The sequence below is a fragment of the Vibrio sp. YQ_11 genome (genome assembly GCF_043103065.1).
GTDB lineage: Bacteria > Pseudomonadota > Gammaproteobacteria > Enterobacterales > Vibrionaceae > Vibrio > Vibrio parahaemolyticus.
Map to the genome: position 1 here is coordinate 1 of NZ_JBICJM010000021.1, position 57,671 is coordinate 57,671.

At 41.9% G+C, this 57,671-nt stretch carries 47 protein-coding genes and 2 pseudogenes; 42 read left to right on the forward strand and 7 right to left on the reverse strand.

Going from position 1 to position 57,671, the window contains the following annotated elements; translation table 11 throughout:
* Positions 1-1,105 precede the first annotated feature (1,105 nt).
* The 26 genes from ACF8EG_RS11045 (at position 1,106) to ACF8EG_RS11170 (ending at position 36,627) form a co-directional block, all read left to right on the forward strand.
* Positions 1,106-1,564: a nucleotidyltransferase domain-containing protein gene (locus ACF8EG_RS11045; protein ID WP_069505259.1), complete on the forward strand. Its 459-nt coding sequence runs from the start codon at positions 1,106-1,108 to the stop codon at positions 1,562-1,564.
* Between the two features lie 642 nt (positions 1,565-2,206).
* Entirely contained in the window at positions 2,207-2,974 is a 768-nt protein-coding gene (locus ACF8EG_RS11050) for a ribonuclease H family protein (RefSeq protein WP_069505257.1), read from the forward strand.
* Between the two features lie 130 nt (positions 2,975-3,104).
* Positions 3,105-3,320 (forward strand): hypothetical protein, encoded by a 216-nt coding sequence (locus tag ACF8EG_RS11055; protein ID WP_052033873.1) that lies wholly within the window; start codon positions 3,105-3,107, stop codon positions 3,318-3,320.
* 82 nt (positions 3,321-3,402) lie between these two features.
* Positions 3,403-3,591, forward strand: a complete 189-nt coding sequence (locus tag ACF8EG_RS11060) for an HAD hydrolase-like protein (RefSeq protein ID WP_139124713.1) — start codon at positions 3,403-3,405, stop codon at positions 3,589-3,591.
* 136 nt (positions 3,592-3,727) lie between these two features.
* Positions 3,728-4,261, forward strand: a complete 534-nt coding sequence (locus tag ACF8EG_RS11065; RefSeq protein ID WP_069505255.1) for a cysteine hydrolase family protein — start codon at positions 3,728-3,730, stop codon at positions 4,259-4,261.
* 140 nt (positions 4,262-4,401) lie between these two features.
* Positions 4,402-4,878, forward strand: a complete 477-nt coding sequence (locus tag ACF8EG_RS11070) for a DUF2059 domain-containing protein (protein ID WP_069505253.1) — start codon at positions 4,402-4,404, stop codon at positions 4,876-4,878.
* A gap of 739 nt (positions 4,879-5,617) precedes the next feature.
* Positions 5,618-5,977 carry a DUF6404 family protein gene (locus tag ACF8EG_RS11075; protein WP_367835090.1) on the forward strand — a complete coding sequence of 120 codons (360 nt, stop codon included), beginning with the start codon at positions 5,618-5,620 and terminating at the stop codon, positions 5,975-5,977.
* A gap of 1,262 nt (positions 5,978-7,239) precedes the next feature.
* The gene (locus ACF8EG_RS11080) at positions 7,240-7,995 is read left to right on the forward strand and encodes a hypothetical protein (RefSeq protein WP_139138449.1); all 756 of its coding nucleotides are present in this window, start codon (positions 7,240-7,242) and stop codon (positions 7,993-7,995) included.
* Positions 7,996-8,144: 149 nt separating this feature from the next.
* Positions 8,145-8,639, forward strand: a complete 495-nt coding sequence (locus tag ACF8EG_RS11085) for a GNAT family N-acetyltransferase (RefSeq protein WP_069506695.1) — start codon at positions 8,145-8,147, stop codon at positions 8,637-8,639.
* Between the two features lie 208 nt (positions 8,640-8,847).
* The gene (locus ACF8EG_RS11090) at positions 8,848-9,138 is read left to right on the forward strand and encodes a YkgJ family cysteine cluster protein (RefSeq protein ID WP_079400291.1); all 291 of its coding nucleotides are present in this window, start codon (positions 8,848-8,850) and stop codon (positions 9,136-9,138) included.
* A 297-nt stretch (positions 9,139-9,435) separates the two neighbouring features.
* The gene (locus tag ACF8EG_RS11095; RefSeq protein WP_140079436.1) at positions 9,436-10,920 is read left to right on the forward strand and encodes a sigma-54-dependent Fis family transcriptional regulator; all 1,485 of its coding nucleotides are present in this window, start codon (positions 9,436-9,438) and stop codon (positions 10,918-10,920) included.
* Positions 10,921-10,993: 73 nt separating this feature from the next.
* Positions 10,994-14,431 (forward strand): DEAD/DEAH box helicase family protein, encoded by a 3,438-nt coding sequence (locus ACF8EG_RS11100; RefSeq protein WP_392419454.1) that lies wholly within the window; start codon positions 10,994-10,996, stop codon positions 14,429-14,431.
* A 119-nt stretch (positions 14,432-14,550) separates the two neighbouring features.
* Positions 14,551-16,128 (forward strand): class I SAM-dependent DNA methyltransferase, encoded by a 1,578-nt coding sequence (locus ACF8EG_RS11105; protein ID WP_206926134.1) that lies wholly within the window; start codon positions 14,551-14,553, stop codon positions 16,126-16,128.
* A complete protein-coding gene (locus tag ACF8EG_RS11110; RefSeq protein WP_206926133.1) occupies positions 16,125-17,249 on the forward strand; it encodes a restriction endonuclease subunit S in 1,125 nt (374 codons plus the stop codon). The genes ACF8EG_RS11105 and ACF8EG_RS11110 overlap by 4 nt, the downstream gene beginning before the upstream one ends.
* A gap of 51 nt (positions 17,250-17,300) precedes the next feature.
* Positions 17,301-18,767, forward strand: a complete 1,467-nt coding sequence (locus tag ACF8EG_RS11115) for an AAA family ATPase (protein WP_206926132.1) — start codon at positions 17,301-17,303, stop codon at positions 18,765-18,767.
* A complete protein-coding gene (locus ACF8EG_RS11120) occupies positions 18,767-19,657 on the forward strand; it encodes a hypothetical protein (RefSeq protein WP_140079439.1) in 891 nt (296 codons plus the stop codon). The genes ACF8EG_RS11115 and ACF8EG_RS11120 overlap by 1 nt, the downstream gene beginning before the upstream one ends.
* Before the next feature lie 82 nt (positions 19,658-19,739).
* Complete coding sequence (locus tag ACF8EG_RS11125; RefSeq protein WP_206926131.1) at positions 19,740-19,910, forward strand: hypothetical protein; 171 nt, start codon at positions 19,740-19,742, stop codon at positions 19,908-19,910.
* Between the two features lie 6 nt (positions 19,911-19,916).
* On the forward strand, positions 19,917-20,411 hold the full coding sequence (locus ACF8EG_RS11130) for an amino acid adenylation (protein WP_206926130.1): 495 nt from the start codon (positions 19,917-19,919) through the stop codon (positions 20,409-20,411).
* A 319-nt stretch (positions 20,412-20,730) separates the two neighbouring features.
* Positions 20,731-24,042, forward strand: coding sequence for an STY4851/ECs_5259 family protein (locus ACF8EG_RS11135; RefSeq protein ID WP_206926129.1), 3,312 nt, complete (start codon positions 20,731-20,733; stop codon positions 24,040-24,042).
* Complete coding sequence (locus ACF8EG_RS11140) at positions 24,039-30,353, forward strand: DEAD/DEAH box helicase (RefSeq protein WP_140147251.1); 6,315 nt, start codon at positions 24,039-24,041, stop codon at positions 30,351-30,353. The genes ACF8EG_RS11135 and ACF8EG_RS11140 overlap by 4 nt, the downstream gene beginning before the upstream one ends.
* Before the next feature lie 256 nt (positions 30,354-30,609).
* Positions 30,610-31,701 carry a ComEC/Rec2 family competence protein gene (locus tag ACF8EG_RS11145; RefSeq protein ID WP_206926128.1) on the forward strand — a complete coding sequence of 364 codons (1,092 nt, stop codon included), beginning with the start codon at positions 30,610-30,612 and terminating at the stop codon, positions 31,699-31,701.
* A 14-nt stretch (positions 31,702-31,715) separates the two neighbouring features.
* Positions 31,716-32,330 carry a hypothetical protein gene (locus tag ACF8EG_RS11150; RefSeq protein WP_239073761.1) on the forward strand — a complete coding sequence of 205 codons (615 nt, stop codon included), beginning with the start codon at positions 31,716-31,718 and terminating at the stop codon, positions 32,328-32,330.
* A gap of 48 nt (positions 32,331-32,378) precedes the next feature.
* Positions 32,379-33,992, forward strand: coding sequence for an AAA family ATPase (locus ACF8EG_RS11155; RefSeq protein ID WP_180701475.1), 1,614 nt, complete (start codon positions 32,379-32,381; stop codon positions 33,990-33,992).
* Positions 33,983-35,407, forward strand: a complete 1,425-nt coding sequence (locus tag ACF8EG_RS11160) for a VWA domain-containing protein (RefSeq protein ID WP_069501038.1) — start codon at positions 33,983-33,985, stop codon at positions 35,405-35,407. Before ACF8EG_RS11155 ends, ACF8EG_RS11160 begins: the two co-directional genes overlap by 10 nt.
* A 388-nt stretch (positions 35,408-35,795) precedes the next feature.
* On the forward strand, positions 35,796-36,332 hold the full coding sequence (locus ACF8EG_RS11165) for a HEPN domain-containing protein (RefSeq protein ID WP_069501037.1): 537 nt from the start codon (positions 35,796-35,798) through the stop codon (positions 36,330-36,332).
* A gap of 142 nt (positions 36,333-36,474) precedes the next feature.
* The gene (locus ACF8EG_RS11170; RefSeq protein WP_164666874.1) at positions 36,475-36,627 is read left to right on the forward strand and encodes a hypothetical protein; all 153 of its coding nucleotides are present in this window, start codon (positions 36,475-36,477) and stop codon (positions 36,625-36,627) included.
* A 155-nt stretch (positions 36,628-36,782) separates the two neighbouring features.
* On the opposite strand, the gene ACF8EG_RS11175 is transcribed toward ACF8EG_RS11170, so the two are convergent.
* Together ACF8EG_RS11175 and ACF8EG_RS11180 are read right to left on the reverse strand one after the other, a co-directional pair.
* Complete coding sequence (locus ACF8EG_RS11175) at positions 36,783-38,084, reverse strand: relaxase/mobilization nuclease domain-containing protein (RefSeq protein ID WP_140147874.1); 1,302 nt, start codon at positions 38,082-38,084, stop codon at positions 36,783-36,785.
* Positions 38,074-38,823 (reverse strand): chromosome segregation ATPase, encoded by a 750-nt coding sequence (locus tag ACF8EG_RS11180; RefSeq protein ID WP_140079448.1) that lies wholly within the window; start codon positions 38,821-38,823, stop codon positions 38,074-38,076. The genes ACF8EG_RS11175 and ACF8EG_RS11180 overlap by 11 nt, the downstream gene beginning before the upstream one ends.
* A gap of 747 nt (positions 38,824-39,570) precedes the next feature.
* Between ACF8EG_RS11180 and ACF8EG_RS11185 the strand changes: the two genes are divergently transcribed.
* The 9 genes from ACF8EG_RS11185 (at position 39,571) to ACF8EG_RS11225 (ending at position 47,007) form a co-directional block, all read left to right on the forward strand.
* Positions 39,571-39,861, forward strand: coding sequence for an AlpA family transcriptional regulator (locus ACF8EG_RS11185; RefSeq protein ID WP_045545244.1), 291 nt, complete (start codon positions 39,571-39,573; stop codon positions 39,859-39,861).
* 154 nt (positions 39,862-40,015) lie between these two features.
* Positions 40,016-40,603 (forward strand): hypothetical protein, encoded by a 588-nt coding sequence (locus tag ACF8EG_RS11190; RefSeq protein ID WP_069501034.1) that lies wholly within the window; start codon positions 40,016-40,018, stop codon positions 40,601-40,603.
* A 274-nt stretch (positions 40,604-40,877) separates the two neighbouring features.
* Positions 40,878-41,132, forward strand: a complete 255-nt coding sequence (locus ACF8EG_RS11195; RefSeq protein WP_045545245.1) for a helix-turn-helix domain-containing protein — start codon at positions 40,878-40,880, stop codon at positions 41,130-41,132.
* A gap of 681 nt (positions 41,133-41,813) precedes the next feature.
* On the forward strand, positions 41,814-42,212 hold the full coding sequence (locus tag ACF8EG_RS11200; protein WP_029851779.1) for a hypothetical protein: 399 nt from the start codon (positions 41,814-41,816) through the stop codon (positions 42,210-42,212).
* Positions 42,209-42,508 (forward strand): YkgJ family cysteine cluster protein, encoded by a 300-nt coding sequence (locus ACF8EG_RS11205; RefSeq protein WP_029851778.1) that lies wholly within the window; start codon positions 42,209-42,211, stop codon positions 42,506-42,508. Before ACF8EG_RS11200 ends, ACF8EG_RS11205 begins: the two co-directional genes overlap by 4 nt.
* Positions 42,495-43,307 (forward strand): GTPase, encoded by an 813-nt coding sequence (locus ACF8EG_RS11210; protein WP_029851777.1) that lies wholly within the window; start codon positions 42,495-42,497, stop codon positions 43,305-43,307. The genes ACF8EG_RS11205 and ACF8EG_RS11210 overlap by 14 nt, the downstream gene beginning before the upstream one ends.
* A gap of 34 nt (positions 43,308-43,341) precedes the next feature.
* Complete coding sequence (locus ACF8EG_RS11215; RefSeq protein ID WP_046028465.1) at positions 43,342-43,761, forward strand: hypothetical protein; 420 nt, start codon at positions 43,342-43,344, stop codon at positions 43,759-43,761.
* Between the two features lie 12 nt (positions 43,762-43,773).
* Positions 43,774-45,465, forward strand: coding sequence for a dynamin family protein (locus tag ACF8EG_RS11220; RefSeq protein ID WP_069501032.1), 1,692 nt, complete (start codon positions 43,774-43,776; stop codon positions 45,463-45,465).
* A gap of 3 nt (positions 45,466-45,468) precedes the next feature.
* Entirely contained in the window at positions 45,469-47,007 is a 1,539-nt protein-coding gene (locus ACF8EG_RS11225; RefSeq protein WP_046028461.1) for a GTPase, read from the forward strand.
* A gap of 73 nt (positions 47,008-47,080) precedes the next feature.
* Here the strand turns inward: ACF8EG_RS11225 and ACF8EG_RS11230 are convergent.
* The 5 genes and pseudogenes from ACF8EG_RS11230 to ACF8EG_RS11250 form a co-directional block, all read right to left on the reverse strand.
* Positions 47,081-47,548 (reverse strand): annotated as a pseudogene (locus ACF8EG_RS11230) (transposase zinc-binding domain-containing protein); the annotation flags it as partial.
* Positions 47,545-48,431, reverse strand: a pseudogene (locus ACF8EG_RS11235) (tyrosine-type recombinase/integrase). The pseudogenes ACF8EG_RS11235 and ACF8EG_RS11230, both read right to left, overlap by 4 nt.
* Before the next feature lie 190 nt (positions 48,432-48,621).
* Entirely contained in the window at positions 48,622-49,395 is a 774-nt protein-coding gene (locus ACF8EG_RS11240; protein ID WP_046028459.1) for a hypothetical protein, read from the reverse strand.
* Positions 49,396-49,409: 14 nt separating this feature from the next.
* On the reverse strand, positions 49,410-50,252 hold the full coding sequence (locus tag ACF8EG_RS11245) for a hypothetical protein (protein WP_069501030.1): 843 nt from the start codon (positions 50,250-50,252) through the stop codon (positions 49,410-49,412).
* 135 nt (positions 50,253-50,387) lie between these two features.
* Positions 50,388-51,734, reverse strand: a complete 1,347-nt coding sequence (locus ACF8EG_RS11250; protein ID WP_069501029.1) for an integrase arm-type DNA-binding domain-containing protein — start codon at positions 51,732-51,734, stop codon at positions 50,388-50,390.
* 325 nt (positions 51,735-52,059) lie between these two features.
* On the opposite strand from ACF8EG_RS11250, the gene ACF8EG_RS11255 reads away from it, so the two are divergent.
* The 7 genes from ACF8EG_RS11255 (at position 52,060) to ACF8EG_RS11285 (ending at position 57,411) form a co-directional block, all read left to right on the forward strand.
* The gene (locus ACF8EG_RS11255; protein WP_069506698.1) at positions 52,060-52,413 is read left to right on the forward strand and encodes a glyoxalase/bleomycin resistance/dioxygenase family protein; all 354 of its coding nucleotides are present in this window, start codon (positions 52,060-52,062) and stop codon (positions 52,411-52,413) included.
* A 152-nt stretch (positions 52,414-52,565) separates the two neighbouring features.
* The gene (locus tag ACF8EG_RS11260) at positions 52,566-53,033 is read left to right on the forward strand and encodes an RDD family protein (RefSeq protein WP_069506699.1); all 468 of its coding nucleotides are present in this window, start codon (positions 52,566-52,568) and stop codon (positions 53,031-53,033) included.
* A 134-nt stretch (positions 53,034-53,167) separates the two neighbouring features.
* Positions 53,168-53,800 (forward strand): bifunctional 2-polyprenyl-6-hydroxyphenol methylase/3-demethylubiquinol 3-O-methyltransferase UbiG, encoded by a 633-nt coding sequence (locus tag ACF8EG_RS11265; protein WP_242540916.1) that lies wholly within the window; start codon positions 53,168-53,170, stop codon positions 53,798-53,800.
* 725 nt (positions 53,801-54,525) lie between these two features.
* Positions 54,526-54,765 carry a hypothetical protein gene (locus ACF8EG_RS11270; protein WP_069506705.1) on the forward strand — a complete coding sequence of 80 codons (240 nt, stop codon included), beginning with the start codon at positions 54,526-54,528 and terminating at the stop codon, positions 54,763-54,765.
* Between the two features lie 660 nt (positions 54,766-55,425).
* Entirely contained in the window at positions 55,426-55,959 is a 534-nt protein-coding gene (locus ACF8EG_RS11275; RefSeq protein ID WP_079858810.1) for a hypothetical protein, read from the forward strand.
* A 135-nt stretch (positions 55,960-56,094) separates the two neighbouring features.
* A complete protein-coding gene (locus ACF8EG_RS11280; protein ID WP_069504754.1) occupies positions 56,095-56,478 on the forward strand; it encodes a hypothetical protein in 384 nt (127 codons plus the stop codon).
* Positions 56,479-57,096: 618 nt separating this feature from the next.
* Complete coding sequence (locus tag ACF8EG_RS11285) at positions 57,097-57,411, forward strand: hypothetical protein (RefSeq protein ID WP_069504755.1); 315 nt, start codon at positions 57,097-57,099, stop codon at positions 57,409-57,411.
* The last annotated feature ends 260 nt before the right edge of the window (positions 57,412-57,671 follow it).

Sequence of the window (57,671 nt, forward strand, 5' to 3'; positions counted from 1 at the left end):
CTCTTTGGTGCGGCGACTTTTAGGTTAACTGGTCGAACTTTTTTGCAGAAACTCTGCTCGTTGAGTTTGTTGGTACAAAAGCCGATTTACTTGCTGAAATAACGTTTTCTCTGGTGTAGTAAGTTCCACGTGGTTTCATTGAGTAGCCGCTTTGAGACTAAGTCTGACTTAAGTGCATCAAAGCACATAAAGCTTATTGTTTTCAAAATTTGAAATAACGTAAAATCAACTCCTTGGGTTTGCAAACTAACAAACTGCTCAAGAGGGATTCGCAACGCGTGGCATTTTCACTATGCGTTGAATTTAGTGATTAAGGTGGTATGCGGTGGCTTCGGTATTGCGTTGCTCACCCCTTAACAGGGCGTTAAATGTATTGGAGGCATTTACGAGTGAATGAACTGTCAGAGAAAATTATCGATCGAACGGAAGAAATGTTCCTAGATACGATCAATATGGACATAGAAATAGTTAAAGACCGACTTTCCTATATTACTTGGCTTACGGCTATTTCAACTGCTGCTGTGACATTTTCTATTTCCGAACTTTCATCCTCGAACGATCTGGATATTCCCAAAATAGGGAGCTTTGAACTACATGTTGTTTGTTTGCTATTTATGTTTCTTTCAATCGTGTAGGGAGTTATAGCTAAGTATCAGGGACACCAAACGCTTTATTGCAATCGTATGCTTATAGCAATGGCTAAAATGCAACGTTACCCATTTTATCGAAAAGTCATGGAGGAAGATCCCGTGACATTTAGTCGGAAATTTCATAATTGTGAATACTTGGGTGATGAACGACAGAAACAGTTCAAAAGTTTCCAACGAATGACACAACGGTGGTATTCAGAGGCTAAATTATTGTATGTACAAGCCGCCTCATTAGTAATAGGTTATGCAGGCGTGACATTTGTTTTGCTAGAACTGTGGAAATACATTTAACAAAGCGTTTAAGGCGGACTCCCAACGCTTGGCATTTTGGGTTTGCTTCAGTTTTAGTGTTTACGGCACAATACTTTAAGTGTGGTGGTCTGCGTTGCTCACCACTTAACGCGGCGTTATGGCGCAGGGCAAAAATCAGCTAAGGTAAGAGAGTAAAAGTAGCTTTGAACTGGCTGAAAAGTCTTTTGGAATCGGAGAATATCGAGTACCAGATTGTCGGTGGATTAGCGGCAACGATTCATGGTGGTAGCCGTGAAATTGCAGATATTGACCTCTATATCCAAAATTCAGATGCAAACAAAATACTAGCTCGCGTTGCCCCGTATGTTTCCAAACCACTTACTCACTACTCGGAATATGGTTGGGATTTAGAGTATTTTCAGCTAATTTATCGAAATCAAAAAATTGAAATAGGCTTAGCTCAAAATACCAAAATTCAATCATCGCTGGACGGCTCGTGGCATCAGTTGGAAATCGACTTTTCAAAGTCAGTTGTTAAAAGCTATCAAGGCATCGAACTACAAGTTATCCCAGCTCATCAACTGGTAGAGTACAAGCGTATATTGGGTAGGGAAGTAGACCTAATTGACATTCAGCAGCTAGCTTCAAGTACAGCGCCATAACAAAGCGTTTAAGACAGATTCGCAACGCTCGGCACTTTCGGTTTGAATCTGCTTTAGTGTTTACGGCACAATGGTTAGGCTTAGTGGTGGCGTTGCTCACTACTTAACGCGGCGTTAACTTACTGCATATAAAACAAAGTCTTAAAGTTAGCTTGAAATCTGGTCTTTAGATTATTCAACATACTTGTTTAAGTCGCTTGTGAACGTCTCAAAAATTGCCAAAGCTATTCTGGGTTCTGGGTTCTGGGTTCTGGGTTCTGGGTTCTGGGTTCTGGGTTTTTAGTTGGCGCTATTGGCAATGGTGAACGGCGAAAATAGCAATTCCAATCCAAGCATCGGTGGGTGAATTTCCGTGAGACTCTCAGGATGACATTAATGGTTCAAATTCAAGCCAGTTCAAAGTTCGGCGTGGTTCCAAGGAAAGTTTCACTTTTCAGTTATAGAATCACTTAGTAAACAGGCTAAAGTATTGAAAGTAATAAGTTAACAAGGCGTTCAAGAGGGACAGTCAACGCGTGGCGAATTTGGTTCAAATCTTGGCATTTGTGTTTACGGTGGTAAATTGAAGTTTGGTGGTAGCGCGTTGCTGCCCCTTAACGCGGCGTTATGTGTGTCGGGTCAATTTGGATTTAGGAGTACAGTTTGGCTAAAAAGTATTATGTGGTTTGGAAAGGTCGAGAGACTGGCATTTTCACAACGTGGGCGAAGTGTAAATCATTAGTTGACGGCTTTGCGGGAGCAAGATTTAAATCGTTTGCAACTTTAGAGGAAGCGGAATCTGCGTTTGGTAAAAAAGCAAAATCAACAGCACCAAAGGCTCAAACTAAGATCGTTAAAAAATCTAGCAAGTTGAAATCAGTTCCTCTATCTCAAGAACAAATAGACGCAATGCCGTTTGAAGTGAAAATCTACACCGATGGTGCTTGTGAACCTAACCCTGGAGAGGCGGGGACGGGGCTTGCGGTATATGAGAATAACAAGCTAACTGAACTCTGGTATGGTTTGTACCAATCATTCGGTACTAACAATACTGCCGAGCTTCATGGACTCAATCAGGCACTATTACTTGCTAAGGAAAAGCTAGCAACAGGAAGTTCAGTTGGTATCTTTTGCGATTCAAAATACTCTATCGACTGTATTACAAAGTGGGCTAGTGGTTGGGAGAAAAAAGGTTGGACTAAGTCAGGCGGTGAAATTAAAAATTTGGACATAATTAAACCAGCTTATTCTCTCTACCAAGATATATCATCTCAAGTTACGATTCACCATGTGAACGGGCATGTTGGTATTGAGGGTAATGAGTTAGCTGATAGGATGTCCATCATAGCTATTGAGTCTCAAGACGAGGGTCTTTCTTTGTATAGAGAAACTCATAATATTCCTGAAATTTTAGCGTTGCGTACTGGTTGATAGACACACATAACAAAGCATTTAAGAGTGATTCGCAACGCTTGGCAGTTTCGCTTCGCTCAAGTATAGCCAACGTCGCTCACACCTTAATGCGGCGTTAGCTTTCTACAGAACTCAAAAGAGGTATTCAATGGATTTGAATAGATATGAATTGGTCATCTTTGATGCTGACGATACACTACGGGAGTGCACTGTTGAAGGTCAGTTTTATCCGCTTGCACAAGGGGAGTGGGTGTTAAAAGGTGATGTTTGTGATGTCCTCAGCAAATACGATTGGACATCCAAAAAATTTGGTATCGCGACAAATCAACCGGGTATATCTAGGGGGAGTTTACAGAGGAAGTAAGTCTTCAACTCCTTAATGATACGGTCATAGGCGTTTTTGGTTTTCTTCCGGATAGAGAAGCTATTCAGTTTGCCCGCATGCCATTGATGGTGAATGTGACTGTAGAAAGCCAGCAGGCGGAATGTTAAAGCGCATAATAGCGCATTTTGGTGTCGAGCCAGCATCGACGGTTTTCGTAGGTGATCGCCTTAAAGATAAAATTGCAGCGGAAAGCGCAAGTTGTGGTTTTATCTGGGTCCACGATCTTGTAAACGGAAGCTCCAAAAGCTAACAAACTGTTCAAGAGGGATTCGCAACGCGTGGCATTTTTACTATGCGTTGGTTTTAGTGATTAAGGTGGAATGCAGCGACATCGGTATTGCGTTGCTCACCCCTTAACAGGGCGTTAGCCCTATCAGAGGAAAACAATGAAATCTGCAGTATTAGTTATTGATGTTCAGTCGATTCTGTTCGACCCGGAACCTCAACCATTTGAATCACAAATCGTACTCACCAAAATTAATGAGGTTACGAAATTAGCGCGTGCTAAGTCTGTCCCAGTTATCTTTGTCCAGCACGAGCAACCTAAATCTGTTATTGAATACGAAAGCGTTGGTTGGGCATTACAGTCGAGCTTAATTACACGAACTGGTGACCATTTCGTTCGCAAAACAACACCAGACTCTTTCTTGAACACTAATCTTCAAAGTGTTTTGAATGAACTCGATGTAGATAGCTTAATTGTGTGTGGCTACGCCTCAGAGTTTTGCGTTGATACCACCATTCGCAGAGCAGCAGGTTTAGGCTATCCCGTAACGTTGGTATCTGATGCTTACACAACTCATGATAAGGAGCACGCCAGTGGGGCTCAAATTCGAGAGCACCACAATGCCACGTTACCTAATATTTCTAGTTTCGGTGTTAAAATCGAAGCGGTAGAGGCGTGCAAGCTTTGGGCATAGGGCTAACAAGCAATTTAAGAGTGATTCAGCACGCTTGGCATTTTTAGTTTGGGTTAAGTTTGGTGATTACGGTGGTTAAATTGAGTGTCGTGGTTGCGTGCTTCACACCTTAATTGGGCGTTAAGTGTAATGAGGGAGTTATGAGAAAAATCTTATTTCTATTATTGGTAGTTTCGACATCCGTATTTGCGGAATCAAGCCCAAGAGAGCTGTCGTTGAAACTGTATGATCTGATGGCAGTAGATGCTTCGGTAAAGCAGATGTCTGATTCAATGCGAAATATGCTAGAGAAGCAGGTCGAAGCAAACAAGAACATCCCTGATAGTAAAAAAGGTGATGCTCAAAAAATATTTAATGACATCATTAATCTTCAAATGAGCATTTATTCTGACCCATCAATAAAAGATCATATTGCTAGTGCTTACCAAGAAATGTATTCAGATGAAGAACTAAAAGGGTTAGTCGAATTTTTTGAATCACCTGCTGGGCAAGCTTTTGCAACCAAAGGAAGCCAGATATCACATTATTTGCAGAGCTTTATCCTTTCTAAGTTACAAGAAATTCAACCTAGTTTGAAAGCTAAGGAGCAGGAACTGCATAAGTTACTTGCGGATTAAAAATTACACTTAACAAAGCATTTAAGAGTGATTCCCAACGCTTGGCATTTTTCATTCCATCGTTGGGTTTTGTATTTACGGTGGTATGGTTAGGTTTCGTGGTGGCGTTGCTCACACCTTAATGCGGCGTTAGGCGACGGGCAGAAACTCATCTTCTTAGTTCTCTTTGAGTATTCGTTTTTCTAAGTTGGCAACTCAGTATTGTCGGCTCAAATTCTTGAATCTCTCCAGCCGTAAAACATGCCAATATTCGTTGGTTGCCTCATTGGTTTTCACAGTCGCTTGGTTGTGAGTTTAACTGGCTCAAAGTGTGGAAAGGGCAAGTTAATCGTAGCTTTCGTTTTTGCTATTAGCTCGTAGCTGTTAGTTTATCAGGTTCAAAAACTACTTAGTCGCTGCAAATTCGCATTTCGTGGTCGTTGGAATTTTGGCTGAAACATAGTGAGTTTGTGGTTCTTGAATCACAAAAAGTCAGTGGGTGTTTGGTTGCTTATTTGGTTTCGGGTAATCTGCTTTCAAAACAACTTAAACACAGGTGGAAAACTTCGCCTAACAAGGCGTTTAAGGCGGATTCACAACGCTTGGTATTTTCGGTTTGATTCAGCTTTAGTGTTTACGGCACAATGATTTAGGTTAGGTGGTAGCGTTGCTCACCACTTAACGCGGCGTTATGGTGCAGGGCATCTGCCTCACCTCATGACTGGTTGATTTTTTATTAGGTGACTACTGGAGTCGAATTTTGATAAATATAAATGAAATTGAGTTTATTCGAATGCATTTGATTGAGAAGGGAGTGCCTAATAATTTGGTGGGGCCTTCTCCATTTATTTGGTCGAAGTATATAAACCCCTTAGGCAAACCGTTCATTTTCCAGTCCGTAGATAAAGTCGTACTTTATAGTTTAAAGTGTGCAATTCTTTATGGTTGCGTTTCGTGGCTAGTTAAACGCGAACTGTCGCAAGGGCTATTAGTATCCTCGCTTATTTTTGCTGTAATCATGGGATTGATAATCTGGAATCAAATTGTGTGTTCACGGAAAAAATTGCAAGTAGAAAGTTGGAAACAATGGTGTATGGACAATTACAACTTAACACCATAACAAAGCGTTTAAGACGGATTCACAACGCTTGGCATTTTCGGTTTAAAATAAGTTTTGTGTTTACAGCACAATGGTTTAGGTTAGGTGGCTGCGTTGTTCACCACTTAACGCGGCGTTATGTGTCGGGTGAGTTTTTGAGGTTAATTCTACGATTTCATTGAGAATTCGTTCTGTATTTTCGGCAGGTTGGCTTGGTCGAACTGGATTCTTGAACAACCTAAGATTGATCGTTTTTAAGGTTCTTGGGTTGCCTCAATTGAGTTTTGGATCTGGTTTGTGTTGAGTTTCGTTGGTTTCAAATCGCTTTAATTGAAATGTCTTTTTGACTGATTTGCTTGCTGATATTCAGCTCTGAAAGTCTGGTGAAACAAAAGGTTTGGTTGTGGGTGAAAGGGCGCTTTCTTTGTCGTTGATTCTGTAAGTGGCTCTCTTTGGCTAAGATCGCTGTGAAATTTAGGTTTTGGTAAGCATCATTTTTGTACGTAACTTGTTAAAATCTCTTCATTTCTACGGTGGTTTACTTTGAATTCACGGTAAAATTCACATAACAAACAATTCAAGTGGATTCTCAACGCGTGGCAGTTTTACTATGCGTCAGGTAAAGTGTTTTACGGTGCAATGCAGCGGCTTGGTCAGTGCGTTGTTCACCACTTAATTGGGCGTTATGTGTTGGATGAGTTTTTGAGGTTAATTCTACGATTTTATTGAGAATGCGTTCCGTTTTTTCGGCAAGTTGGCTTGCTCGAAATGGATTCTTGAACAACCTGAGATTTATCGTTTTCAAGGTTCTTGGGTTGCCTCAATTAAGTTTTGGATCTGGTTTGTGTTGAGTTCTGTAGGTTTCAAATCGCTTTAATTGAAATGCTTTTTTGACTGATTTACTTGCTGATATTTAGCTCTGAAAGTTTGGTGAAGCAAAAGGTTTTGTTGTGGCTGAAAGGGCGCTTTCTTTGTTTTTGATTCTGTAAGTGGCTTTCTTCGGCTAAGATCGCTGTGAAATTTAGGTTTTGGTAAGCGTCATTTTTGTACGTAACTTATTCAAATCTCTTCATTTCTACGGTGGTTTACTTTGAATTCACGGTAAAATTCACATAACAAGCAATTCAAGTGGATTCTCAACGCGTGGCAGTTTTACTATGCGTTAGGTAAAGTGTTTTACGGTGCAATGCAGCGGCTTGGTCAGTGCGTTGTTCACCACTTAATTGGGCGTTATGCGCCAAAAATGTAGTTAAAGCAATACTATTTAAATGAGGATTTATGAATTGAAAAGAATGGTAGAAATAACACAAGATAGTGCTGGAGTTATCGAATACGGTAGTAGTGAGTTCGATGGCTTTTTCACTGGCGGCATACAAACATGTCTAATTGCTGTATATGAATGTGATAATGCTTGTATTTTAGTCCATGACTCAGGGCAGTTGAAAATTGGCGATATTACTAAGCTAATAAAGAAATATGGTGAGCTTAAAAGAGTTACAGTAGCTTTTGGGCCAGAACTCAATAGGCAACACCATCAAGTTAGGTTAGATAAAATATTTTCCAATTTAAACTACTCTGATAAAAATGTCGAAGTATTGGAACGTGATAAAAGTAATTTTGCATTCCTATTCTCAATTGATGGCTCAGCATCTACTATCGAAAATGTGAGACCAGAATCAGTTCAACCTATCCCCAATAAAGACAAAAGAATGTCAATGATTGAGCTAAATAATTTTTTCTTGGAACCTAATTCACAAAAGTTAGGTCTTGAGATTCAATTTTCAAAGGGCAAATATAATCCACCTCGTGGCTTAGACCTATCGTTGAAAGAAATGTTAAAAATAGTCAAAAGTCAGCCTGATTTTTTCTTTGCCAATTTGGGTTTCTTAGAAAAAGCACATAAATCCGAGATTATTTCGCTCCCTAAAGAACTCTTAGAAGTAGCGAAAAAGTTTAATGTTGAAAAATTTATGTATCGCCATTTGCTACCAGAAGAAATTTGTCAGCAAAATGTTGAGTTTAGAAAGTTTGTAAATTAGCCACGCATAACAATCTGTTTAAGAGTGATTCGCAACGCTTGGCATTTTTGCTATGCGTTGCGTTTTGTGTTTAAGGTGGTTTGCGGGAGCTTCGGTATTGTGTTGCTCACACCTTAACAGGGCGTTATGTGCTTTTGAGGAAAGTTGACATGGAAGTAGTAGAAGCGAGTCCAGATTTAGCTCCGATATTAGTGACTTACGCGAAAGAATGTTTGGAGTCGGGTATCCTTAAATATTCCAGCGTTGAGCAAGATCCTGAAGCTTATTTATTAGGTTTGGTTGAACGCTCTAAGGCAACTTCTGAGTTACCAAACGGGTATTTACCCAGCACAACTTATTATTGCGTATCTGACTTTGAAATCTTAGGTGCTATTCGAATTCGTAAAGGTACTAATGCCAACGTAGAAAATGTCATTGGGCATGTTGGCTACGAAACTAGGCCGTCAGCTCGTGGTAAAGGTGTAGCCTCATTTCTCCTCGCTTGGGTGCGAGACCATGTTGTCACTGACTCAGTTATTGTTACTTGTTCAATTGACAATCCAGCGTCCCAAAAGGTTATCGAAAACTGTGGCGGTGAGTATCTTGGCAACTACACAAGTGAAAACGAGGGCACTGTAAGGCGCTACCGTTTAGCGCGCACATAACAAAGCGTTCAAGAGGGATTCTCAACGCTTGGCAGTGTTGGTTCAAAGTTTGGCTTTTGTGATTATGGCACAATGGTTTAGGTCAGGCGGTGGCGTTGTTCACCCCTTAACGCGGCGTTATGGCTCACAAGGTCCGCAATCTTAGAAATAAAGGTTGTTCACATCAAATTTACGGTATCATGCACAATTGACTAAACTGTAGTTACTTATGCTTATACCAACTAATACACCTTCTTCCTCAAATGTATCTTGCTCAAACTGCCAAGCTTGCTGCTGCCGCCTTGAAGTTATGATTATCTCGGATACTGGAGTGCCAGAAGAGTTCATCGCTCGTGATCAGTATGGTGGTGAAACAATGATGCGATTAAATGATGGTTGGTGTGCCGCTTTAGACAGAGACACTCTAATGTGTACAATTTATGAAAATCGTCCTTGGATATGCCGCGAATTTGAAATGGGTTCTAATGAGTGCTTAGACGAACGTGTTAAGTTCATATAGAACAACAGATTAACCTTTCTGTTCGTTCGTGAGTTGTAAGCCATAACAAAGCGTTTAAGAGGGACTTTAAATGTAGGTGTAAATATATGATTGTTAAGATATTTTCACTAACTAGATTCCGAGAGGGTAACAATTGGGGTGACAGCAGAATAAAGTGCGTAAATGTGATTCATGTCACGCAGTTCGTCTATTTTATTCATTGTGACATACTGCTCGATTGTGTTTAGTTGAATATCAACTAACAACCTATTGATGTAAACTCTATTGCCATAAGTAAAAATAGTTACGGGCGTAAAAATGGTAACCCTTCTCAGTTGGCTTGGCAGGACAGATCTTGATCAAATGAAGCAGGATAAGCCTGCTTCAATTGCAACGATCGCTCTTAGCGGAAAAACTCTAGATAGCATTATTATCCTTGCCAGTACATGGGAAGATGAATGGCACGACTATCAAGAGTGGTTGGAGAGAAAGCTAGCTTATGCAGGGCGCTCCAAGACCTCAGTGACTATCCAACGCGTTCGATTGGCATCACCAATAGACTATTCATCTATAACCCGGGTGATGCAAAAACAACTGAGTGAAGCTTCCTCTAACTCTGAACAAGTTTATCTTAACCTCACTTCTGGAACGCCAGCAATGGCTGTTGTTTCTGTCTTGCTCGGTAAGAGCATTGGGAAATGCCAGTTACTTCAAACATCACCCAAAGGTGAGTTAATTGAAGTTGATATACCTGTCGATTTCGCGACGGAATACACCAAATCCTCCACTAGCGCTATACAGTCACTAACATCAGACAGCCCTAAATTAAATCCCGCTTTTGAAGCTATAACAGCAAAGTCAGGCATCATGCAGCTTTTAGTGAAAAAAGCTCACAGACTTGCATTATCTGATTTACCTGCACTCGTACTGGGTGAAAGTGGATCAGGCAAAGAAGTCATGGCAACAGCAATTCACAATGCAAGCTCTCGCGCTGAAATGCCATTTAGAGCCGTTAACTGCGGTGCATTACCAGAGAATTTGGTCGACTCAATTCTCTTTGGTCACGTCAAAGGGGCGTTTACTGGAGCGGATAAAGATCACTCAGGGCTATTTGAACAGGCAAATGGCGGCACCTTGTTCCTTGATGAAGTGGGCGAGCTGCCACTCAATGTCCAAGTTAAATTACTTAGAGCGTTGCAACAAAAAGAAATTACGAGAGTCGGTGACGTTAAATCTAAGGTTGTTGATGTGCGCATTATTGCGGCCACGCACCAAGATTTGTTTCAGATGACATCGCAAGGAGCCTTTCGGGAAGATTTGTTTTACCGACTTGCCGTCGGGGTTATTGAAATGCCACCACTTAGAGCAAGAGCGGAAGACATTCCAGAACTCATATCAACACTAATGAGTGATATCAATCAACAGGCTAAAAAACATCCTCTGTTCAAAAGTAAGAAAATTTCCGCTGATGCAATAAATTTTGCAAAATCTTATCCATGGCCAGGAAATATTCGGGAGCTTTGGAATACTTTAAATAGAGCAGTTTTGTGGTCTGAATCGAATACGATTTCTGCCGAAGACCTCCGTTCGTCAGTGTTAAGTGCGGGAATGAGCCAATATTCACAGGGTGAATTTTCTGTACCAGGAGACATTCAGCAATATATTGATAATATTAAGAAAGATGCGGTTGAATTAGCATTAGAGTATAGTCGTAATAATAAATCCAAAGCAGCTGAAGCTCTAGGTCTAAAGAGTCATCAAACGTTAAGCGGTTGGATGACAAAATTAGGTATTGAAGAATAAGCAAGTAGGCTAAACAGGGTTGGCATACCCATTGCTCATTGAGGTCAGGAGTACAATAAGAGTGAAAACGTCAGTGAACTTTGAACATCTAAGAAAAGACTGGCCAGAACTGGCTGAACTGGGCGCATTTGCCGAAGCTTATGCAGTGACTGATCCTCAAAGCTCAATGGTTAAGCTTCGTTGCTATGTCGAAAAAATCGTTGGTTATCTTTACCGAGAGCTACGTTTACCTGTTTTGCCGAATGCGTCGGTTCACGACAAGCTGACCAGTGCCTCGTTTACTGCCATCATTCATAAAGATATTCTTGATAAGTTTCACGCTGTACGCAAAGGCGGAAACAAAGCTGCCCATGACGGATATGTCAATCAGCACGATGCGCTCTGGTTACTCAAAGAGTCTTACCTAATTGGTTGCTGGCTTTTCATCGCCTATGGCGATGGCTCCCAAGAAGAATGCCCTCGCTATACTCAACCTAATAATGCTCCGTTAGAGGGTGAGTCTAAAGCGGACTTTAAACGCAAAAACAAACAGCTGCAGCAAAAGCTCGCCCAGAATAATGAGCAGCTTACACAGGCATTAAAAGAGCTTGAAGAGGCGAAAGAAGCCCAGTTGTTGGCCCAGCAGACTGCTAGCAAGCTCAAGTTGGAAGTTGATCAAACCAAAGCTGATAAGCTAAAGCGCAACACCCTCAAGTTGAAAAACAGCTTTGACTTTAACGAAGCGGAAACTCGTAAACGTCTAATCGATTCTGAGCTAAGAAGTGAAGGCTGGGACGTTGCACTGGCAGAAGTAAGCACCGAACAAGTATCAAAAGAGTACGAAGTGGATGGTCAGCCGACTCAATCAGGCAAAGGTCGTTGTGACTACGTACTTTGGGATGACAACGGCAAACCACTGGCAGTTATCGAAGCGAAGAAAACCCGAGTGGATGCGAGAGCAGGGCAGGAGCAGGCCAAAATTTACGCTGATGCGTTAGAAAAACAAACGGGCCAACGTCCAGTTATTTTCTATACCAATGGCTATGACATCTGGCTATGGGATGATGTCCAGGGTTACGTACCACGCAAACTGTTTGGCTACTATTCTAAAGACAGCCTGCAATACCTGATCCAGCAGCGTGCGCTGAAGAAAGATCTCAACAGCACACCGATCGATACAGAAGTCGCAGGGCGACTCTATCAAATGGAGTCGATCACTCGTGTATGTGAACGATTTAGCGATAAGCACCGTAAAGCGCTGATCGTGCAAGCAACAGGTACGGGTAAAACGCGCGTTTCTATTGCATTGACCAAGCGTTTACTTGATGCAGGTTGGGCAAAGCGAGTGCTGTTCTTATGCGACCGTAAAGAGCTGCGCAAACAAGCTGCGAACGCATTTAATGAATTCACCAAAGAGCCGCTATTCGTTAAAGGAAAAAGTAAAAAAGATCTCGCGAGTAAAGCGCGTATCGTGATCGCGACTTACCCAGGTATGATGCAAACCTTCGAAGAGTTCGATGTCGGTCACTTCGATCTTATTATTGCCGACGAATCGCACCGTTCCATCTACAACAAGTATGGCGAGCTGTTTAAGTATTTTGATGCGCTGCAAGTGGGTTTGACGGCAACTCCAGTTGAGATGATCTCTCGCTCGACTAGCCAGTTGTTTGGTTGTGACTACAAAATGCCAACAGCGAACTACCCGCTAGAGCAAGCGATAGAAGAGGGTAACCTTGTTCCTTTCAAAGTCGTTTCCCATACCACCAAGTTCTTACGTGATGGCATTAAAGGCAATGAGCTAACTGATGAGCAGATAGCAGAGCTTGAGGATCAAGGTATCGACCCGAATGAGCTCGATTTTGATTCAAAGCTGGTCGATAAAGCGATCTTTAATAAAGATACCAACCGCCAGATCATCCGTAACCTGATGGAGCGCGGTCTTAAAGATGCCGATAACCAATTACCGGGTAAATCGATCATCTTTGCCCGCAGCATAAAACACGCAGAACTCATCGCGGACTTGTTTGGAGAAATGTACCCCGACCTTGGCGGTAACTTTTGCCGAGTCATCCACTCCAAATATGAACGTGCGGATGAATTGATCGACAATTTCAAAAGTGCTGAAGGCAACAAAGAAGAGATCACCATTGCGGTTTCTGTCGACATGCTCGATACCGGTATTGACGTACCAGAATGTATCAACCTCGTGTTTGCTAAACCAATCAAATCGAAAGTGAAATTTTGGCAAATGGTAGGTCGTGGCACCCGTTTGTGTGAAAACCTATACGGTCACGGTTTAGATAAAAAGCATTTCTTAATTTTCGACCACTGGAACAACTTTGAATACTTCAAAATGAACCCAGAAGAAGATGAAGGTGCAAAAGGTAAGTCTCTCGCGCAAAAGGTATTTGAAGCGCGGCTAAATTTGGCTGATGAGGCACTTAAACGCGCAGAAATGGATATCTTCGATTCGGTGATCCCGCAGATTAAAGCCGATATTGATTCGCTTAACGACAAAACCATCGAGGTGCGTGAAAGCTGGCAAATCAAAGCGCAGTTAAGTGATGAGAAAACTCTGCATCAAATGGCACCAGACACCAAAGAGTTACTGCGATCCACTATGGCACCTCTAATGCAATGGAAGCCGATTACTGGCGAGAGTGAAGCTTTGCGTCTTGATCTCCAATTCTTAGAGTTAGAGCTCATCAAACTCAAGCAGCCTTCCAAGGTCGATATTGTTGCGATGCCTATTATGGAAAAGGTAACCACACTTTCTATGCACCTTAACGAGGTGCGCAGCAAGGCCAATTCTATCAAGCAGGTGCAGCAGCCAAACTTTTGGAACGATGCTGACCATAATGTTTTAGAAACATGCCGAAGCGAGCTGCGAACGGTTATTCATTTGCGTGATAAAGGCGCGACACCGCCAACTAAGCCAACACCAGTATTGGACGTAAAAGAAGAAGCCGCTGAATATCGCACTGAAGAAGTGAAAACCGATATTGTGACGGTGGACTACCAGATCTATAAGCAGGAAGTCGAAAAAACGCTTTCACCACTGTTTGAATCTAACGAAGTGTTGCGGAAAATACGTGCGGGGCAATCGGTAACAGAAGCGGATTTAGATACGCTCAATGCGCTTGTACATACCCATAACCCAAGTGTCGATCTGGAAATCTTGAAAGAGTTCTTCCCTGAATCGACAGCAGGGCTCGATCAAATCTTACGTACCATCGTTGGAATGGACGCTAAAGCTATTGAGAAAGAGTTCACGGCCTTTGTGCAGCAAGTACATACGCACCTTAACTCAAGACAACAACGATTTATCGGCATGCTAAAAAATCACCTTTGCCGATATGGCAGTGTCGATATTGAGCAGTTGTACGACGCACCATTCAACCAAATCGATGATGCTGGTTTAGATGGAGTGTTCCCAATCCAAGCGCAAGCGGACGTGGTGGAACAGTTTGTTCGCCGCTTTAGTGTCCATTTGGGTGAGAAACAAGCAAGTGTCGAGAAAGTAGTGAATTAACCCTTTGGCAAAAGGAACCGGCTAAGTACACTACAACCAATTACATTGGTCGCTGCTTTTTCAGGTAAATAGTGAAACTGCCAGCGTCAATTGCCATAAAAGAATATAGAGAATAGATAATGATTACATCAGGCGCATTGAAGAGCCAAATTGACAAACTATGGGAAGAATTTTGGACAGGCGGGATCACCAACCCGCTAACCGTAGTTGAGCAAATCACATATTTGATGTACGCCCGCATGCTTGATATGAATGAGCGTAACGACGAAAAACGTAGTGCTCGTACAGGTAAGGCATTCTCACATAGATTCCCTGATGATAAGCAGCACATCCGCTGGGAAAACTTCCGCCACCTTGGGGCAGAGCAGCTTTACCCATTGGTAAAAGACGAACTCTTTCCGTATTTCAAAGAACTCACATCTGATGACACGCTGTTTGCAGACTTTATGAAAGATGCTCAGTTAATGATCCAAAAGCCATCGCTGTTAGTGAAAGCGGTTGAGCTAGTGAGTGAATTACCACTGGAAAACAAGGATGTAAAAGGTGACTTGTACGAGTATTTGCTGTCTAAATTGACTACCGCAGGTATCAACGGTCAGTTCCGTACGCCGCGCCATATTATTCGCGCCATGATTGAAATGCTCGATGTAGAAGAAACGCACCGAGTGTGTGATCCAGCTTGTGGCACGGGTGGCTTCTTGTCTTCGACCTACGAATACCTTTTAGAAAAGTACTCATCGCCTGAAGGTGTAGAGAAAGAGCAAGCGTTTGATACTGAAGGTAAGCCAGTACTCGACGTTCAAGGTAACCCGGTGTTTAACTACTTATACGCAGGTGACTTACTGTCTAACCGTTGGCATATTGATGAAGATATGTTCCATGGCTTTGATTTTGACTCAACAATGCTTCGCGTTGCGGCAATGAACTTGGTGATGCACGGTGTTAAACAGCCAGACATTCACTACCAAGATACCCTAAGCCAAAGTTTTATTGAGCGTTTCCCTGATGAAGCGAAAAACGGTTTTGATATCATCCTCGCCAATCCGCCATTTAAGGGTAGCTTAGATGAAGAAGATGTCGATCCTGCGATTCTAAAAGTGGTCAAAACCAAAAAGACCGAACTGCTGTTTGTCGCACTGATCCAACGTATGCTAAAAGTGGGCGGCCGCACTGCCACCATCGTCCCTGATGGGGTGTTATTTGGTAGCTCTAAAGCGCACCAAACGCTACGTAAACACCTAGTTGAAGATAACCAGTTAGAAGCGGTGATCTCGCTGCCAAGTGGCGTATTTAAGCCTTATGCGGGCGTTTCAACCGCTATATTAATTTTCACCAAAGGTGGCAGTACCAATAACGTTTGGTTTTATGATGTACAGGCTGATGGTAAGTCGCTCGATGATAAGCGCATCCCAGTCAAAGACAATGACCTGCCAGACTTGGTTAAGCAGTACAAAGCCTACCAAGCGGCGGTAGCCGATGGGCAGTCAACTGAACAATGGGCAGACAAAACACAAAAAGCCTTCTTGGTAGAGAAAAACGACATCAAAGCGAACAAATATGACCTGTCGATCAACCGCTACAAAGAAGTGGTCTATGAGCAAGAAAGCTATGAAGAACCCAAAGTGATTCTAGGTAAACTCAAAGCACTAGAGAATGAGATTCTGGCTGATCTTACTGAGTTGGAGTCGATGCTATGAGTTGGCCTTTAGTATCACTGCATGACTTATGCAGACCGAAGCAATGGAAAACTATAGCCTCAAGTAAATTACTTGAAAGTGGATATCCAGTTTATGGAGCAAACGGCACTATAGGCTATTACAGTGAGTTTACTCATGAACATCCTACTTTGATGATTACTTGTCGTGGAGCTACTTGTGGGAACGTCCATATTTCACGCCCGAAATCGTACATTAATGGAAATGCGATGGCTTTGGACAATCTAGATGAAAGTCAAGTATTTCTAAAGTATTTGTTTTATTACTTTAAAGCTCGTGGTTTTTCAGATGTTATTTCGGGTTCAGCACAGCCGCAGATAACGGGACAGGGTTTAAAGAAAGTTCAAATCCCACTCCCACCACTAGACGAACAAAAACGCATCGCTGCCATTTTGGATAAAGCCGATGCTATTCGCCAGAAACGCACACAAGCCATTGACCTTGCCGATGAGTCCTTACGCAGCGTGTTTTTGGATATGTTTGGTGATCCGGTGTCAAATCCGAAAGGGTGGGATACTAGTACATTAGACGAGTTGGCAATAGGGAAGTTTCAAAATGGGGCATATTTCCCTAAAGACCAATATTCAACGGAAGGTGTTGAGATGGTTCATATGAGCGATGCTTTTTATGATTACGTCCCAAGAGGCTCAATGAAGCGCGTAATAGTTGGTGATGCAGATCTTAAGAAGTATGAAGTAAACGCCAAAGATCTATTGATTTCTCGACGTTCTTTGAACTACGAAGGAGCAGCTAAGCCATCTCTGATAGAAGCTTCCGATGCCCCATTACTATTTGAAAGTTCATTGATTCGTATTACACCAAACCCTCAGTTAGTTAACAAGTTGTACCTCTTTTCCTATCTGTCAAACGAAATAGTGAAAGAGCATAAGATTCGAAAATATGTTACTGGCGCAACAATCAAAGGTATTAGTCAAAAGAACTTAGAAAAAGTAGAAGTGTTAGTTCCCCCTGTTGAGTTACAGGAAAAATTTGCTCAGATTTTTATTAAGATTGAAAAGATTAAAACTCAACTTCATCAACCTCTATTAAATAGGGATGTATTTGAGTCACTTTCCCAAAAAGCCTTTTCAGGCCAACTATAAATTTAAGAGGTATCTTCGGATGCCTCTTTTTTGATCAAAGGTTAGGTAATAATGAAAATAACATCACTTACCGTTGGTGGGTTCAAAGGTATTAAGAATAAAGCCACGATTCCACTCGCACCCATTACGTTGTTCTTTGGCGCGAACAGTACTGGCAAAAGTACCGTTTTACATGCATTACTGTATCTGTATGAAGTGGTCGCCAAACGTAATTTCGATGCGCAGTACAGCTCAATCGCCGGGGATTCACTATACTTTGGCGGTTTTCAAAATATTGTTCATGGTAAGGATTTAAATGGAGTTATAACCCTTGGCGCAACTTTGGATTTTAGAGATAGCACAACGGATATTTGGGATGATTATTTATCAGAGTCTGAACGTTGGTTGCTAGAGAGTACACTATTCTTCACACCAGATTCAGACGCTGACATTTTATCCTTCGAGTTAGATATTAAATGGGACCATACCAAAAACCGTGCGTACATCAGCCGATATGTATGCAAAAGCCACGGCATTGAGTATTTCAAAACAACAGCTCAAGCAGGTCGACCAGATTGCCAAATTACTCACTATCAACCATTACCGCGTTGGGAAGTAGATGAATCATTTAAAGTTGAAAATCTTTTTGATTCTGGCCAGTGGGAAGATGTCTCCATAAATGGTCAAGATGCGTTGCCGAATATCTACAAGAGGCTTGACCTATCTAATGCTCCTTTCGATTGGTCTAATGTTTTCGAAGACCACCCATTAGCTGCCCAGTTGTTTGCCGAAGCTGTTTTATCACAGGCTGCGTTTGCACCATTAAAACTATTAGTGAAAAAACTTGAAGACTTACTTCACATTGGGCCGTTACGTATTGTGCCAACACGAGCAACCGTTTTGAACAAAAAGACTAACTCTCAGCGTTGGTATGACGGAACAGCGGGCTGGGAGACCTTCGCCTTTTCGAGTGAAAGGGTAAAAGCTAAAACTAATGAAAAGTTCGTCAGTAGCCAGTTCTTCGGCACTAATTATTGCTTTGAGTCTCCAGCTTACGGCGAAGCAAGTTTGAGTGAAAAATCAGTTATTCTTAAAGACTCTCATACTGACATCCCTTTATTGCCTTCAAGCGTTGGTGTCGGCGTATCGCAAGTGTTTCCTTTTGTAGTTGCTACATCGCTTGAGCAAGACCATATCGTATCGTGCGAGCAACCCGAACTGCATATTCACCCAAAGTGGCAGTTAGCCTTAGGGGATATGATGCTAGAGGCAACTAAGAAAAACCCTGACCGTATGTTCTTGGTTGAGACCCACAGCGAACATTTGTTACTGAGGCTGTTAAAACGTCGCCGCCAAACCGCAGATGAAGAGATCGAATACGAACCATTTGGTTGTAAGAAAAGTGATGTACAGATAGTTTTCTGTGAGCAATCCGAGGGTAAAACTCGTTTAATTCCAATCAAAACAACTGACGAGGGTGAGTTTGATGCACCTTGGCCAAATGGCTTCTTTGAAGAAAGAAGGGAGGAGTTGTTCTGATGTTGCATTTGGAGTTTGCGGTTGCGCCTAGTCAAATTAATTCTTTGATGGATCTTGTGATACTGGAAGCAAGAATGGGCTACGAGAAAGGAGCGGTGTTATCGCGTTTTCCCAAAGCCTGGTTTAGAGAAGTCTCTCAGCAGCTCAATGCTGAACTTGATGGAACCAAACTAGATAGAGCAACTGAAAAGCTCAGAGCTTTACAATCAAGCAAGTTAGTTTCATTTGGAAGAACGTTTGACGGAGAAGGTTGGGTTGAGGCTGCTAGAAATAGCCACGATGCTAAGTTATTCCATCGGTTGGTTGAAGACTCCTTCAATGATCTGCCTGTATTTGTTCCATCACTTTTAGATTTGGAGGATGCGGACTTTGCGTATGTATCTCTTTACACGCGTGAAGCCGAGTCTTTAGCAAGTGCAGCTTCCGGTCTTCTCTTTGGCGCAGAAAAGGTAACAATCTACGATCCATATATTTGCGCAACTAAAGCTGGTAGCCGCAAGACACTATTGGAATTGATGAAGCTATGTGAGAAAGGTGAAGTAGAGTTTCACGTCTTTTCGGAAGAAGATAGAAAACCTGCTTGGGAGCTAACAGAGCAAGCTCTCGTTGAGTTTAAGGAAGCTATGCCTGAAAACATTAAGCTGTATTGGTATTGCGCCGATGATAAAGACTCGGGATTTTTACACTCTCGAGGTTTATTTACAGCGAAGGGTGGGCTTATTTACGACAGAGGATTCTCAGAGCCAGGCGCTGTTGACCAGATTCAAGAGTTGACGGAGATTACGCCGATGCCAATTGATTTGCTACAAGCAAAAGCTAGTTCTTATAACGCCTCTCTTCAATATGAAGATTTTGAACTTGTTAGAGGTGTGTGGTCTTCTCATCCTTGATTAGCAATTGGAGTTTGCAACTTGATACGATACATGTGGCTGGCACTATTAAACATTGTTTCGAGTAGCTTAGGATTTCTTTATGCAACTTCAACTCAGCGCTACCAATGCACTCAACAAATGGCTGAAAGCTGATTTCCCTCGTTTGCCAGTGGAAGAGGGCAAACAAGCCGGGGTTAATAAACTGAGCTCGGATGCCGCTACTATGAGCTGGCAGGTGCACCTGATTGAAAACCGTTACCAATCCTCATAGAAGACTTTGATCGTCTGCGAAGCCAACAGCCGCTTCACCTATTTTATTCCGCTCAATCGGATGATTTTCTCGCCCGACGAACTCGCTGAACGGTTAAAAATAGAGTGGCAATTTGCCTTTGTTGAAGCTTTGGAAACTTATGCTTTGGAAAGTAACGGCTTAATTAGCCATTATGACATCGCCACACTGCTATCAAAGCTCAATGACATTCAGTTCTCAACGAAGTGGATAAAAAACACCGACCCGAGTGTTAACGGCCATATAGCCGACGCCGCCCAATGGGTTACGCAAACCTTAGAGGAGAGAAATCTCGCTCGCTTAAGCCAGCCACTGGCATTTGAGATTTCTAGCTATATCAATTGCCAAACCAAAAGCATCAAAGTGAACAACAAGAAGCAGCGCTTCATCCCAATCGAGCGATTGCTTGAATACGTCCAGCAAATCACGGAAACAACCCCACCTTCTGTTGACATGAGTAATGTTGTTCCCTTTAGGCGCTAGCGATGTCTTCACACACTCCATTTTACTCTCTCAATGTAATATCAGTTACCATTAGTAATCTTTCTTGCGGCTTTTCTCGGTAACCTTGTACTAATTTCAATAAATACAACGGGATAAGTTTTGGCATGTAACTTGTCTTAGTTTTCTACTCAAAAGCTATCTATCGATACCGCACACATTTGAAGTTGTTGATTGTTATGTGACAAGTGACATACAAATGTGTGATGTGGAACGTTAGAGAGCGTTGTTTTTATTGATATCATGTGAATACACAATAAAAACATAGAACTTCCATTTCAATACAAAGGCTGGGTAAAAAATGGATTTGAATATTCCTCCAGTGGAGGGGCGTATCGATGCAACAAGTAATTCGATATTGCCTATCACTATCGATGATTGGTTGACGAGGCTTTTGCATAGAAACGAGTTGTCATTACCAAGTGGGCAACCACTTTACCAATATCACGTTACAGAATCGGAATATATCGAGTTGCGCGGTATTCTAAGACGGATAGGTAAACCTCAATCAAGCAAAAATTGGTGCGCTGCTTTCTCAATTTTTTGTTCAGAATGGTATCGTCGCTTTTACATGGGGGGCTGGACTTGGTTTGGGATTTGGGAGTCATTAGGCTATGAACTCGATGCTAACAGTAGACAGAATGTCGTTGAGCGCGGGTTAAAAGCGTACTGGGGACGTCCTATTAGCCAATATCAAGACGAGAGAAACAGCTATCTTGGTTCTTTGTTTAAAGAGGGCGGTCTTCCTTATGGGCTCCTTGCCAGTGAGGGTAGCCGCTTTCAGGCAATATTCAAACGCATATTAAAGTCTTATGAAGATGCAAAAGACTTTGGATATTCGCCAGTAGAATTAGTGACCGAGTGTATGGACTCTTTACCCGAGGCATTTAAACAAGAGACCACAGTTAACTTAATTACTCGAATGACTGAGTTGTTATTGCGTCTAACTGAAGACTACGATTTGGATGAACAGAACAATCCAGCTGCATATCTGGATGATAACGCTGGCGGTTGGCGTGAACTGTTTCCTATCCCATTGGACGGCAATGCTGGTAACGAATTTTTGTCTGGTTTGCTTTCATCTGCATCACAACAACATCGAAATAAAAAACAAGCAGATAAGAGGATTACATGCCAGCAATGGCTCGCTAATACATCAGAATTCCAGTTTGTCACCCAGATCAAGCTCGCCAAAATAGTAGATATGCCTTTTAGGCGTGAAGATACGGTTACTAGTCGTGTAGAGCTATTTATTTATGAAGGTTGTACGCCAATTGCGGAAATCGGCGTTGGTCATATTCATAGTGATACTGGCAAGTGTAGCGTCGTTTTAAGGTCCACGTCTTGTCGTTTCAATCGAGTTGACCCAAAACAAACGCTGTACCTAATTGTACTTCAGGCAGGTAAGTTACTTCATAGAGAAGAAATATCTAATTCGGAAATAATGATTGGTGAGGTACCGGTAGTACTATGTTGCATCGATGAAAAAATGATGTTTGTTGGTACAGGTAGCATTAGTACTCGAGCGGAGTCGTTGACCGTGTTATGTCCACCAAATGCGGTACTAGATGAATCAGAAGCTAAAGATGCAAATATTAAGACAGACTATGGTTATACCGTAGGCACATTTAGCGGTACGTTGACAGTCTCTGTGGATAATGGGCTTGAAATAGATCGTTACCTGATAAAGACCTCAGCGAACAACACTCAGTATGATGATGTCAGAATAGATGGAAAAATACTTCCGTTTAGTACCGAAAAAGGCCAGCCAGTTTATCTGGGGTTACCCAAAATTACTACGCAGGACATTTGCTCTCAGGTTGTAGTGGCAGGTGAGCCCGTGGGTGGGGGACATAAGGCAAGCATTTTTGGTTTACAAAGTATAAAAGTAAAGTCCACTAAAGGTCACACGCTTTTTCAAAAGAGATTAGCGATTTTGCCCAAGTCATTTGAGATCAGGTTAAGCTCTTCCGAAAACGCAGACAGAGGGAATATTGAACTCCATTGCATGAACCGATTTACCGTTAAGGTATTGAATGCTGCAGTTGATGTAGTCGCTCGTTCAACAGAGTATGGTAAATGCCTAGAGATCATATCAGCTTTAGGTATGCCTCCTCGTGAGCTTTTGTTAGAAATCACGACCAATTTAATGGCTGCTCCGGTTGTGGTAAGCGTGCCTTTTCCTTCAACGGGTGTTTTAGCTTACGACAAGGATAGCAATAAACTGCCCCAGTTACTGACAGTGGCGGACTTGCTGGGTAGTCGGCTTATGTTGTTTCCTAGGCTGGGTAAAAAACAGTGCAGCTATAAGATTGAACTTAGCTCTCCGAACAGTTCTCGACAGGCTTACTACTTATGGGAATATAAGGTTCAGGATCAGCCACTAGAAATCAGTTTGTATGAATTTAGACATAATGTACGAGAACTATTGGCTACAAATGGGAACCTGGATGATCTAGTCAGACTTGAGATAAGCGGGGCATGTAAGACTGTGCAATTTCAGATTGGACGCTATTCTTCTATGACTCAATTTGAAAACTCATGCATCAAGTTTGAAGGTGCGATTAAGGATTTTGGTAAGATTAAGCCAGTGCTAATTGATCTTACGAATCCAGCGGTTCACCCCAAACCATTGACCCAAAGAGAGTCTCAAGGTGTAGCTACTGGTATTTTTGAGCTTTCTTCGTCTCCTGAAAATCCATCTCTAATCGTACCATCACCTGATTCTGAAGTAGCATTTCGAGCTAGATTTGTTCCCGGAAGTAAAAATACTGAGAACCGAAACGATGTCCGAAGCTTACAGAAAGCCACAACAGTTTGTCATGTCAATCCTAATGCTATAGATGAAGTGTTGGGGCAAATGGTTGTGGATTTTGAGCATAGTGGCTGGACATTTCTTACTGACCTTGAAACAAGATTTGGCTATTTGCCGCTAGCAACGTTTGAAATCTGGAAGTCAGTAGTAAAAAGGCAGGACGTATTGGCAGCACTGGCATTTCGGTTTGACAACCCTATTCCTATGATGAGTAGGTTGCAGTCTGAGTTCAACGTAATGTGGGAGCTAATACCGATCATTGCTTGGAAGCGCGTTTCTCAAAATTTCATTCAAGGAATTCGTGATGACGGTTACCCAGAAAGGATTGTCACGAAGCTAATTAACCAGAAGCTAGACGATATATCGCAAATATGCCCTGTTTTCGAATCTGATTGCAGACATTTGGTTCTTGATAAAGCAATTATCCCTCAAGAGAATCTCAGAGGCGTACTACAGTACTTCTCGGCTCATTCAGTATCGGAAGTTAGAAGCTTACACACTAGTGACCGACGCTGGCCGACGATGTTTTCAAACGATATAGAAGAGTGGTGTCTCGACCATTACCAAGACCTTGTGACATTTTCTATCCCCGATGGTAAAGGTTTTCAAAAGGCGGTGTTGTACTTTCCATTGTATGCATCAGCTTTGGTTTTACAAAAAACAACGCTTTCCGAAATTGGTATTAGCGATGAGCCTGCGAATGAGTTTTTTCTTCGCCAGCTCATTGAGTTTGACCGTCAGTGGTTTGTTCCTATGTATAAATTATTACTTTGTATTATGGCTGGTGAGAGAAAATGAAAGGCTATTTTTCAACATTAAAACAACAAGCAAACAATCGTGCGAAAGAGTCAACATTGAGTGTTCTCGGTATCAGCAACCCCTCATTGCGTAACCACCTAAGCGAACGATTTGAAACAGTTGAGCCCTTTGTTCATGGCCCTGTTTTTGAGCAAACCTTTGCCTGGGAAGAAAGTAAAGTTCAAATGAGCGATCTGGTCTCAGAAGGACTGCTTTCAAAGGAGCTAGTAACAGCATTAGACGATGATATTAACGGAAGGTATGCATTTAAAGCTAAGTGGTCTCCATTCAAGCACCAGCTTGCGGCATGGCGAGACTTACTCAACCCAGAGCCTAAATCTAGAATTATTACCAGTGGTACAGGTTCGGGGAAAACCGAGTGTTTTATGGTTCCTGTCCTTGAAGACTTGGTGCGGGAAGTAAAAACCGAGGGGAAAGCACTAAAAGGCGTAAGAGCGCTATTCCTTTACCCTTTAAATGCATTAATCAATTCACAGAAAGAGCGTCTAAACGCTTGGACGCAACATTTTGAAGGTGATATCCGCTTTTGCTTGTTTAATGGCAATACTCCCAATGACCCAAGCGCTAGCCAGAGTCAAATACAGATCAAGCAGCCGCAAGAAGTGTTGTCACGTAATCTAATGCGCGATAACCCAGCTCCAATTTTGGTCACGAATGGAACAATGCTTGAGTATATGTTGGTGAGACAAGCTGATGCTCCTATTATCGAACAATCGAAAGGAAAATTAAGGTGGATTGTTTTAGATGAAGCGCATACTTACGTGGGTTCTCAAGCTGCTGAACTTGCGTTGCAACTTCGCAGGGTAATGCAGGCGTTTGAAGTAGAACCGGAAAATGTACGTTTTGTGGCTACATCGGCAACAATCGCTGGATCAGAGGCTGAATCACAACTTAGAACGTATTTAGCTGAGCTTGCTGGTGTAAGTGAGGCTCAAGTTGATGTTATTGGTGGTAAGCGAGCAGTACCGAAACTTCCTGATTACCCATTTAATAACAAAGATATCTCAGTCCTAGAGAGCATTGACCCTGACGGAGAGTTGCCTGAAAACAAAAAAGATGTCCAAGACCCTTATGTTTCGGCAAGTCGCTATCGAGCGTTATGTGAATCTGAAATTGCGAAAAGGATAAGATCTGCGTTTACGACCAACGACTCTAGTCCGCTACTCTTTTCTGAGTTAGCCAGTAGTTTAAGTCCAATCAATTTGACCGAGAATGAATTGTATCGTTGGTTAGATATATGCACTGGAACGAAAGAGTCATACGATAGAAATGCACAACCCTTCCTTAAATTGAGAGCTCATTACTTTCAACGAACTTTAAACGGACTTTGGGCTTGTATTGACCCCAATTGCTCTGAAAAGTCAGGCACCCATCTCAATCGAGATTGGCAGTTTGGTCAGGTGCTTAGTGAGCAAAGACAGAAATGTGACTGTGGTGCGCCGGTACTAGAGCTGTCATTTTGTAGCGAGTGTAATGAACCGCACTTGTTAGGTGTAGATAAGAGCGGGGTACTTACTCAATGGACAGGTAAGGTAAGTGATGAGTTTTCTCTCTTAGAAGAGGGAGAAAAACACATAGATGAGGAAAGAACAGACCAATATAGCGCTCTTAAAGCTAGCGATAGTATGCTGGTTCTCTCAGCTACTGAAAACCAAGAAAATATGTTTTTTGAAACTATTTATGACCACGATGGCAAAGAAGCGAGTGTTAAGTCGGGCAGTATACGGTTAGCTAAATATCTCGATGACGGAGAGCAGTGTAGCAAATGTGGATTCTCAGGTAGAGGACAACATGCTAAAGCATTACGACGAGGCTTATTAGGAGCTCCATTTTATACAACAACCGCTGTACCAACCGTTTTGGAGTATTGCCCCGATATCGAAAAAGATAAAGACACTGGCTACGGACCATTAGATGCTCCAGGGCGAGGTCGTCGCCTTATTACTTTTACTGACAGCCGCCAGGGCACTGCGAAAATGTCAGTTCAAATGCAGCAGGAAGCGGAACGTTCTCGACTACGCGGTTTAGTTTTCAAGGAGTTAAGGAAGCACGTTGAAGAGGAACTTGCGATCGATGATGAGTTGTTAGATATCGTTCGTCCATATATCGAGGATTCAACGGTTGAGGATATCGAAGAATTTATCCTTATTGCAGGGAAGAGGAAACCACAAGTTGCTGAAGCGCTAATTCAATACCTTTCAGCACTCGAGAAAGGAGCGTCAAGGTATTCTCCAAAAGCGATTTCTTGGAAGGAATTAGCCGATAGAATTAGCATGGATAAGGATTTACAGAACTCAATTTTGACAGAGAATAAGAGACTGTCTCCTGAGGTGTTTGACGTAACCACTGGCTCTTTAAAGCTCGCTAACATGTTATTGACAAGAGAACTTGCTAGGAGACCGAAGTTTAAAAACAACCTTGAAACACAAGGATTGATAAGGTTTGTTTATCCAGAAGTTGAAAAACTAAGTAAAGCTCCGGAGCAATGGAAAGAGAAAGGTGGTTTGACTCTGTCTGACTGGAAAGACTACCTAAAAGTCTGCCTTGACTTCTTTGTTCGTGAAAATACATACGTGAACATAGATAGGGAGTGGGGACGTTGGATCGGGATGCACTTTGCACCGAAAACCCTCATAGCTCCAGATTCAAAAGAAGAAGAAGAGAGCCGCATTAAGAAGTGGCCTCAGATAAATAAAGGTAGAAAAATTCAACAAAGATTGATCACGCTGTTGCGTGTAGCAACGGGTATCGATATAGAAAAAACGGAAGGAGAGCAGTTAATTAACGGGTGGTTGCAGGATGCTTGGAAGACGTTAACCAAATTGCAAATTCTTAGAGATTCAACTTCAGACAAACAATATAGCCTTGATTTGAGAGAAGTTAGTTTTGCTTTGTTAACTGAAGGGTTTATTTGCCCAGTTACAAATAAGGTGTTGGATACAACCTTTAGAGGCTTAACACCATACATTCCAGCGAATGGTAACTATTCAGACTATCAGTGTACTCGCGTTAACCTTCCACCAATTTGGAAGTTTGAAGGTAGCGATCGAGGGTATGACGAGTCGCTCCAATCAATACGTGCTGATATTGAGGAATCGCAGGAAATTCGTTCACTTAGAGAGCAGAATGTATGGACGGATATCAACGATAGAACCGTGGAAGGTGGTTTTTATTACGCAACTGCTGAACATTCGGCGCAGCAATCGGCAGAGCGCTTGGCAGACTACGAAGAGAAGTTCAAGAGTGGTAGGAAGAACGTTCTCAACTGCTCAACAACTATGGAAATGGGGGTTGATATTGGTGGTATTACTGCTGTTGTAATGAATAATGTGCCACCGCATCCGGCTAACTTTCTTCAACGAGCGGGGCGTGCTGGCCGTTCAAAAGAGTCTAGAGCTCTCAGCTATACGATATGCAAGAATAATCCTCATGACACATTAGTCTTTAATAACCCTAAATGGGCATTCACCACATCCATCCCTGCACCGCATGTTGAATTTAGTTCTAAGAAACTTGTGCAGCGTCATGTGAACTCCTACTTATTAGGACGCTATCTGGTCGATGTTATAGGCCCAACAGATAAAGAGAAGATTAACCTGAATCTTGAATGGTTTTATCTACCTGACATTGGGGTTAAGTCAGTTGCGGAACGTTTTGCTCTTTGGGTTATGAGTCTTGAAAATTCATATCTTGATGGTGTCAAAAAGTTAGTTAAGGGGACTGCTCTGTCGGGAGTGTCGCCTGACATTTTAGTAAAGCAGACTGCTAAAAAAATTCTAGAACTCAGTGAAAAGTGGGTTGGGGAATATAAATATATTCAGACAGAGCTTAATGATACGGCTCCAAATGGCCCATATGCTCATAAGCTCGACAACGAGAAGTCTCGCTTATGTAGAGAGTATCTGCTAAGGGACTTGGCAACAAAAGCATTTCTACCCGGTTATGGCTTCCCTACCGATGTTGTAAGTATAGATACGGACAACGTAGCTGATTATATTCGTGAGAAAAAATTCAAAAAGAACAAGAATAAGCTTGAGCGTGAAGACAACGTGTCAATTAACCGTGGCCTCCCTTCTCGAAACTTGTCTGTAGCTATTCGGGAATATGCACCAGGTTCGGAAATCGTCATTGACGGTAGAGTTCATCGTTCTGCTGGAATTTCTTTGAATTGGCAAAATGTTCATGTTGAAGGCTCAAGAGATGTCCAGAAATTTGATCTTGCATGGCGTTGTCCTCACTGTGGTCAGACAGGGTATGAGTCTAATCTGAATAAACAAGTTAACCTCGAGTCATTAACGTGCAGTAATGTAATGTGTGGAAAAGTTATCCCTATAGATAATGAGTACAGGAAAAAAGTTATCCAACCCACTGGTTTTGTGACTGATTATTATATTGAGCCGACTAACAACATTGCGCATCAAACCTATGTTCCAGTGCAACCTGCTTGGGTAAGTGCTAAGGGGGTTCCTGTACCTTTACCTGTCTCTGAATTAGGTTATATGATTACTGATCATCAAGGTAAAGTGTTTCATTATAGCTCGGGAATGAGTGGGACTGGATTTGCACTGTGCATGGCTTGTGGGCGGGCTGAATCTATGACATCAACGGGAGAGCTACCAAAAGCGCTAAACCTTGAACGTACACATAAGCCACCGCGGCCAAGTAAGTTTGCCAAAGATGAAAATGATCGGCACGGGGATTGTGATGGCTCAGGAAGAGTACTAGAAAGCATTCATCTTGGAGTTCATTCACAAACTGATGTGTTCGAGTTAGTTTTAAAGCACCCTGACACTGGAGAATATATCCCTGATAGTGATGAAGGTAGGGTCATTGCAACATCACTTGTTGTAGCGTTACGAAAAGCACTGGTAAAGACTTTAGGCATCTCAGTCAATGAAGTTGAATACAGTGTACGCCCAGCGGTTGTTGGTGAAAGTCAGCATGCGATGGTTTTACAGTTGTTTGATAGTGTAAGTGGTGGAGCTGGTTTTGCTACATCCACATCACATCACATTACTCAAGTATTGCGTCAAATGTTACGAGAGCTTGAATGCCCCAAGGCTTGTGATGCATTTTGTCCGGATTGTTTACTAGAGTCGGATTCAAGACACGACACCGACAAATTAAACAGACAGATTGCGCTCAAATGGTTGGGCGATAATTTTACACACCATTTAAATTTACCATCGAAGTATCAACGATTGCTAACTGAAGCTGAATATTGCCCTTTGAGCATTAAGGAGCAGCTTACATCCGTGGTTGCTGGCCAGGTTAGCGAAGTGAAGTTTGTTTTATCAAGCAATATAGAACGTTGGGATACGTCAGTAAACTTGCTCAAATCTCGAGTTTACGAAATGTTGAGTAATAATATTGATGTGTCATTTGTTGTTCCAGACGTCGATTATCCAGACGACATAAAATTATTCTTGGAGAACATCAACAATATAGGCGCGTCACTATACCTTACCAAGGACGATACTGGTCTGATGGTATTTCAAGCGCAAACTGATGTCGGCTGTTTTTCTTTAGCTAACCTAGAGGATAGTGCGCGAATACCTGGTATTGAATGGCTAATGTCTGACGATATCTCTGTCATCTCAACTGTTGAACCGGAACTTTCGGTAATTCCATACACTATCGAAGTAGAACCAGAGAACTTGTCTCAAGTTGGGGCTATCCAGATAGAAGCTCTCAAAGAGCTGAATGGAACGCTGACTCAATTAGGTGGGCGATTTAAGCAACTGGTGTGTGATAGTGATAGCCGTGTGAAGGAACTGCTATCGAGTGATGTTATAAAAAATGTGCATTATTCAGACCGTTACTTGCAAAGCCCGTCAGCCGTAATGCTGGTATCTGAAGCAATAAAGGGCTTGGTTTGTGGACATCATGATTGTGAGGTGTTGGTAGATACCTGTTTTGATGAAAAGAACGGAAGACCGCCAGCATTTATCAGTCACGATTGGGACTACAAAGCAGACTTTAGACAGATTTTTCAGGCTTGGTTAGAGAATGCTACTGGTAGAACAACTAAGATAAATATCGTTGAGGGCAAAAAGACAATTCAACATAGAAGGGTATTAACCATTAGCTTTGAGTCAGGTAACACAGTTCAGATAACTTTAGACCAAGGCTTTGGGTACTGGTGGCTGGAGTTAATGCATGGCTTGCACCGATTCGACTTTGAAAGAGATTGTCTCGATCAAGTTAAAAGAATGCTCGAAGTGCAAAAAAAGGCAAGCGTTAATAACAGTGCAGATTGGCCAACGTTAATAACGACAAGCTTGCTTTAGTTTGAAACTTCATGGCAATGGCAACTCGCAAATAAGTGCTTCGATTTGGCAATATAGCTAGCGACTTGAAACCGCCATCCATAGGGTGGCGGTTTTTTATGCACCAATAAGCAATAGTAAAATAAATAACTAATGGTAATATTATTTACTTTATATTTTTATGGGTTAAAGGTTATATACAATAAAAACAATGACTTAAATCTTGGCATGCTAGTTGATCAGTAACTCTTAACTTTCATAGAAAAAGGAAAAAGTTATGGGTTACGAAATTGATTTTTTAGGTGTTGGTGAAGAGTCTAAGAGTGGTGATGCGATCGCACTTCGCTACGGGAATCTACACGGTCCACGTGACGAGCAAACGGTGGTTGTGATTGATGGTGGCTTTCAAAGCACAAGTTCAAAGATTATTGATCACATCACCACTTGTTTTGGCACTTCTAAAGTGGACTTGGTCATTAATACTCATGCTGATCAAGACCACATTAACGGTTTGGAAATGGTCCTTAATGAACTCGAAGTACAAGAGCTTTGGATTCATCAGTCTTGGCTACACAACCAAGGGCTTGCTGATAAATTCAAAGATGGACGCGTAACGGACAGCAGCTTAGGGGAACGTTTTAAGCAAAACCTCGAAAAAGCATGGTCACTGGTTAGTTTGGCTGAATCGAAAGGGGTAAGTGTACGTGAACCTTTTACTGGTTTAACGGACACAGGCGGTGGTATTAAGGTTCTCGGCCCTTCTGTCGAATACTACGAATCCCTCATTCCTGACTTTGATGGCATGCCTGAAAAAGCCACTGCAACAAATGCTTTAGAAAGCTTTTTTGAAAAAACGGCTGCATCTATTCGTCGTTTCTTTGCCACTTGGGGTGAAGACCAGATTGATGATGAAGGGGTAACATCGGCAAAAAACAACTCGAGTGTGATCACCCAATTAGTCGTCGAAGGAAGACGCTCTGTTTTTACTGGGGACGCAGGCATTCAGGCTCTGGAACACGCGGCAGATCAAATAGATCAGTGTACAAGTGGAGCAGACCTTCGATTTATGCAGATCCCCCATCATGGAAGTAAGCGCAATATTGGGACGACCGTTCTAAATCGTTTAGTCGGGGAGCCTATTAGCCAAGGTGTTTCACGAAACATCACGGCAATTGCTTCTACGGCTAAAAATGGTGAACCTAAGCACCCACGGAAAGCTGTGATGAATGCTTTCACTCACCGAGGTGTTAACGCACTAGCGACGAGAGGTTCTGGAATTCGTCATCATTATAATGCGCCTGGGCGTGATGGGTGGAATAGTATGAACCCTGAGCCATATCACTTCGATTATGAAGAAGAGGTGGCATAATGATGGGGATCTCGATGAAAGCCAATAACATTGTCCCGCTCTCAGTATTGATGGTACTTCAGTTTGCAGTGGTATCACTCGTAAATCAAAGTGCTTTTGATATCAGTTATGTCGAGATGCTAAAAGACACGAGTGGTGCGATGTTAGCAATAGGTGCGGTTTCGGGGTGGCTTAGCCACCTCATGCCTCCTGACCTCAAGAACGTCTTGGTATTTTGGCGATGGAACAATGTGTTACCAGGGCATCGCTTTATTCAGTTATCAGAGAGAGATCGACGTATTGACACTGCACTCCTAAAGGCTCGCGTGTCCGAGTTTGAACTTTTGAAGCAAAATAATAGCGAGCAGAACAGTTATTGGTACAAAGAGTTTTATCGTCCATCCAATAAGCAGGACGAAGTGGCTTCAACTCACAGAGCTTACTTATTATACAGGGATGCAGCTGCTGTATCTTTTGTCAGTGCCTTTGCGCTGCTGGTCGCGAAGCAATTCTTGGGCGAGTATTTTTCAGAGGTAAGTTATCAGTCTTTGTGGGTATTTGCCTTGGCAATCATAGGTTTTTCAATCGCAGCAAAAAATGCGGGGAACAGGCTCGTAACAACGGCTGTAGCAATAAACTTAAGTGCTTAATAGATCGTTCAGATTTTAAATTTAACAAGGAAAGAGTTGGTTAGTAGTATGAATGTGAAAAGTAAAGAATATCAAACAAGCAAAGACAGCAAAAATATAAGAGTAGCCGCTCAGCCAGAAGTAAAAAAACGTATAACTCAACTATTGGAGCAGATCGGTGAAGGGTTACATGAGAGAGAGCATATTCTTTCTGTATCATTATTGAGCACGCTTAGTGGACAGAATACTTTCCTATTCGGTCCTCCGGGAACTGCCAAAAGCCTAATTTCCAGAAGGTTAGCATGTGCATTTGAGTCACCAAAGTATTATGAACATTTGATGAATCGGTTTACAACACCTGAAGAAGTATTTGGGCCTGTGTCAATTCAAGAACTCAAACAGGATAAGTATGTCCGTAAGACGGAAGGTTATCTTCCTGACGCAGAGTTTGCATTTCTTGATGAAATTTGGAAATCCAGCCCAGCGATTTTAAACACTCTGCTCACCTTAATTAATGAACATGTTTTCAAGAATGGCAGTGAAGTTATCAAGGCACCTATTCGTTCGGTTATTGGTGCCTCGAATGAAGTGCCTCAAGAAAACCAAGGGCTAGATGCTCTTTATGACCGATTTATTACTCGTTTAATGGTTCCGCCAATTGTACTTGAAGATAATTTTAATTTGTTGCTTAACGCGAAGCCTTCGACTAGTGAGCCTAATGTTGATGAGGAGCTTAGAGTATCTCTTTCAGAGCTTAGTCAGTGGAATGAAGCGATACATAACGTTGAGCTGAGTAAAGACACTTTGCTTGTTATCAAATATATACGTAATGAGATCAGTGAAAAAAATGAAGAGTTAGGTCTGTATGTTTCGGATCGACGTTGGCAGAAAGCTGCAATTTTGTTGAAAGCATCTGCGTTTTTCAACGAGCGTAATTATACAAACCTGACCGATACAATACTTCTAAAGCATTGTTTATGGACTTCTCCAGAAAACAGGGTTTGTACCGAAGAGATCGTGATGGACGCTATCGAGTCATGTGGAATTGCTGGTGATATCAATTTGGCTGCTCTTGATAATAGTAAAGATAGCTTAGAGAAAGAGATCACTAAGGAACTTTTCTATAAGGACGATGTATATGACGTAATTTCATTAGGTAATGAGGAATATTTTAAAGTAGTAGCAAAATTCAGAGAGCATAATTCATATTCTTATGGTAATCCGGAAATTAAGCAGAAAACGGTTCATATTCCTTTTAATAAATTTAAAAGTAATATTTCTTTTCATCCTGTCGACATATCGGGAAATGACATAAAAGAAGTTACATGTGAATTCGATGAGCAGGGATCTTGTACACTATCATATAGCAATAGACATTATGGAAATCGATATAACGACTTTGAATTCACCCCTTCTATTCTTTTCCACAAAGGAGATAAAAGAAGTGATGTAAATGAGAGGCTGATTAAATCTCTTTCAGGTTCAGTTGGTAATCTTAGAGGACAGCTAAAAAAAATTCTTAAAGAGACAGAAGATAAACTGCGTGTATATAAAGTGGAGCTGCATAGTCCGTTTACTACAAGCGCAGATACAGATGTCGCCTTGAAAGGTGTTCTTTCTCAAATAGATAAACTCAAAATACGAATTAAAGACTGTGAACGTCTGGAGGCTCTATGCCAGTAGAACTTATCCATAAGCAATCAGATAATCTGCTGAAAGAACTCACAAGTGAAAGAAGTGTATTGTTGGGTAATTTAGATGCGCTGTCATCTAAGGTAGAAGCCAAAGTTAGTGCTTGGAAAGTAGGTGTTGAACGGTCATTAGAAGTGGACAACCCTTTTTCCGATGATCAAGCGAATCTGAAAATATGGATGAATAATCACGATGTTAATGGATTACTAAAAAACTATATCTCATTTTGTCAGAAGGCTAAATATCACGTTGATTCTTCCTTTTGGCACAAAGAGTTGTTAGAGAAAAAGCCTAATGATACAGCTAGAAGTCTCCTGCTGTTAGATTGGCAGAAGAAGCTGGATAAATCTGTATCAGAGTGGTACTTCGAAACTCTGTCCAGAATGCGTGAAGAATTTTATAAACAGATTAGTGAATGGCTCAATTTGCTGGAAGAGTTGATGTACAGCTTGGAGAGTTTAGGTCTTGAGCCAGGAATGTACCTTGATTTATCTGATGCTGAATTAAAAAGTGGAAGTATAGAAGCACTAAAGAGATGGGCGGACTACCTCAAAAACGACAAAGGTGCCAAAAAGGTATCTGAGCTTTTAGGGAAAGTAAGGCAAATTGAGTCATCAACTAAAATTGAAACAGTATTGAAGTCGGTAGCATTCAAACAACCAGTTGTTGATATCAATTCAAAGGAAGAGATTGTAGGTGTGGTTCAAGGGAAGGATATTGAGCATGCGCTACCCTCTGAATTGGCACTTCTTTCGGATCCTGAAACATCAGTTCTTTTTGACCTTAAATATCTGGAATCACGCCTATTGAGTTTTGAAATGCAGGGCATTACAGAAATAGATCAGGAGGAGAGTATCCCCGTAGATGAATCTGTTGAAGAGGATTCGAATTTAGGGCCTATGATTTTATGCATAGATACGAGTGGTTCAATGTACGGTGCACCTGAACACATAGCCAAAGCTATGGCCTTGTACTTGTCTACTGTCGCTAGAAAGCAGGACCGAAATTGTTATCTAATTAACTTCTCAACATCTATTGTGACTTTTGATTTGACGGGTAAAAAAGGGCTGGAATCTTTGATTAAGTTCTTGAGTTCCTCTTTTCATGGAGGAACAGATGTTGCTCCAGCACTCCGTCATGCGACTGAGCTAATGAAGAGGGAGTTTTATGAAAACGCAGATGTTTTGGTTATCTCTGATTTCATCATGGGTGAACTACCAAAAAACGTTATGAAGAGCATTGAAGAGAAGAGAGAAAAAGGGAACAAATTTAATTCACTAGTCATCGGTGATTGTTTTATGTACCAACGGTCTAAGACGCAGTTTGATTTGGAGTGGATATATAATCCACATACTAGCAGTATTCAGGAGCTAGTTAACTTCAAACAAAGCATGAGTTTAGTGTAGATTGAAATTTACCACTCCGAGGGTTGCTCAACAAAACTGATGTCTTGCTAGTGAGCGATGGTGAATTTCCAGTTCCCTCGGGATTAAATAGGAAAATTAGCAACCGAAGAGAGAAGCAGGGGCTACAGGTACACGGTATACAAATCGGTAATTCTCACTACACATCAATGAGCAAAATTTGTGACCCTATTCATTACTGTTCGGAGTGGGTTGATTTAAAGCGTTAGCCGCTCGTTGGTGGTGCCAATCTTCTTTCAGCGCGATTAGCAGCCAAAAGTCACTAGCTTATTGAAGTAACTCAACTTTATTGAACCTAGTTATCATTGATTTAATCCTAAATATGGTAAATTCCACTTTATGCATATAGTCATGATAACTAGGACAAGGGATGTCAGAAGCGAAAGCCAATTTTGAGTACGCGATCTCAGACGCAGAGCAATTATTAGAGTGTTACGATCAGTTAAACGGATGCAACTCCAATTCTCAACCTCCAGAGGTGCTCAAGAGAGCCACTTTGATTATGACTCTTACAGCTTGGGAAACCTATGTAGAAGACATAGCAAAAGAGCTTGTTGATGCGAAGTATGGAGTCGTTAAGGGGTCTCAACTTGGGCGAATAGTAGAAAATCGGCTTGAGGAGCACCTCAAGTACTTCAACAATCCAGGCTCCAAGAAAACGAAAGCGCTATTCGAAGAGTTTTTTGGTATTGATGTTACTGAAGCCTGGATCTGGGCTAACTACATAACCGCGGATGAGTCTCGAACACAGCTTAATAAGTGGCTAAAAAAACGAGGTGAGGCTGTTCATCGCGCTCAAATCGACAGAACCGAAGCTCATATCGTCAAACGCGAAGAGTTGGATAAATGTATCCGGTTTTTTAGAGAATTAGTTACTGTTACTGATACACGGTTGGCGTTGTTGTAAATTTGTTTACGGTATTCAGATTACGAAAATCGATCGTCAAAATTTGAGCTACTACAGCCAAAACTATCATTGAACAAATTAGAGTCATTGAAGCAATCGCTGGTGGTGTCATCGAATATTGATGAGGAAGTTAACGAATCTGATGAATTCGTACGCCATTGCGATGATTATGGCGTTAACAGACGAGCAGATGAACTCAGTGTTTTGGTCGTTATCTGGCATGATTACCTTGGCGACAGTTATTGATATGGTTTGGCCATCATTCAAACGTTACTTGAAGAATCGAAATTCCTAATAACTTGAAAGCTTGTCTTATGCTTAATTCATTGATTTAAATGCAATTATAGTCCTTTTTGATTTGTCTTCACAATAGTGGACCTCGCCTCCAAATTTTGATAATAAGTGCGGTATTTCCATTGTTTCAACCAGGTGAACTTGGATAAAGCTCTTTTAAGCACTTTGGCAGTATATAGGGGTTTGATGGTTTATTGTGTTTGGAGCTATTGTTAGCTTACAACGGTTAATTAATGAGTATTCTAATAGGGTTATGATCAAATGGTAGAACATTTTACTCATCGTTCCAGATGCGTGGTAAATCGCTTTTTCACACTCATATATAGCCCTCACCACCGCTCTGTCTCGGGTTGAGCGTATTTTGGCATACTCAAACCAGTATTCCACTTCAGCTTCCATTGCCGCTTCTTGGCTTCGAGCAAATGAAAAGAGGAGGTAACGGTATTGCTGATGCTCGTATGCTTCGATGTCCGCTTTTAGTTTTTCAGCGTGCTTAATTGCCAGACTACGAATTTTGTTAAAATGAACCGTAGCTTGTTCCATGTTTTCATCGTGCTTATTGTAGTTGTCGATAAATAGAGCCTTGGCATCCATCACACCATTTTTAATGAGTTTGCCTAAGGTGTATTTGTTACCACTGCGTAGAGATGAGCCAGCAAGGCGATATTGATGAAATCGGTAGGCGATACCTTTAAATTGAGTGTTTGCGCTGTCGGGAATGAGTTCGATTTCAATGCCTTGGTTGAGAAGTGCCACTTCAAACTGAGCCAACGAGCAAGCAGAAGGGAGAGTACGAATCGCCGCATCCACTTTTCTTCTCATCATACGAATCACCGTTTTCTCTTTTTCGCCTTGTACATCAGTGTCGTAACTTGAGTGGAGTTCCTCTGAGCTTTGCACTGTTTGTAGCCCTAGCGTAACTTCTTGCTCCCTCATAATTTCTTGGGCTTTGAGGTGTGATTGCCAGTTCGAAATGATTTTACCTGTCAGTAAATCAGTCGTAGACGCTACAATATGGACGTGTTCATTGTCGGTATCGCAGTGTTTGAATGCGATATAACGAGCATTTCCATACCCTAGGTGCGTCATGAGCTTTTTAATTGTCTTTCGCCATTGGACTAGGGGTAACTGTTCCCCTTCCGCCAGGGAGACAACAAAGTGGCGAAAGGGCTGTTTCGTATTAGTATTAGCAAGATAAGCGCTTTGCAGTTCAGCAATAGCACGGCTCCAATCAATGTCTCGGGCATCTTGGTTCTTTGCATTCAGGGGAACCGAAGCGATTTCGTTGGCGCAGATAAACTGCGATGTTCCCCCGAGCTTGTCACCCTTTGAGCGACTTGAAGAATATTCAACCAGCAGTGTTACATCATCACTTTGCTTGGCACTATATTGAACTAACTGCGTGGCATCATGCACCGTTTGTTTATCATTCTTACATTGTAATTCCTCAAATATCATTACTGGCGTTCTCCACTTCTAGCTTGTTGCGGTAAAGCTCACGCAACGTACGGCTGTCCAAAAATTGCATGGCCAACAGCTCGGCGGTTTGAGAATTATGAGCGTCGATAGCGAGATTTCGGGTGAGTTGTAAATTCTGTTTTAGTTCATACAGAGCATCACCTAGTTGACGGGCTATTTCGTGGTCGTACGCAGGGTTACCTTCGTCAATGAGTGACTCCATCACTGTGGCGATGCGCTTTGTTTGCTTAAAGTACTCTGTGATTTCATCACTGCGTTGAGGTTTGACTGTGAGTTTTTGAGTTATGACCTCTCTCAGGAACCGACTCACTGATTTATAATTATAGCTGTGCATGACCTCAAGTAACTGCTGGTATTCGCTTTCAGTGAGATTGGTTTTCACTGCTTTGCAATACAGCTCTTTGTCACTTTTTCGTTGTTTTTTAAAATTCGCCTGAACGATACGAATTAACTTGCGTGCATTCATCAGCTCATTTTTATCGGCGTCATTGGGATGTTGGTGGAGATATAAAGCGTGAGAAAGCTCTGAAATAAAGGTTTGGTGTGAAGCGATGGCTACCCCAGATTCAATCGGCGAGGGTAACAGTCCTGCGAGTAGTGTAGTCAACTCATCTGCTGAGTAGCTGTGACTTTCAATGAATTCCGATAGTATTTGTTTATGTTTTCTAGATGTGCAGCGAATGACAGTTGCTGCGACTGTGTTTATATTAATATCCATTTTTTAAATTCTCTATTTATTATTTTAATTATTTAGAGTGTTTTGTGTTTTCAAGCGATAACGCCGAAGGCTGTTAGCGCAACCTCACCATGTGAGGCAAGTTTTCGTGCGTTTTTATTTGGAACAAATAAGGACGAGCGATATCAGCTTGTTACTGTTTTTGTTCTGAGTGTTTTTATTATAACGATATAATCAATGAGATTGGAAGTGTTTATTTTAAATAAGTGAAATGGAAATTATATGACGATTTTAATAATCCTGTGTTTACTGCGTAATATGACACGGAATTTGTCGAGTGCGACAGGGAAAGTGCGCGTTACGACATTGCAAATGCCGTTTGCGACAAAGCATTTGCGCTGCACTATCATTGTGTCTCTGGTGCTTTCAGTAGCTTTCAGGCTGTCTCACTGGAACTGAGTAAGTCGTTGTCGGGGCGGATATTACATAGATTAAGCTGAGTTTTATGGGGCGTAAAAATAAACGAGAGGTGTGATTATTGAGTGAAATGAATTAATAGAGAGGTTGTGTTAATACTTATCTATTCTTGATTGCTATAGCAGGCTATATCGATATGATGTTTAATATATGAAGTTTATATATTCTGCCTTCCGTGAAACATATAAGACATGTATATTTACTTCTGGTTAAATAAATACGAAAAAATGATTGATTTTCACTTTAAAACTCGAATATTATATTTTTAACGGCTCCTTGAGCCATAATAATAAAAATAAACGGAGGCGTCTCATGGCGCTTATACACCCAATTAATCAACTGAAAATAGAAAAAAAGGCTGACGTATTAAAACGCGTTGGTTTATCTCAAGCTACCTTACATCGCCGAATTAATGATGGCACATTTCCGCCCGCAGTACAACTGGGTCCAAAGGCTGTGGGCTTCATGTCGCATGAAGTCGATGCGTTTCTTATTGCCTGTGCAATAGGAGAAGACAAAAAACGTGTGGTCGCTGAGCTGCTTGCTCAGCGTCAGACGCTCAAACAAGCGAATCCGCTCCTGCAATATATGAACTTTCAGTAAGAGGCCATCGAGCTCTGCGCTAAAGCGCAGAGCTTAATTCAGAAATTGAACGCCTATTCATTTCAAGACAGTAAAGGCGTTTCTCCGTCTTTCTAGTGATAGGCGTCTTATCTATACCTGATTAAAAAACAATAATAAAAATAGGGATTAATATATGACTTATCGAATTACCAGCGAATTGACCATAAGTGGCGATTCAGAAAGGTGCAAAGCACTGTACCATAATATTGTTGACCACTTTGGTCAAATTGACTTCAACAACATTGTCCCGATGCCAGCGGCGATACAAAACGCCACGGATTACTTTATAAAAGAGCCGTGGATGATGCGTCATTGGGGGGCCTGCGGTGTATTTGAATGCGGTGTGCCTTATCGATGCTTTAATCCATGGAAAGATGATTTTCCTGCAGATATGGGGGACTATATTAATTTGCTTCGGTTTCAGGAAGCATGCGAAGAAGGGGCTCCGCATTTAGAACCAATCATATTCACCACACTAAATACGTATCCTAAGGAGATAGTTTTTGCTTTGTCAGACCAAAACCCGGGGTTAACGTTTGACGTTCGTTTTTATGACGAGCATTTCAGTTGTGCCTGTGGTCGGATGCGAATTTGCGATGGGAGAGTTATTCAGTCTAAGGTAGCGCCACACCATGAATTTATGACGAGAGAGCAGTGTCAGTTTTGGGAAAACTATGCGCATCAGTTAGCGGGATTATTGCCATTTGAAGCGACGTTTTAAGCCATCGGTACACTATGTGATGTTGTTTGGCAGAGGTTTGAGAGTAACAAGTGTATCGTATAGCGGGTTTTGGCAGCGCTGTCCACGCATCGACGAAAGAGTTTAAAAGCACAAATTGACAGCAAATCCAATGACGCTTTGGACCTAGGAATATTTGACGCATCTCAATTAATCTCTCCATCATAACAAACGCTACTACAATCACCTCTAACCCCTATAGGGGATAAAGTGATAATATCCCCTATAGAGGATAACTTTTACATTGGAGGCAGATATGCTCATAACAAGTCCTATGCAACTGGGAATATACCTACGTGATGTACGCAGAACTCAAGGACGCAACCAGACTAAAGCCGGCGACATTGTTGGGTTAAAACAGACAACAGTATCAAAGCTTGAACGCGATCCGGCCTCTTCTAGCATCGAAAGTCTGATGCGCCTTCTGTCATCTCTCGACCTAGAGCTACATATTCAAGATAAAGCTGTAAGCCGACAAGAAGCAAAGCTTCGTGAGCCAGATGATTGGTAAAACGCTGTAAAACAAAGCCAGCTTTATAATTAGGTTGTTCTCTCACAATCATCATCGGGTTAGCAAATCGATGAATGTGCGACCAGCTTATTTTTCCCCATTCCGCACTGGCAACTAAGAAGAAATCCTTCTCAGTTGCTTCCCCCAGTCACCGCGACAAACTTCTGCCCCATTATCAGTTTCGACCAAGATTTCGCGTTCGCAGCTGGATTTGCCTAAAGAAAAATCATTTGATGAATGCTAGTCTTATGTGGCTTTGGTGAGAGTTTATGCGGTCATTGAGGAGGTAATTAGAGATAAACTGCACAAGTCATTTCGATTTGACTAAAGCATGTTACATAAAATCGTACTTCGCTAGAGTTAGAGTCTGTCGACTGATACGCCACACATTCAACCTTTAAAACTTTCCTAGTCATGCGTCTTTCATTTCCCACCTCGTAAGCTTATTAACTCATTACCTCTTACTGAATAATTATCAAATAGCCACGCCAGAAGAATACATCTAGTGCCATATTGGTCTGTTTTTATTCTGTGGTTCAGTGCGAAATGTGATGAATTTCAAGGATATGGAAAATTCAAATCTAATGCTAAAGTGTTAGGTTTAGCTATTGTGTCAGGTGTTGTATAACAATCGAATCCATATTAGAACAAGCAGTATTCGAAGCTATTAAAGGAACGATTATGTTTTTGAACCGTTTATCAATAGATGAAAAGGAAGCATTTCTTGCTCTTGCTCATCATGTTGCGCATTCTGACAATGACTTTTCAATGGAAGAAGAAGTCTTGATTGCAAAGTACTGCATGGAAATGCAAATGGACGATATTGAGTATGATGCAGTAAGGTTTGATCTAGCATCAGTGCTCAATACTTTTGAGTGTGATAGCCATCAGAAAATTGCGTTACTTGAGTTAATGGCGCTTATTTATGCGGATGGAGAAGTTGCCAAGCAAGAGCAGCAACTATTGAATGATATGATTACGCACTTTGGACTTAATCCAAACTTGGCGATTGTTTATCGTGAGTGGTCTAAGAATATCTTATCTCTATTCACCCAAGGTGAAGCATTGATCCACCTATGAGTTACCCGTGCACCCGTTGCGGCTTGTGTTGCCAACAAATTCAACATGTACCTGAGTTGAAAATCTTTCACAACGGTGATGGTATTTGCTTGTACTTCAATGCTGATGTTGGCTGCACAATATATCAAGAGCGACCTTTAGTGTGCCGAATTGATGAAGGGTATCAGCAGCTTTTTGAAAACCAGTTTTCATTAACAGATTACTATCTTAAAAATGCTGAAGTTTGCAATTACATGCAATTGGAAGCCGAGCTTCCAAGTCATTACAGAGTTAAATTAAAAGATGGACAAACATAAACTATTGCAGTTTTTACCAACGGATGAGCAGAATGTAAACCGTTTGCTGTACTTGAAAAATAATGCGACTAAACCACGTATAGCAGTGTTTGGGAAATATAATCACGGTAAAAGTACATTATTAAATGCTATGGTAGGCGAAGCGATTTTCAAAGCAGCAGATAAACGCGAAACCATTGAGAACAAAGAGCTTGAACAAGATCATGTTATTTGGATTGACACCCCTGGGCTTGATGCCGATGTGCATAAACAAGATGACAAAGCTGCCATTAAAGGTGCGTTTGAAATGGCTGACTACTTGTTTTTAGTTCACCAAGCTCAAGCGGGTGAGCTAGATAAATATGAGATGCAAATTTTCCAACAATTAGCACGTCAGGACAAGAATTACAGTAAGAAGATGTTTTTAGTCTTAACGCAAATCGATCAAAAGTCTGCCGATGAAGTAGCTATTGTTGAGGAGAAAATTCGCCAACAATTACTAGGGAGTCTTGATTTACGTGATTTACAAATCATTTCTGTGTCAGCGCATCGTTATAACAGAGGTCTTCAAGAGGACAAAGCGGTTTTCTGCGAAAAGAGTGGTATCCATGCGCTCTTTGATCTGACTGCTACTTTAGTGTCTGAGATTGATGAATTACGCAAGAAAGAAATGAAACGCTTGAAGTCTAAACTATTGCTGGATTTTTCTGCGCAAAAAGAGGCATTGAATGCAGAGTTAAAAGGGCTACGCTCTCAGCAGAGCAGTGAACTTAGTATGTTAAAGCGTGACGTAAAACAATTATCAGCAGCCTTGGTTTAACCAAGAACAGTAATGTAAATAGTAGGAGTTAATTATGGCTATTCCTTGGTTAATTGGCGCTGCAGTGGTAGGTGTCGTTGGTGTTGTCGGTGCCGCATTATCTGATGATGATTCAAGTTCGAGTGCTAGCTCGGGCTCACGAGAATTAGAGCGAGAGAGAGAAAGAGCAGAATCTGAACGAAAAGCAAAAATAGCACAAGCCGAACGAGAAGCAAAAGAGCGGAAAATTACAGAACAAAATCGAGCGCACGCCAATCGTTTTATTAATAAATATAGCTTGTCGATTTCAGCAGATTCATTAGTCGCGGCATCAAAAAATAGCAATCTTGAAGTTACGGCAATTCAAGCATTTCAAGAAAGCAAAAAATCGACTAAACAGGCACGACAAATCGAACAAATTAGTAAGCAGCTAGAAGAAATGAAGCAGCTTGAAAACGATTTAATCAATTTGTAAGAGAATGGAAAAATGACCAATAGCAACCCATTTCTTACTGCGTTAGAAAAATTTAAGTCAGACTTCAAATACATATCGGATAAAGAGCAGGATTTAGTTGCAATAAAATCCGCTTTGGTTGTAGAGCTTACCCAAGCAGCTCAGTTTAGTAGCAAGCGGATCAATGAGCAGCATCCATTGTTTAAATTGGCGACACAACTAAAGGCTTCCATCTATCAAGGGGTGCTAAGTTGGGATGCAAAATTAGAAGAGGCGTCACCAATGCGAGCGCTCAGCGAGCAGTTTGCTGATCGTGTTATTTTACTTGTATTTGGCAAAGTGAATGCAGGTAAAAGCTCGTTTTGTAATTACTTAACGAATCTATTTGCTCCTGAACAGATTAAGCGTTTTTGCTTTAAAGACGGCAAAGTTAAATATTTTGAGGGTGCGTTTGCCGAAGGTGTCACCGAGACTACCGCTCAGATCCAAGGTGTAGAGCTGGGCTCAAACTTGGTGCTATTAGATTCACCGGGGCTTCACTCGATAGTGGATGAAAACGGTGATCTCACTCGTCTCTATACCGACAGCGCAGACGCTATTTTATGGCTTACGCCATCAAGTTCTCCAGGGCAAGTACAAGAATTGCAAGATCTCAAGCTTGAGCTTGAAAAGAAAAAACCATTACAACCCGTCATCACGAAAAGTGACGTATTGGTAGAGGATTGGTGTGATGAGGCGCAAGACCTTATCCAAAAAGTGGAAAATAAATCAGCCCAAGTTCGCCAATTGCAGCAAGAAGATGTGCATAGCCGAGTCACGGCATTAGGCGGTGTTGATGATTTGAAAGAAGCGGTATCCGTATCGGTTCATGCGTACAAAACACTTACAGCGACCTCTGAGAACGCATTACAAGAGGCTGGCTTGCAAACGCTGTTTGAACGCCTGGTAGTAATAGTGAACGAAGCTAACCAATATAAGGTGGTTAAAGCTAAGCGCCAAATGATTAACTTCTTGGATGGTGAAGTACTGCATTCATTGAATGAAAATGTTTTACCGCAAGTGCGAGAGTTGCAGCAACTACTAACAAAAACAACGTATAACTTACGCCAAAAGCAAAATGTGATGTCGAGCCAGATTCTTGATAACGTACTGTGTGAAGTACCCTTAATCGTCGATAAGCACATGAACAACCGCGATAAAGAAGCGATAAGTCGTGAGCTAAACCAATTAATTGAAGAGCAAATCAGCAATACGTTGACGCAGGAGCTATCTGGCTACGTTAACAATATTCAGCGTGTTTCAGGCGACCTGTCGAGTGGCAGTTTAGGTGATTTTGATGATATCACTATTGACGTTAAACAGGTCACGGGTAGGCGAGCGTCGAGTATCGCTTCGAGTGCTGGTGGATTAGGCGGGGCAGCTGCTGGGTTTGCGGTGGGTGGACCTATTGGTGCTTTGATTGGTGGTGCGATTGGCTCTTTTGGCGGCAATAAACTCGGTGAACGAATCTTTGTCGAAATCTCCACTCACAAAGAAGCGGTTGGGGTCTCGCCAGATCAAGTCATCCTAACCACATCAGCAGCAGTACGTCAGCAATTGCCACAATTGGTAGAACACGTCTTTAGTGATGTGCAAACATCTTTCATGCCCTTACAGCAATACGCTGATTCCATAGTAATTGCGATTGAAAACTGTGCTTCAAAAACTCAAGCATTGAAGGTATAAATTATGAGAAATCCATTTATTGAAATTACTCAGAACCTTGATGAATCAAAGTGTTTAGTTGGCGCCTATCATCCGAATAATCAGATTGAACGTGTTTATGCCGAGTTAAAAGAAAAGCTAGATGATAACACTCTGCAAGTCATGCTTTATGGTGCGTATAACGCAGGCAAAAGTACATTGATCAATGCGCTTATTGGTCAAGAGAAAGCAACCGTAAATGACATTCCGACCACCGACACGGTTGATTACTATGATTGGAACGGGTATCGACTGTTAGATACTCCAGGAGTCAACGCTCCCATTGAGCATGAACAGACTACAATTGAGCAGATTAAACGTACTCAAGTGATGTTGTTTGTCATCCGAGAAGGGGACCAAGATTCAAAGGATCTTTATCATCGATTATTTGAAATGATTAAGCTGAATAAGAAAATTTTCATTGTACTTAACCATCAGCTTACGAACGATTCAGATAAAGCAACAGCTTATCAGAAGATCCTTCAGATTCTTTGTCATAAAGCTTCTGAATATGGCGTGAGTAATGAAAGCATTCAGCATATTAAAGTGTTACCAATGAATGCGAAAACGGCATTGACGGGACGTTTAAAAGATAATCACCCTCAGTTGCTTGAACGCTCTGGTTACAGTGAGTTCATTGAGGTGTTTAATGACTGGTTAAAATCAACAGACAACCAAGACAATCAACTGTCAGCAATTCAGAGTGCAGTTAATGAACTTTGGTACCAGCCAGCGGTAAACCAACTGTCCACGACAGACACCTCAGAACATAACGAGATATTGATGCGTTGCCGAGAAGATAAGCAAATGCTTGTAAGTCGCCAACGCTCGTTAGTAATAGAAGCAAGAAATATGATCAGTCATGAACTGATGTTGATGAAGTCTGATATCAGTGGCTGTATACAGAGTACACAAGATCAAGCGCAACTTGATAGCCAGTTGCAGCGTTTAATTGACCCAATTGGAGACAAGCTAGAAGCGTGGATCAACGATAGTTTGGGTGAAGTTAAGGGTCTACTAAACGTTGAGGTTTCTCACCGCTTACAACAAAGTTTGAGCTCAAATAATTCTGAGTATCTAGACAAGGTGGTTAAAGGGCTTGGAAATATGGGCTCCGCTGACAATATCAAGGGCTTACTACTTCAAGGTCGTAAGTTAAAGATCCCGGGTTTAAAAGGACGATGGGAGAAAACGTTGGGTAAATGGGCAGGAAAAGGTGCAATCGCTGTTCAGCTACTTACCGCGTTATGGGATGTGTATAGCGAAGGCAAGGCGCAAGATCAGCAAAACGCTCAAGAGCGTCAAGCGGCTGTTAGTTTATATCAGGCAGTTGATGAGATCTGTTCAGTGGTTAAACGTGAGTATGGCAATACTTCTGAGCGGGTGATTACCGAAATCCTCAATGCTCAGATTCGCGCACTTGATGATGAAATCGCAAAAATTACAGCAGAAGAAAATCAAACTCAGCAAGATTTGCAACAAGTGCTGGACTTTCAGAATAAACTCAACTCGATTGGTTATTAGGACGAAAGAAGAGGTATTCACTCAAAACATTACTCATAAGCTCACGAACACCGCCCATAGAGTTCTGCCGTACTAAGTGAGGATGTAGCTCTCGCTTTCGGCTGTGTGTATGAAGGACGATGGTAAATCCCAACTCACCTTGGTTTTGCCTGTGAGCAAAGTCTTTTAACGTAGATGAAGCCACACGGAACATGGCTTGATAAAGCGCTCGGGGAGCAGATCGAGCTAAGCTTCTCAGTTCATAAGGTAATGTGAAGGTTACCATGTAGTAATGAACTGGAAGCGGCTTACTTTTCTGTCTTTCAAGCCAGTCGGATGTTGTACGATGCTGACATTGAGGACTGTGACGATTTCCACACGAGAGAGTGAGACGGTCGTCATGGTGGCAGTGGGAGCAATACCACTGCGAAAGTCCTTGTTTCTCTGTTTTACACCGTAGCATGGCAGAGATGGATCGTTTGATATCGCTGTTAAAGTGATGCCCATAGTCTTGTTCAAGCTCGTGACGATGTTGGCGTAACAGGTCGATAAAAGTGCTCACACGGTCAACTTCCAGTCGAGATGCAGGCGGTCAGCCAGTTGATTGAGGGCTTGATTAGCATCATGTAACTTGAGTTGTGTGAGTTGAGTATAACGAGCCGTTGTATTTCAACTCGCATGACCGAGAAGTATTTGCAGTGAACGCAGGTCAAGCCCTTGCTCTAAGAGGTGGGTTGCAAAGCAATGTCGAAGTGAGTGAGGTGTAATTCGCTTATGAATACCACATCCTATACAACCTGTTTAAGCGCTTTTTGTGCTCCTTGATCATTAAAAGCGACATCGCAACACTTACCTTTGCTTAGGAATAACAGTTGGGGATGTCGGTGGGAACACCAGTATCGGCGTAAAGTATGAAGCGTTCTGTGAGGGAGTGGGACCAATCGATCTTTGCCGCCTTTTCCATAGCGAATATGGACTTGCATATTATGATTGTCGATATCAGCGATGTGAGATTGAGAGCCTCATTAATCCGAAGCCCCATCGTGTATAAAGTAAGAATAACACTCGGTAACGGGGTTCACGGGTGGTGTTAATAATCTGAGCGGCTTGCTCAGGAGAAATGATATTCGGAAGACGTTTGACTTTCGGAGGCTTGAAATGCCGATCCATTCCCACTGTTTGTTGAGCGTATGTTTGTATAAGAATTGAAGCCCACAGCGGTCAAGTTTAATCGTGCTCCAGGAGACCTGCCCAATCAGTTGACTGAAATATCGTTGCAGGCCTTCAATGGTCAGGGTATCAGGATACCGATCAAAGTTCTCGGTGATACGTCGCACAGCCAGAGAGTATGCAGAGATGGTTTTTGCTCGCTTACCTTGAAGCTTGAGTTGGGTAAGGTGTTGTTGATATAAGGCGTCAAAGCGCTCCTTTTCAGACGGGGTCATAGTGTTTTCTCTCCAGTAACACACCACCGACATGATGGTGTTACTAAAGAGTATGATTGTTGGTGCTTATTCATTTCTGCCGCGGGGCGGCTTCGTTCAACTCACAAATGTCCAAAAGAGAGTAAAACAGCTTTCTTAAAAGAAAGCTGTATCTCTAGTTCTAATGCCATGTTTGAGATGTTCAAGGTGTCTAAGTTGGTATTCTGGTGTTACGCGTGTTTCTCTCAATCAAGGTTTTAAAATCAAGAATCTTCTTCTGATTTCTGAGCTTAGTCATGGCTTGAGCGTCATCCACGACACAAATCCCTGCTGCCGTGTTTTGACAAAATTTCGAAGCGAGGCAACGTACCTCTATGACGGCAGCTTTATCTCGGCGATGCGCTTGTAAAGTCAGGAGCGATTTCGGTTCGTCATACTCAATGAATTCGTAATCTCTGAACAGTAAAGCAAAACTCACCGCTGCTGCTTCGGCGTCTGTAGCGGGAACAGTGGCATAATGGCTTCGGGTGATAGGAACGGAGTGAATTGAGTAATCATCATTGAGTAATACCGATAAGTTTGGATGCATGTCAGCAATATGGCCTTGAATGTAGTCTCTGCGTATATCTTGATAAAATTTCTGGTATTGGAAGTACGAGAGCGTAATGCCGTGGCTAATATCCCAATTGTTATCTCGTAGTAAATCACTAAAACAATAATCATCAATCTTCAACAGTTGCTTGAAGTTGTCAAAACCACCCAACACACGTTTAATCTGCCTTGGACTCACTCCACGATCGAGCAGGTCAGTTTCATTGAGATATGGTTCAGTGCGTAATATCGTGGTGACTAGTTCAATGAGACCGATGTCTACCGCACTGATACCTTGCATCAGAAGCGGCGCAAAGTAGTCTGAATGGGAGTAAGCTAGGCCTTCATCGAGTGCAGAAATGACGCTGAGGCGTATCGGGTTAGTCATCATCATGGTTAAACTCCTAATTAAGAGAAAAGGGGACGTGTCAGTCTTGGGGTAGTGCAATAGCCTCGATAGGTCAGCCAGCGAAAGTAAAAGTGTACTGCATCAATACGCTGTTTTTGCTCTTTGTGGCATACGTTAGATTGGCGGAGTGACTCACGATATTGACGAATGTCTTGTGTCTGTATGTATAATCTTTCATTGCTGCTGGAGTGGTTGTCGTCAACGAAGCGTAAAAAATGATGAAGGTAGTCTGCAATCTGATTGAGTCTGAATTGAGACATTCCTGAATGCTCACGCTCTGCCATCAATTCACTTAACCAGTTGAAGTATGGAAAACGAAGTTCCTCTTCTGAATAGCTCAAGTCTAGAGGGGGCAAGGTTGGGAAGTCGCCTTTTGTCGGTTTGTGTTTGTAAGCACGAACCACAGGAAAATGCTTAGCCACTAAGTGTATTTGCACTAATAATTGCTGACTCAATGACAGAGAGTCGGGAAGGGCATGGGGGTTGTTTTGGAAAAAGAACTTAGCTTGTAAGCGCACTGCTTTCGCTCTGCTTATTGCATGTTTCGGTTCGTCTGTTTTCAGTGCTACAAAATAGTGGGGCTTAATATGGCCTGATATTTTTAATGAAATCGGCGGTGTGATTTTGACTTGATAAATGCCATGCTGATTGGTGGAAATATGATGGGCGCGAAGCTGACGGTGTTGTTTTACTCCGATGTTTCCGTTTTGACGGGGCAGGGCAAGGCGTCCTTTTCGACGTAAGCGGCGCAGTGCTTGCATTTCACTAAAGCGAGGATGTTCGCTGATGGGTTTTACCTCAAATTGGCTTAAGTGAGTTTGATGTAAGTTCGAATTTGGCATAGGCGTGATTCCTTCTTGGCTGAATTTAGGATGCAGAAAGCTGCACCCTAAACTGGTTGAGGGTGTCATAAGTGACGGTGAGTTAAGTGGTGTCAAGCCATTCAGGCTCAGTGGTAATGCATGCTGAAGCGCTGGTTATGCGCTCTGTTTATTCTCCGCTTGATATTGTCCTGCAATCGAATAGTAGTTGCCTGTCGATTCCACAATATAATCGCTCCAGAATTGAAGAATTTCGTATCGTTCATCGAGATACAACGCACTGTTGTATGAAGCTCGAGTGGTGTTCTTATCTAAATGAGCAAGACACATTTCAATTGCATCTTCACGGAACTGTTTGTGTTCATTGAGATACGTGCTAGCAATGCCCCTAAACCCATGACTGACGAGCCTTCCTTTTAAACTAGTGAGGTTGAGTGATGAATTCACGGCGTAAGGACTTATGTGCGGGAATTTGGTATTCGGCTTGTCAGATGGAAATACGTGGACGTGCTCTCCTGATATTGGTCGAATGAACTCTAATATCCCTAACGTGTAGTCATTCAGCGGCACCAAATGCTCACGTTTGCTTTTAGTGTAGAAAGCTGGGATTGTCCAAAGTTTATTCTTAATGTTGATATCACACCAGCGCATGGCAGCGAGTTCATCTGCGCGAGTCATCGTGTGCATTTGCATTTCGAACGCGCAACGGGTGACGGGTTTCATTTGGTTGTTTGACATGATAGCCATCACTTCACCAAGTTCGTTTGGCGGTACTTTGAGCATGTGAGTGACTTTCGATTTGGCAAAGTTGTCTTTAATATAGGCTAAGCAATTAGATTTAATGATGTTTGAGTTTACCGCGAATTTCATCACTTGATTGGCAATGCAGCATGCACGCTTAACATTTTCTAATTGTCCTTTAGCTTGCATAGGTTCGATGACCGAAATGACTCCAGCGGCGGTGATATAGGCCATAGGGAGGTTGCCTAGTTTAGGATATAGGTTACGTTTTAAGAAAAGACGCTTGCGATGTGACGAGCGTACTTTGTTGGTGATGCGGTCGATTTCATCTTGCCCGAATACCGTGCCGTTAATTCTAGCTCTCTCACGTTCTTCGACAATCAGCTTTTCTCGGTTAGTTGTCTCTTGAATTTCTTCTTTCAGAAGCATCTTTTCTGCGACCGCTTTAAAGGTCTGTTGGCTTTCAACCAAATGGTCTAACTTCTGCTTTTCACGAAACAGTTTTGGGTCAATACCGTTCGTCATTTGCTTACGAAGCTCTTTAGCGACCTTGCGTACTTCGTCCAGCGTCATATTAGGGTATGAGCCAAGCCCCATTTTTTTACGCTTTTTAGTGCTAAAGTCTGTGTAGATAAATAACCAGTTCTTAGAGCCGTTTTTACGTATTCTTAGGTAGAGGTTTCCACCATCTGATAGTGAATATTCTTTGTCACTTTTCGCTGCATTCTTGATTTGTGTATTTGTTAATTTATTGATAGCCATGCTGCTACCCTCCTGTTTATCTATTTGTTCCCCTTCAAATTATCAATCGATTTTGGGGTACGCAAGGGGGTGCTAGAGCTGTGAGATGTAGTGAGAAAAGGTGACTGTGAAAGAGTGTTATGTTATTTTAAATCAAACGGTTAGGTTGTTTTTTGAGAGGTGGTGAGTCATGGTGATTAGTGTCTGGGAATTCTTAAGAGGGATTCTCAACGCTTGGCAGTTTTGGTTCAAAGTTGAGCTTTTGTGTTTATGGCACAATGGTTTAAGTTAGGTGGTATCGCGTTGTTCACCCCTTAACGCGGCGTTATGTGGTTGGAGAAAAATTATGAATCCATCAGCGGTTCTTGTTCATGTCCCAGATGTAGCGAAAGGTCTTGAATGGTACAAGAGAGCTTTTCCAGAAGCCGTTCCGGTTTATCATCCTGACTTTGACTTCACAGCGCTTGATATAAATGGTTTCTCACTAGAAATAGTCCAAGCAGACAAAAAGGTTGGTGCTGGTAAAAGTGGCACAGTTGTTTACTGGTCAGTAGATAACTTATGTGTTGCCTTGGCTCATTTTGAAGAACTCGGTGCGTACCTTTATCGTGGACCAATGGAAATTGAAGATAGGCTTTCAATGTGCCAAGTTGAGGACCCATTTGGAAACTTAATAGGACTACGTGGGAAAACCACATAACAAATTGTTTAAGAGGGATTCGCAACGCGTGGCATTTTTACTATGCGTTAGTTTTAGTGTTTAAGGTGGTATGCGGCGGCTTTGGTATTGCGTTGCTCACCCCTTAACAAGGCGTTAGCTTACGAATGGAATTCATCACAAAGGAGATAAGCATGGAAGAAATACAAGATAACCCATACTTACTTGCTTCACGTTGGTCTAGAGTTGGGGCGGCAATAATTGATTCAGTTGTACTAGGCATTATTATGCTACCTTTAGCGTATTTTACAGGTGGCTTTGACGGTCTTGCACAAGACCCTCCGGTAGAGCCTTCGTTTAGCTATCAGGTAGTGATGGCACTATTGGGTTTTAGTCTTTACTGCGCAGTTAACTGGAAACTGTTGGGACAATCTGGTCAAGCTGTAGGTAAAAAAGCCATGAAAATTAAGGTCGTGAACATGGATGGAAGCCAAGCCAAGGTTCAAGACCTTGTGTTTAAACGCTATGCATTTATGGTGTTTATTGCTTACATCCCACTAGTTGGTGGGATATTAAACCTAATCAACCTTATAATGATTTTCGGTAAACAGAAACGAGCACTGCATGATAGGGTGGCGAAGACGCGAGTAATCTTAAGCTAACAAAGCGTTTAAGGCAGATTCGCAACGCTTGGCAGTTTTGGTTCAAATCGGGTTTTGTGTTTACGGTGCAATGGTTTAAGTTAGGTGGTAGCGTCGCTCACTACTTAACGCGGCGTTAGCAGTCAAGGATGAGTATGAAACCAAATTATCAAGTTCATGAAGACATGTATGTTGAAGCTCGCCAAACTGGCTGGGAAGGTTGGGGTGGCAATGAGCGAATGTCTAAAGCAGTTTTAGTGGATCGTTTTCTAGAGCTATGTGAACGACCCAAGCAAGGTAAACTCCTCGAATTAGGGTGCGGTGAAGGGCATCATTGCCGAGCTTTCCAGAAGTTGGGTTTTGCGGTAACAGGTATAGATATCTCGCCAACCGCAATTGCATGGGCAAAGGAAAAAGCTAGAGCAACAGCAATTGAGGGGGATTATTATACAGCTGACCTAACAGTAGAGTCTCTTGAACTTCCAGAACGTTATGATGTTGTGATAGACGGTAATTGCTTACATTGCATTATTGGCGCAGATCGAGCCATATTCTTGGGTAATGTTTATCGTTCACTATCTGAAAATGGGGTATTTTTCGTCAGTAGCTTGTGTTCTAAAGATGAAAATAGCTTTGAAATTTATAGGGATAACAGTCCATATCGTCATGTTGCCTCTCAAAGTGGTCTAGTCGTTGAACTTGAGCAAGCTGGGTTTCAAGTGCTTCATGTCAGTGTCTATGAACGTGAAACTTCAAACCACATAACGGTATATGCAATAAAAGCGTAATTTGGTGTGGAAAAAACTGCTAACAAACTGTTTAAGAGTGATTCGCAACGCGTGGCATTTTTACTATGCGTTGGTTTTAGTGTTTAAGGTGGTATGCAGCGGCATCGGTATTGCGTTGCTCACCCCTTAACAGGGCGTTATGCGACTAAGCAAAAAATCTTCTATCTCTCTCTTTTTCGCTCTCTTTGGCAATCGGTTCTCGGTGTCGGCAATTTAGCATTGTCGGCCTAAATTCTTGAATCACTCGCGCCGTAAAACATGCCAAAGTTCGCGGGTTGCCTCATTGGTTTTCAGAGTTGGTTTGTGGCGAGGTTGGCTGGCGCAAAGTGTGGCAAGGGCAAGTTTATCGGCAGTTCTTCTTCGCTGGTCGTCCGCAGCGTTGAGTTTCTCGAAGCAAAAGCTGAGTCATGCGCTGGAATTCACCATTAGTCACTTGTCGGAAGTGAAGCTGTAACATAGTGACTTCGGTTGTTCAGTGAATCACAAAAAGTGCTTGGTTTGTTTGTGGTTTTTCGTGTCTAAGGTAATCTTTCAGTGCCCAACTTGGCTTGGTAGGTGAATTCGCATAACAAACAATTCAAGCAGACCCTCAACGCTCGGCGATTTTGGTTTGCGTCGTGTTCGGTGTTGCCAAGCAATGCGGAAAGTGAGCCAGTGCGTTTCGGGCTACTTAATTGGGCGTTAGTTTGCTTTCGAGTATAAATAAAGTCTGAGTGGTATTAAAAATGGAAGAATTAGTATCAGCGTTTTTTAGAGCAGTGGGTTCTGTACTAAAAGTAATTGCTCAGTTGAAGTTAGTGGAACTTATGGGTTATTCCGTTGGTTGGGTTGTCGCTAAAACTTTTACATTAGGAAGTTTTCCTTCCTCATCGGTAACAGACTCAGAGCGCGTTAAAGTAAACTATATTGGGTTTCTGAGCATACTGCTGTGTTTGGTCGCGATTGCTCTGCTAAATAGGGGCTAAGTATATATATAGCAACGCAACTAACAAAGCGTTCAAGAGGGACAGTCAACGCGTGGCGACTTTGGCTTAAATCTTGGCATCGGTGTCTAGGATGGTAAATTTAATTTTGGTGGTAGCGCGTTGCTGCCCCTTAACGCGGCGTTAGCCCTCACGAAAAGGTACATGTAGTCATGAAAGGACGTTGCCCTAACTGCAATGCAGAGTCTGAGTCGATTCCTCTTAGCCAAAAGTGTTCTCAATGTGGAGAGTTCTCAAATGACTGGGTTATTTTTGATTGGGAAGGATACTGCAGATTCAAGAGAGTAATGATTAGATGTAATTGGGTCCTTTTGGTATTGTGCTCTGCTAATTTATTGGCAATTGTACTAGGCGATGCTGATCCAATTCAGTGGCTATTCTGTTTGCTCATTATTCCAGCAATAGTGAGTTTAACTAGGTCTTATCATGCAATCGCTAACTCTAAACACTATAAAGGACATCGCTTAAAGGATATAAGCCCATGGTTTCCTTTGTTGTAAAGGGCTAACAAACAATTTAAGAGTGATTCAGCACGCATGGCATTTTCGCTATGCGTTGGTTTTAGTGATTAAGGTGGTATGCGGTAGCTTCGGTATTGCGTGCCTCACACCTTAATTGGGCGTTATGAGTAAAGGAGACATTGTGCCATTAAAGGAAAGTAATGATTGGTCAACATTAGTTCAAATGGCTGTTGAATTAAGAAAATGTGATGACTTAGGGTTAATAAACGCATCAATTACATTGTACTTTGTTTATATCGATACTTTAAGTAGTTTGTCTCGCCCACTAAATGTTGCAAGAGGTAGTAGAAAATATTTTTGTGACTGGGTTGATCGCTACTTAAAAGCACATGAAGATCAACCATATCAATATGTAGGCAGGCATGTTTATGCTGCAAGATGTGCATTTCTACATGCACATTCATCAGAAGCGTTATTACATGAGGAAAATTCGGATATTCCAATGTTCGCGTATTGTGATGGTGGACAACATTACTTTGAGCCAACGGTTGAAAATAGGATGGTAGTCATTGGTACTCGAGCTTTCGTGAATGATGTAATTAATGCAATGTCTGATTTTATGGATGAGTGTGGTAATGATATTAATTTGAAAGCTCGTGTTCAAAGTCGGTTAGGAGGCGTACTGCAAAAAAGACCGATGCCAATTTACTCATAACAAACAATTTAAGAGTGATTCAGCACGTTTGGCATTTTCGGTTTGGGTTAAGTTCAGTGATTAAGATGTTCAAGTTGAGTGTGGTGGATGCGTGCTTCACACCTTAATTGGGCGTTATACGTTTAAGGAGAAACGGTGTTTAAAAGTACACATATTTACTATCGATTTAAGAAGGGCGAAGTCCAAGCCACGCATGTGGAAAGTGGTAAAGTTGTAAATAAAACTTGTTCAGCTTTAGCTCATTCTAGAACTTTAATGGGTGATTTTTTTGAGATTGAAAGGTGCCTTAAAGATATATCGGCTGAGCTCTTACCTAAAACACTTTTTTCGCTTTCACCAATAGCCATAGTTCAGTTGCTTGAAGCATCAGAAGGTGGTTATACAAATGTGGAAATTAGGGCTTTCCGCGAGGCTATTTTAGGCACTGGAGCTAGGCGCGTGTATTTCCCAGAATCCAAGTCAGTTCTATCGTCAAGTGAAATAAAAGGCCTTAGTTTTAGGGAACTGCCCAACGTATAACAAAGCGTTTAAGAGGGATTTGGCACGCGTGGCATTTTTAGTATGCGTTAGGTTCAGTGTTTATGGTGCTTTGCGGTCGTTTTTGTATTGCGTGCCGGCACCCCTTAACGCGGCGTTAGTTGCCAAGGCGAAAAACGCAGCTAAAGCGGAGCATTTAGGGCTAAGGTCCGTGTGTTTTTGGCTCGGTTTTCGTATTTCAATTTCTAGTTATTTGGGTTTGTAAAATCGTGCGTTGGTTTCTTTTGTGGTTGTATCCTCTATTTCAGAAACCGCTTTATATGTTGAAAGTTAGCTCTGTAACACTGTTTGTCCAAAGGCGCTTTTTGGTGTTGTTTGCTCGTTTTCTACGGCGTTGTATGTTCCAAGTGGTTTCAGTGACAGGCGCTTGGAAACTGCGCCTGATTTGAGTTTCTTAAAACACTAAAAGTAGTGTTGGAAAAGCGGAAATTAACATCAAATCAAAGCTTTAGGTTTGGCAACTAACAAAGCATTCAAGAGGGATTCACAACGCTAGGCAGTTTTGGTTTGAACTAGCTTTAGTGTTTACGGCACAATGGTTTAGGTTGGGTGGTTTGCGTTGTTCACCCCTTAATGCGGCGTTATAAGGCTTGGAGAAATATGGAACTAAATTGTCTAATTGATTCAGAGTTACTCTCGCTTAATCAAAGTTTTGATGATACCTATATTGAAATGCTATTCCTTTTAGAGTCCGATCAGAAGGTCAAACTCTTTGTCAGTAATAAGCAAGGTAAAGCGATAACTGTTCGTTTTAAGGGAATGCAGCTATCTGCTAGAAAGACGACTTTAAGTGATATTCCAACATTAGGTGAAGTTGAAGGAGTCTCTTATTTACAAGGCTCCCTTGCGTTAGAAGGTGACTTCGGGCTAATTGAAGTTGATGGTCAGGATATTGTCCTTGAGCCCGCCTTATAACAAATTGTTCAAGAGTGATTCGGCACGCGTGGCATTTTTACTATGCGTTGGTTTTAATGGTTAAGGTGGTATGCGGAGGCTTCGGTATTGCGTGCCTCACACCTTAACAAGGCGTTAGTTTGCAAGAGGAAAAACGCAGCTATATCGCAAGATCTAGTGGTAAAAGCTCAAAGTCGAAATTGTCGTATCGGCGTTCAATTTCAGTGTTAATTAGTGTGGTGAAAATCCAAAATTGGCATCGTTTCAACGGTTGATTTGTT

What these genes read in the sequence shown, in the direction of transcription:
- ACF8EG_RS11055 (WP_052033873.1), top strand. Translation starts at nt 3,105, where the DNA reads ATGGATTTGAATAGATATGAATTGGTCATCTTTGATGCTGACGATACA.
- ACF8EG_RS11065 (WP_069505255.1), top strand. Translation starts at nt 3,728, where the DNA reads ATGAAATCTGCAGTATTAGTTATTGATGTTCAGTCGATTCTGTTCGAC.
- ACF8EG_RS11070 (WP_069505253.1), top strand. Translation starts at nt 4,402, where the DNA reads ATGAGAAAAATCTTATTTCTATTATTGGTAGTTTCGACATCCGTATTT.
- ACF8EG_RS11085 (WP_069506695.1), top strand. Translation starts at nt 8,145, where the DNA reads ATGGAAGTAGTAGAAGCGAGTCCAGATTTAGCTCCGATATTAGTGACT.
- ACF8EG_RS11090 (WP_079400291.1), top strand. Translation starts at nt 8,848, where the DNA reads ATGCTTATACCAACTAATACACCTTCTTCCTCAAATGTATCTTGCTCA.
- ACF8EG_RS11095 (WP_140079436.1), top strand. Translation starts at nt 9,436, where the DNA reads ATGGTAACCCTTCTCAGTTGGCTTGGCAGGACAGATCTTGATCAAATG.
- ACF8EG_RS11105 (WP_206926134.1), top strand. Translation starts at nt 14,551, where the DNA reads ATGATTACATCAGGCGCATTGAAGAGCCAAATTGACAAACTATGGGAA.
- ACF8EG_RS11110 (WP_206926133.1), top strand. Translation starts at nt 16,125, where the DNA reads ATGAGTTGGCCTTTAGTATCACTGCATGACTTATGCAGACCGAAGCAA.
- ACF8EG_RS11115 (WP_206926132.1), top strand. Translation starts at nt 17,301, where the DNA reads ATGAAAATAACATCACTTACCGTTGGTGGGTTCAAAGGTATTAAGAAT.
- ACF8EG_RS11120 (WP_140079439.1), top strand. Translation starts at nt 18,767, where the DNA reads ATGTTGCATTTGGAGTTTGCGGTTGCGCCTAGTCAAATTAATTCTTTG.
- ACF8EG_RS11125 (WP_206926131.1), top strand. Translation starts at nt 19,740, where the DNA reads ATGCAACTTCAACTCAGCGCTACCAATGCACTCAACAAATGGCTGAAA.
- ACF8EG_RS11135 (WP_206926129.1), top strand. Translation starts at nt 20,731, where the DNA reads ATGGATTTGAATATTCCTCCAGTGGAGGGGCGTATCGATGCAACAAGT.
- ACF8EG_RS11140 (WP_140147251.1), top strand. Translation starts at nt 24,039, where the DNA reads ATGAAAGGCTATTTTTCAACATTAAAACAACAAGCAAACAATCGTGCG.
- ACF8EG_RS11145 (WP_206926128.1), top strand. Translation starts at nt 30,610, where the DNA reads ATGGGTTACGAAATTGATTTTTTAGGTGTTGGTGAAGAGTCTAAGAGT.
- ACF8EG_RS11150 (WP_239073761.1), top strand. Translation starts at nt 31,716, where the DNA reads ATGAAAGCCAATAACATTGTCCCGCTCTCAGTATTGATGGTACTTCAG.
- ACF8EG_RS11155 (WP_180701475.1), top strand. Translation starts at nt 32,379, where the DNA reads ATGAATGTGAAAAGTAAAGAATATCAAACAAGCAAAGACAGCAAAAAT.
- ACF8EG_RS11160 (WP_069501038.1), top strand. Translation starts at nt 33,983, where the DNA reads ATGCCAGTAGAACTTATCCATAAGCAATCAGATAATCTGCTGAAAGAA.
- ACF8EG_RS11165 (WP_069501037.1), top strand. Translation starts at nt 35,796, where the DNA reads ATGTCAGAAGCGAAAGCCAATTTTGAGTACGCGATCTCAGACGCAGAG.
- ACF8EG_RS11170 (WP_164666874.1), top strand. Translation starts at nt 36,475, where the DNA reads ATGAATTCGTACGCCATTGCGATGATTATGGCGTTAACAGACGAGCAG.
- ACF8EG_RS11175 (WP_140147874.1), bottom strand. Translation starts at nt 38,084, where the DNA reads ATGATATTTGAGGAATTACAATGTAAGAATGATAAACAAACGGTGCAT.
- ACF8EG_RS11180 (WP_140079448.1), bottom strand. Translation starts at nt 38,823, where the DNA reads ATGGATATTAATATAAACACAGTCGCAGCAACTGTCATTCGCTGCACA.
- ACF8EG_RS11185 (WP_045545244.1), top strand. Translation starts at nt 39,571, where the DNA reads ATGGCGCTTATACACCCAATTAATCAACTGAAAATAGAAAAAAAGGCT.
- ACF8EG_RS11190 (WP_069501034.1), top strand. Translation starts at nt 40,016, where the DNA reads ATGACTTATCGAATTACCAGCGAATTGACCATAAGTGGCGATTCAGAA.
- ACF8EG_RS11195 (WP_045545245.1), top strand. Translation starts at nt 40,878, where the DNA reads ATGCTCATAACAAGTCCTATGCAACTGGGAATATACCTACGTGATGTA.
- ACF8EG_RS11200 (WP_029851779.1), top strand. Translation starts at nt 41,814, where the DNA reads ATGTTTTTGAACCGTTTATCAATAGATGAAAAGGAAGCATTTCTTGCT.
- ACF8EG_RS11205 (WP_029851778.1), top strand. Translation starts at nt 42,209, where the DNA reads ATGAGTTACCCGTGCACCCGTTGCGGCTTGTGTTGCCAACAAATTCAA.
- ACF8EG_RS11210 (WP_029851777.1), top strand. Translation starts at nt 42,495, where the DNA reads ATGGACAAACATAAACTATTGCAGTTTTTACCAACGGATGAGCAGAAT.
- ACF8EG_RS11215 (WP_046028465.1), top strand. Translation starts at nt 43,342, where the DNA reads ATGGCTATTCCTTGGTTAATTGGCGCTGCAGTGGTAGGTGTCGTTGGT.
- ACF8EG_RS11220 (WP_069501032.1), top strand. Translation starts at nt 43,774, where the DNA reads ATGACCAATAGCAACCCATTTCTTACTGCGTTAGAAAAATTTAAGTCA.
- ACF8EG_RS11225 (WP_046028461.1), top strand. Translation starts at nt 45,469, where the DNA reads ATGAGAAATCCATTTATTGAAATTACTCAGAACCTTGATGAATCAAAG.
- ACF8EG_RS11240 (WP_046028459.1), bottom strand. Translation starts at nt 49,395, where the DNA reads ATGATGATGACTAACCCGATACGCCTCAGCGTCATTTCTGCACTCGAT.
- ACF8EG_RS11245 (WP_069501030.1), bottom strand. Translation starts at nt 50,252, where the DNA reads ATGCCAAATTCGAACTTACATCAAACTCACTTAAGCCAATTTGAGGTA.
- ACF8EG_RS11250 (WP_069501029.1), bottom strand. Translation starts at nt 51,734, where the DNA reads ATGGCTATCAATAAATTAACAAATACACAAATCAAGAATGCAGCGAAA.
- ACF8EG_RS11255 (WP_069506698.1), top strand. Translation starts at nt 52,060, where the DNA reads ATGAATCCATCAGCGGTTCTTGTTCATGTCCCAGATGTAGCGAAAGGT.
- ACF8EG_RS11260 (WP_069506699.1), top strand. Translation starts at nt 52,566, where the DNA reads ATGGAAGAAATACAAGATAACCCATACTTACTTGCTTCACGTTGGTCT.
- ACF8EG_RS11265 (WP_242540916.1), top strand. Translation starts at nt 53,168, where the DNA reads ATGAAACCAAATTATCAAGTTCATGAAGACATGTATGTTGAAGCTCGC.
- ACF8EG_RS11270 (WP_069506705.1), top strand. Translation starts at nt 54,526, where the DNA reads ATGGAAGAATTAGTATCAGCGTTTTTTAGAGCAGTGGGTTCTGTACTA.
- ACF8EG_RS11285 (WP_069504755.1), top strand. Translation starts at nt 57,097, where the DNA reads ATGGAACTAAATTGTCTAATTGATTCAGAGTTACTCTCGCTTAATCAA.